The organism is Streptomyces sp. S.PB5 (assembly GCF_030403745.1).
Taxonomy (GTDB): Bacteria; Actinomycetota; Actinomycetes; order Streptomycetales; family Streptomycetaceae; genus Streptomyces.
Map to the genome: position 1 here is coordinate 286432 of NZ_JAQMWP010000006.1, position 57671 is coordinate 344102.

Genomic DNA, 57671 nt, shown 5'->3' on the forward strand with positions numbered 1-57671 from the left:
TCGACAGCTCGGACAGCCCGCGGTGGACACCGGCACGGACCTGGTCAGGGGCGATGAGGCCGACGTCCTTGGGCAGCCCGGACAGGCCGTACGCGTCGTCCTCGTACGGCCAGCGCTGGGTGAGCCCCGCGTACAGCAGGGCGCCGATGGCCTCCGTGTCGGTGCGCTGCGGGGTGTCGGAGGTGATGCCGCGCAGCGCGGCGTTCACGGCGAGGCCGCGGATGCGCCACTGTCCGCTGGAGGTGCGCAGTACCGCGTTGGGGTTGAGGCGCAGATGGGCGAGGCCCTCGCGGTGGGCGGCAGCCATGGCGGAGGAGATCTGGCTGACCATCTGGTAGGCGTCGTGCGGCTCCAGCGGCCCGGGGACCAGAAGTGTCGTCAGTTCGGTGGCGTCGGGCAGCCATTCGTGGACGACGTAGACGAGGTCGTTCTCTTCGACGGCGTCGAGGACCTGGACGAAGCGCGGGTCACCGAGCAGCGCCGACGAACGGGCGGCCGCCAGCACGGAACGCGCCCGCGCATGGTCCGCGGGCAGGATGTGGACGCCGACGGCACGGCGGAGTTTCTCGTCGACCGCACGCCAGCTGCTGAATCCGTCCAGACGGGTGACGCACTCCTCGAGCCGGTAGCGTCTGGCGAGCTTGTGGCCGCTGTGCAGCTCGGGCGGTGAGGCCTTCTCGGGACTCTCGGTCCCGCCACTCCCCTGTGCCTCGTTGTCGTCCGTTTCCCGCTCCCGATTCTTGGCCACCCCGTCGGCCGTGGACTGGTCCGCCTGCGCGGTCAGCGGCTCGTCGCCGCTGTTGTCTGCCACGTCGACGGCAGCCGTGCTCCGTTCCGCCACCGTCGTTCCTGCCTCCCCATTCGTTGCGCGCCGACCGACATCCGTGCGCGCCGTCCGACGCCGAAACCAATTGTGCCCACAGTCCGCCGCTATGCACGACACACGGTGGCGGGCGATGGTTGTGCGCGTACCCCCGTATCAGCGCCCCAGCCGTCCGCGCACCATGCCGACCAGGGAGTTCAGCTCCTCGATGCGCATCTTGCGGGCGGCCACGAAGAAGATCCCGAGCAGCACCGCGCCACCGACGATCAGGGCGGCGAAGGAGCCGATGACGCCCTGGCCGAGCGTGTGCCCGATGCCATAGCAGGCCGCACCACTGAGGATCGCCGCCGGCACCGAGGCGATGCACAGTCTTGCGTACGTCCGCATGACGCGCGCGCCGTCCAGGTCGCCGCCGAGACGCTTGCGCAGACGGCGCCAGGCGACGCCGACGCCGACGGCGTATGCGAGGCCGTACGAGGCGGCCATCCCGACCACGGCCCAGCGGGCCGGAATCACGAAGTAGCAGATGGCGGAGGCGGCGGCGTTCACGGCGGCCACGATGACCGTGTTGTAGAAGGGCGTCCGAGTGTCCTCGTAGGCGTAGAAAGCACGAAGGACGACGTACTGCACGGAGTAGGGAATCAGGCCGAGGCCGAAGGCCATCAGCATGAAGCCCATGTTCGTGGCCTGGTTGGCGCCAGAGGAACCGAAGATCAGGGTGCACATCGGGATGCCGAGGGAGACGAACCCGAAGGCGATGGGCACGATCGCGACGGCGGTGGTACGCAGGCCCTGAGAGATGTCGTCGCGGACAGCGCCGCCGTCGTCCTCAGCCGCCGAGCGGGAGATACGTGGCAGCAGGGCGGCCATGAGAGAGACCGTGATGATGGCCTGCGGGAGGCCCCAGATCAGCTGGGCGTTGGCATAAGCGGCAAAGCCGGTTCCCTCGACGCCGGAGTCGAAGCCAGCCGCGGTGGACAGCTGGGTGACGACGAGCGCGCCTGCCTGGTTGGCGAGGACGAACAGGATCGTCCACTTGGCGAGCATCGCGGCCTTGCCCAGGCCGTGGCCCTTCCAGTCGAAGCGGAGCCGCAGCCGGAATCCGGTCTCACGCAGGTAGGGGATCATCGCCAGGGACTGGACGACGAGGCCGAGGAGAACACCGATGCCGAGGAGCCGCTGGCCCTCCGGCGGGATGTTCGTGACCTCCATGCCTGAGCGCTCCGAGGTGCCGTACACCCACAGGAACATCCCCAGCGTCACGATGATGACGATGTTGTTGAGGACCGGCGTCCACATCATCGCGCCGAATCGGCCGCGAGCGTTCAGGATCTGGCCCATCACCACGTGGACGCCCATGAAGAAGATCGAGGGCAGGAAGTAGCGGGTGAAGGTGACCGCCACTTCGTTGGCGGCCGGGTCGTTGGCGACCTTGGCCGACAAGGCATTGACGAGAAGTGGCGCGGCGAACATCGCGAGTGCGGTGAGCGCGGCCAGGGCCACCATGACCAGTGTCAGCAGCCGGTTGGCGTAGGCCTCGCCACCGTCCTCGTCGTCCTTCATGGCACGCACCAGCTGCGGCACGAAGACGGAGTTGAGCCCGCCGCCGACGGTCAGGATGTAGATCATGGTCGGCAGTTGGTAGGCGACCTGGAAGGAGTCACCGAGGAGGCCGAGGCCCAGCGCCGAGACGATCATCGCGGACCGGATGAATCCGGTGAGCCGCGACACCATCGTCCCCGCCGCCATCACCGCGCTCGACTTCAGCAAACCCGAAGCCTTCCCGGACTTCTTCGCCGCCGGAGCCGGTGTGGGCGTAGGCGGTACGGGGGCGGTGCCCAGGTTCATCGTCTTGTCCGCGGAAGGCGGCATGGGGGGAACCGCGCCCGGAACCGGGGCCGGGGACGGGCCCGGCACCGACGGGGGCTGGTACGGCGGCTGGCTGCCGCCCTGCTGCTGGTCGCGGAAGAGGTGGGCGAAGGCGTCCGGCTCGTGGCGCTCCTCGGCGGAGTGCGTGACGAGGTCGTCGACGCCCACGAACTGGGTGGTGCGGGGGTTGTCGCCGTACGGCAGGTACTGGCTGGGGCCCTCCGGCTCCGGGGCCGGGGTCTGCGCCCAGACGTGCGGGTCCGGGGCGTAGGGGGACTGCTGCGGCTGCGCGTACAGCGGCTGCTGCGGCTGGTACGTACCGGGCGGCGGCGGGGGATGCGCGGCGCGGTCGTAGAGCGCCTCGGCGACCGGGTCCTGGGCGGAGAGGTCCTGTGCCCGGTAGGGGTCCTGGTCGTAGGCGTCCTGGAGGTACATGTCCGCGGGAGGCTGCGGCGGTACCTGGCCGTGCTCGGGCGGCGGGCCCTCGGGGTGGCCCGAGCTGCCCGCGGCCTGGCCGCGGTCACCGTCGTACGGCGCGTTCATGGTTACCCCACCTCATCGTCCCGGGCCCACCGGCGGCCACGACATCCTCAACGGTCCACTCTCTCACCCGTGCCGGACGGGGCGGCGCTTTCCGCTGGGGTGTCCGGTGCCGGGTCACTCGGCTGCTCCGGGGCGTCTGCCCGGGGTCCGGCACCCGACTCCTCCTTGGGACGGTCCTCGGGTCCCTCGGGGTTCTCCGGCTCGCCCGCCGCCTCGCCGGCCTCGTCAGGACCGTCGGAGTCGTCCTCCTCGGCGGCACGGGCGGCGGCGCGCTTGCGCTGGGTGTACATCCGGAAGCCGGCGAGGACCAGCAGGAGGAAGCCGCCGCCGATGACCAGCATCACCGTGGCGGTGAACTCGGTGACCTTGACTTCGAACTGGACGGGCTCGCCGTACTCCTGGCCGTCCTCGGTGTACAGCTGGGCGGTCACCGTGGCCCGGCCGTTGGCCTGGGCCGAGGTGCTGAACTTCACCGTCTGGCTGTGCCCGCCGGAGACCGCGACCCGGTGCTCCTGGTAGGCGCCCTCACCGATCTTGAGACGCGTCGGGCTCGTCGAGGTGAGCCGCAGGACCAGGTGGTCGACGCCCTGCACCAGGTTGTTCTGGACGGTCACGGGGATCGTGGCGCTGCGCCCGGAGAGCTTGGTGTCGGACTTGTCGATCAGCTTGACCTGATCGGTCAGGCGGTCGAGGTACAGCCGCACGCCGTCGCGGTAGCTCTGCGCCTCGGCGGCGCGGCCGCGCCACGACGTGGACATCTCACGGTTCATGGCCCGCCCGAAGGGGGTCACCACCCGCGACTGGTTGGTGAGGATGACCTTGAACTTGTCGAGCTGGTCCTGCGTGGCCGCGATCTCCTCGAAGGCCGCCTTCGGCATCTCCTGCTTGCGTAGCGAGGAGGGGTAGGCGGATGCCGACGGCACCTTCGTGGTCGCGCCCGCGTCCGGCTTGGCGGCGGCCGCGGCCGTGAGGCCCTGCGCCTGGGACCAGTTTCCGCCCTGGAGAGCCGTCACCGCCTCGGCCATGACCTGTGCCTGGCTTGCCGTCGCCATGCGCTGCGGGGCGACGACGATGCTGCGCTGCTTGTCCGTCTGGAGGTTGAGCGCGAGGCTCGAGGCGAGGAACTTCTGCACGGCGAGCGTGGCGGTGGATGCCTTCGTCAGATCGCCCTCGAACGCCGTGGACAGCCGAGCGTCCGCGACCACCGCCGTCGTGCCGCCACCGATGGGGCGGGCCGCGGACGGCGTGTACGTCAGGCCGGCCGTCTCCTGGAGGCTGTCGCTGCGTGCGATCACCTTGTCGGCGCCGGCGGAGGTGGCGACCTTGACGATGGAGGGGTCGACGGCGCCGTCGACGGGCCAGGCGAAGTTGGTGGTCGGTGTCACGTGGAGCACGGTCTCCACGGTGGAGGCCGCGACGTCGGTGGCCTCCTTGAGGTGGCTCAGAGTGCCGGCGACGGTCTTGCCGTTGTGGGCGATGGAGGCCACGTCCGGGTCTGAGAAGGGGAGAGCGACGACCTCTTTGTCCGCGACCGCGTCCTGAAGTTCGGCCAGCCAGTCCATGGCGACGTTCTGATGCGTGCCCGCCACAGTGCTGCTGCCCGACTCGACGCGATAGGCGCGCGTCATCGCGTCGACGGAGGCCAGCAGGTCCGGGTCGATCACCCAGGTGACGTCCAGGTCCTTGCCGAGGGACAGCAGCTGTTCCAGGCGGCCGCCCGGCGCGATCTCCTTGGCGAGGTCGTCGTTGAGGAAGACCGGCGTCTGCTGTTCGTTGGAGCCCGTCTCCGCCGTCATGTGCACGGTGGAGACGAGCGGCCACAGGACCGTGGTCTTCGTCTTCGTGTCGGCGCCCTCGGGCTGCCAGGGCAGGAACGTCCGCTGGATGCCGAGCACCTGCGGCCACTGCTGGGCCGCCGTCTCACCCGTGACCGAGACGCCCAGCTGGTAGACGCCGTCGCCGCCGAGGTCCAGCTCGTCGACCGGCACGGAGATGGTGAAACTCTGGGCGACGCCCGGAGTGAGCTTGGAGAACTTCTCGACGTACTTGCCGCCGACGATCGTGCCGTCGAGGCCCGGCGAGAAGTCGGTGCGCTTGGCGATGGTGTCGATCGCCGACCGGGTGCTCACCTCCGGCCCCACACGCAGATCCACTTCGGCGTCGGTGACCGTCTGCTTGCCCTTGTTGGTCACGGTGCCGGAGACGGTGATCGTGTCGCCGTCCGTGGGGGTGCTGGGGGTGAGTGTGTCGAGGGCGACGGCCACCGTGCTGGAGGTGGGGGCGGCGTCCGCGGGCGTGGCGGTGGGCAGCTGGAGCAGTCCGGCCAGCAAGGGCGCCCCGGTGAGCAGGGCTCCGGTGCGCCGCAGCCAGCGGCGGGCAGGTGAGGGACTCGTCCCCTGGAAGTCTGCCGCCTCGGCCACGCGCTCGCCCGTCCCTCGTCGTCGTCAGTGGTCGTCGCAATGTGCGTCCACGCATGGTAACGATGCGCGCTGAGGGGAAGTGCCGCGGACTGCTCCACAAGATCGGGGGAAGAGCCCGGTCCGTCCCGTATGTCTATGTATAAAGGGGGGTGGAGTCGTACGCCCGAGGAGTGGGCCCAGCACGGGTGCCTGTGCAGATTTAATGGAGGCGCCCGGCGTCGCCGGGGCCACGTACCCTCTTCTGTTGTGCCGAACGCCAACGAAGACACCCCTAGCGCCCTGAGTCAGGTGCAGCACCGTGCGGTCAGTGAACTGCTGCGGGTCGCCCCTGTCGCCGACGACCTTGCCCGCCGCTTCCAGGAGGCCGGGTTCTCACTCGCCCTGGTCGGTGGCTCGGTCCGGGACGCGCTGCTCGGCCGGCTCGGCAACGACCTGGACTTCACGACCGACGCCCGCCCCGAGGACGTACTGAAGATCGTGCGCCCGTGGGCGGACGCCGTGTGGGAGGTCGGGATCGCCTTCGGGACGGTCGGGGCGCACAAGGAGGGCTACCAGATCGAGGTCACGACCTATCGGTCAGAGGCGTACGACCGGACTTCGCGCAAGCCCGAGGTGTCCTACGGCGACTCCATCGAGGAGGACCTCGTCCGGCGGGACTTCACCGTGAACGCGATGGCGGTCGCGCTGCCGGAGAAGGAGTTCATCGATCCGCACGGCGGCCTGGACGACCTCGCGGAGCGCGTGCTGCGCACCCCGGGTACTCCCGAGGACTCCTTCTCGGACGACCCGCTGCGGATGATGCGGGCCGCGCGCTTCGCCGCCCAGCTCGACTTCGAGGTGGCCCCCGAGGTCGTCGCAGCGATGAAGGACATGGCGGGGCGCATCGAGATCGTGTCGGCCGAGCGGGTCCGGGACGAACTGAACAAGCTGATCCTGTCCGCTCACCCCCGCAAGGGCCTGACCCTCCTGGTCGACACCGGGCTCGCCGACCACGTCCTGCCCGAACTCCCGGCTCTTCGCCTGGAGAGCGACGAACACCACCGGCACAAGGACGTCTACGAGCACACACTGATCGTCCTGGAGCAGGCGATCGCGCTGGAGGAGAACGGTCCCGATCTGGTCCTCCGCCTGTCCGCCCTCCTGCACGACATCGGCAAGCCGCGCACGCGTCGTTTCGAGAAGGACGGCCGGGTCTCGTTCCACCACCACGAGGTGGTCGGCGCGAAGATGACCAAGAAGCGGATGACGGCCCTCAAGTACTCCAACGACTTGGTGAAGGACGTCTCACGCCTGGTCGAACTCCATCTGCGCTTCCACGGCTACGGCACGGGAGAGTGGACAGACTCCGCGGTCCGTCGCTATGTCCGTGACGCCGGCCCGCTCCTCGACCGGCTCCACAAGCTGACTCGTTCCGACTGCACCACGCGGAACAAGCGCAAGGCGGCGGCACTGTCGCGGGCGTACGACGGCCTGGAGGAGCGGATCGCTCAACTCCAGGAGCAGGAGGAACTCGACGCTATCCGCCCGGACCTGGACGGCAACCAGATCATGGAGATCCTCGGCGTCGGTCCCGGACCGGCGGTCGGTCGTGCGTACAGGCACATGTTGGAGCTGCGCCTGGAGAACGGGCCGATGAGCGAGGATGCTGCGGCCAGGGCTCTCAAGGAGTGGTGGACCGAGCAGGACTGAGACAGCGAGGCGGGGTCATGTTTCACGTGAAACATGACCCCGGAGCGCACCGAGGGTCGATGTTTCACGTGAAACATCGACCCTGAGTCGCTTCGGTCCCTACTTGACTTCCTTGAGGCAGAGGACCACGTTGTGGCCGTCGCCCGTCTGGTAGTAGGCGATCTCGGCTTCCTTCACGGTCTCGCACTTGCTGTCGTCGCTGGTGTTGTCGAACTTCTCGACGACCTGGTACTGGGAGTCGCTGGAGCTGCAGTCGACCGTCTTCAAATCAGGGTTGATCTGCGTGCCCTGGTTGTGCATGCAGCTGCCGACGGACGTCGTCTCGGCGTCGGTCTTGCTGAAGAACCACTTACCGCCGGCGATGAGTATCGCGACGACGATGAAGCCGACGATCCGCAGGGTCTTCTTGCCGAAGCGCCGGGCAGGAGGGGTCGGCGGAACCGGCGCGTACGGCGCGGTGCCCTGCGGGGGAACGCCAGGCTGGCCCTGGGCGTAGGGGTTTCCGCCCTGGGGCGGGTACGGGGCCTGGGGCTGCTGGCCCTGCGCGAACGGGTTCTGGCCCTGGGGCGGAGTAGACACTGGGGGTCCCCCTAGTACATGGGTATGTGACGCACCTAAGGAGCGCGTAAGACGCACGTAAGTTACCGGGCCCCACTGACAGTCCTGTACCTCAGGGGGACTCTGTGGCATTGATGTGACACTTACTGGCGTTCAAAGCGGACCATAATCGCCCCAACTACCCCGTAGATAACGGCGACTGTGACCACCAACACCACAGAGCGCCCGTCCGGCGGAAGCATCAGGGCGGCCACGGCGGCCGCGCCGACGAAGGCGACGTTGAAGAGCACGTCGTAGACGGAGAAGATCCGGCCGCGGAAGCCGTCGTCGACCGAGGACTGCACGATGGTGTCCGTCGCGATCTTCGCGCCCTGGGTAGTCAGGCCCAGGACGAAGGACGCCGCGAGCATCGGAGCGACGGCGAACGGCAGGCCCAGCGCGGGCTCCAGGATCGCGGCGGTCACCGCGCACACCGCGATCCAGCGGCCGGGGCTGAGTCGTCCCGCCGCCCAGGGAGTCAGTACGGCTGCCGCGAAGAAGCCCGCTCCGGAGATACCCAATGCCAGCCCCAGCAGGGCGAGTCCGTCATCGGTGTCCGAGGAGAACTCGTACCGGCAGAGCATCAGCAGCATGACCAGCAGGGCGCCGTAGCAGAAGCGCATCAGCGTCATCGTGGCGAGCGCTCTGGCGGCCTGTCGGCGTGGCGGGGAGGCGAGATGGCGTACGCCCGCCACCAGGTCGCGCGCGGTGCCGGAGAGGGCCGTGGAGAGGCTCTGCTGCACCAACTCGACATCGGGTCCCAGCAGTTCTGGCGACATGCGCAGCGACGCCATGGCAGCGCACAGGTACAGGGCGGCGCCCAACAGCACCACGGCCGCGTCGGAGTCCGCGAACACCAGCCGTACGACGAAGGCGAGGCCGCCTCCCGCGGTTGCGGCGAGTGTTCCGGCGGTCGGTGACAGGGAGTTGGCGATGACGAGGCGTTCGTCGTCGACCACGCGTGGCAGTGCGGCGGACAGGCCCGACAGGACGAAGCGGTTGACGGCGGTGACGCACAGGGCGGAGACGTAGAAGAGCCAGTCCGGGACGTGGCTGACCATCAGGACGGCCGTCGCCGAGGCCATCGCCGCGCGCACCAGGTTGCCGTAGAGAAAGACCTGACGGCGGCGCCAGCGGTCCAGCAGGACGCCGGCGAAAGGGCCGACCAGGGAGTAGGGGAGCAACAGGACGGCCATGGCGGAGGCGATGGCGGTGGCCGAGGTCTGTTTCTCCGGGGAGAAGACGACATAGGCGGCCAGCGCGACCTGGTAGACGCCGTCGGCGCCCTGGGAGAGCAGACGTACGGCGAGCAGGCGTCTGAAGCCTTGGAAGCGCAGCAGGACGCGCAGGTCACGTACGACGGCCATGGGGCACAGCCTCACACAAGGGGAGGGTCCCCGGGCGGTACAACCCGGGGACCCTCGTCACAGCCCTGGCAGGAGCGTTTTGTTCAGCGAGCCTTAGCGCTCGACCTCACCCTTGATGAACTTCTCGACGTTCTCGCGGGCCTCGTCGTCGAAGTACTGGACCGGCGGGGACTTCATGAAGTACGACGACGCCGACAGGATCGGGCCGCCGATGCCGCGGTCCTTGGCGATCTTCGCGGCGCGCAGGGCGTCGATGATGACACCCGCGGAGTTCGGGGAGTCCCAGACCTCGAGCTTGTACTCCAGGTTCAGCGGGACGTCACCGAAGGCACGGCCCTCGAGACGGACGTACGCCCACTTGCGGTCGTCGAGCCACGCGACGTAGTCGGACGGGCCGATGTGGACGTTCTTCTCGCCGAGGTCCCGGTCGGGGATCTGGGAGGTGACGGCCTGGGTCTTCGAGATCTTCTTCGACTCGAGGCGGTCGCGCTCGAGCATGTTCTTGAAGTCCATGTTGCCGCCGACGTTCAGCTGCATCGTGCGGTCGAGGATGACACCGCGGTCCTCGAACAGCTTCGCCATGACGCGGTGCGTGATGGTGGCGCCGACCTGGGACTTGATGTCGTCACCGACGATCGGGACGCCCGCCTCGGTGAACTTGTCCGCCCACTCCTTGGTGCCGGCGATGAAGACCGGAAGGGCGTTGACGAAGGCGACCTTGGCGTCGATGGCGCACTGGGCGTAGAACTTCGCCGCGTCCTCGGAACCCACCGGCAGGTAGCAGACGAGCACGTCGACCTGCTTGTCCTTCAGGACCTGGACGACGTCGACCGGGGCCTCGGCGGACTCCTCGATGGTCTCGCGGTAGTACTTGCCGAGACCGTCGAGGGTGTGGCCGCGCTGGACGGTCACGCCGCTGTTCGGCACGTCGCAGATCTTGATGGTGTTGTTCTCGGAGGCGCCGATGGCGTCCGCGAGGTCCAGGCCGACCTTCTTCGCGTCCACGTCGAACGCGGCGACGAACTCGACGTCCTTGACGTGGTAGTCGCCGAACTGGACGTGCATCAGGCCGGGGACCTTGGACGCCGGGTCGGCGTCCTTGTAGTACTCGACTCCCTGAACCAGCGACGCGGCGCAGTTGCCCACACCGACGATGGCTACGCGAACCGAACCCATTCCGGTTGCTCCCTGTGTGTACGAGTGAGGTCCTGAGTGGACGCTCACGTGGCGGTGTCGTCGGGCGAATCGGTCCGGGGGGTGTCCCCGGACCGTGGCAGGTCGCCCGTCGATCCAGATGTGTTGTGCTGCTGAGAGGACTGAGCGGGCCCCCCGGAGGTGGGACCACGGAGGTCCCGTCCGGCCCGCTCGCTCTCGATGAGCTCGTTCAGCCAGCGCACTTCGCGCTCCACGGACTCCATTCCGTGGCGCTGGAGCTCGAGCGTGTAGTCGTCGAGGCGCTCCCGGGTGCGCGCGAAGGAGACGCGCATCTTGTCCAGGCGCTCCTCCAGCCGGCTCCGGCGGCCCTCCAGGACGCGCACGCGTACGTCGCGCGACGTCTGCCCGAAGAAGGCGAAGCGCGCGGCGAAGTGCTCGTCCTCGTAGGCGTCGGGGCCGGTCTGCGACAGCAGGTCCTCGAAGTGCTCCTTACCTTCCGCCGTCAACCGATAGACGATCTTGGCGCGACGTCCTGCGAGTGGTGCGGCGAGGGCGTCCTCGGGAGCGTTCCCCGGCTCTTCGATCAACCAGCCGTTGGCGACCAGCGTCTTGAGGCAGGGGTAGAGCGTGCCGTAGCTGAACGCGCGGAACACACCCAGTGACGTATTGAGTCGTTTGCGCAGCTCGTAGCCGTGCATCGGGGACTCGCGGAGCAGGCCGAGGACGGCGAACTCGAGGATCCCTGAGCGTCGGCTCATCCTCTCGCCTCCTCGTCCCTGGCTCGCTTATCTCGCTCTGATGTATCGACTCGATACATCACGACGATAGAACGGCCATCCGCATGCGACAAGTGGGGGGACGGTGAACGGGATCACATCACTTATTCATCCGAGGCAAGTTGCCTGATTTGGGGTGAACTTCGGGGCTAGGCGGGTTTTGACGGTGCGTAGTCTGTGCGCCATGCACACCACCGGGAACCGAGTGACGCTTGGGGGCGTCGTCGTCCCCGGTGCAGTACGGGTGAATGCGAAAGCGACCACATCCGTACTTCGGGGGGACCGGAAACCAGCCGCCGTTTCCAGGCGCGCAAGGGTGCGCCTGCCCGAGGAGTAGTCGTTCGATGAGCGAGCACCGTCGCAAACCGCCGCAGCCGCAGGGAGGCGGACGTGCCGCGGCCCGACGCGGCCAGTCCGGCTCGTCCTCCGGCCGCCGTGCGGCACCGCGAGGCGCCACCGAGTCACCCTCCGCCTCGTACGGGTCGGATTCATACGGCTCGGCAGGCGAGGAGCGGCCGTACGGCGGCCGCGCCGACGCCCGCCGCGCGGCACAGAGAAGCGGGGGCGGCCGACGCAGAGCGGCCGAACCCACCGGCCGCGGCGCCCGACGCGCCGGCCCCGGCGGCCCGAGCGGTCCTGGACGGGGCCGGGCCGCCGCCTCGAACAGAAACCGGTTCATCGACTACCCGCGCGCCGGTAAGTACGGCTGGCAGCGCTGGATGCCGTCCTGGAAGCTCGTCTCCGGACTGTGCCTTGCCTTCTTCGGCGGTCTCGTGGCGATCGCGGGCATCGGGTACGCCATGGTGGGGATCCCCAGCGAGAACGCCGCGGCGAAGTCCGAGAACAACGTCTACTACTGGTCCAACGGCGATCGGATGGTCGCGACGGGAGCCGGCGCGAACCGGCAGAACGTCGACATTTCCAAGATCCCTGAGGCCATGCAGTGGGCCGTCATCTCGGCCGAGAACAAGAGCTTCTACTCCGACTCGGGCGTCGACCCCATGGGCATCGCCCGAGCCCTGGCCAACATGGCGCGGGGCGGTGACACGCAGGGTGGTTCGACCATCACTCAGCAGTACGTGAAGAACACCTACCTGAGCCAGGAGCAGACGGTCTCCCGGAAGTTCAAGGAGATGTTCATCTCCATAAAGGTGGGCACGAAGCTCACCAAGCAGGAGATCCTCCAGGGCTATCTGAACACCTCGTACTACGGCCGTGACGCGTACGGCATCCAGGCCGCCGCGCAGGCGTACTACGGCGTGAACGCGGAAGACCTGACGCCGAGCCAGTGCGCCTTCCTGGCTGCGCTCCTCAAGGGCCCGACGTACTACGACCCTGTGGACAACACGAGCTACGACCCCTCGGCGACGAAGGACGCGAACACCAAGCGATCCCAGGCTCGCTGGGCCTGGATCCTCGAGCAGATGCACAACGACAAGCATCTGACGGACACCGAGTACGAGGAAGCCACCAAGAAGTACCCCATGCCCCAGGGGCTCAAGGCGACCAAGGGCATGACCGGACAGATCAGCTACCTGGTCGACACGGCCAAGAAGTACGTCCTGGCCCACTCGGACATCTCGCAGACCGAGTTCGACAAGGGTGGCTTCCAGATCTACACGACCTTCGAGAAGAGCAAGGTTGACGCCCTCTCCAAGGCCGTGCAGAAGATCGAGAAGGATCGCCTCGACCCGGACAAGCGCGAGAAGGACAAGCATGTCCAGTTCGGTGCGGCGTCCGTGCGGCCCAACGACGGTGCGATCGTCGCGCTGTACGGCGGTGCGGGGTACGAGAACGACCACTTCAACAACAACGCGGACACCTCGGGTGTGCCCGTCGGTTCGACGTGGAAGCCGTTCGTGCTGGCGGCGGCGATGGAGTACGGAACATACAAAGACCGGGAGAACGGTGTATCGCCGCTGAGCAAGTACAACGGCAACGACCATCTGAAGGTCAGAAACAACGACGGCACCTACGTCCTGAAGAAGGACAACTCGGTCTTCTATCAGGAGAACGAGAGTGACTATCCCTGGGGCTACATCACCCTCCGTAAAGCGATGGAGCAGTCCGTCAACACGCCGTTCGTGCAGCTCGGCATGGATGTGGGGATGAGTAACGTCCGGAAGGTGGCCAGCGCGTCCGGCATCTTGGACCAAAGCTTCGAGAACCTCAACGCGTCGTTCGCGCTCGGTACCTCGACCCCCAGCGCCATCCGCATGGCCGACGCCTACGCGACGTTCGCCGCATCCGGTAAGCACGCGGACCCGTACTCCGTGACGGAGGTCAAGAAGGACGGGCAGCCGCAGGCGGGCTTCGAGAAGCCGAAGGTCACGCTCGCGATTCCCGAGAACGTGGCGAATAACGTCACCAACGTCCTTGAGAACGTCATCGAGAACGGTACGGCTCAGAACGCGAAGGCCCTCGGCCGTACGGCGGCCGGCAAGACCGGTACCACCGACAGCAACAAGTCGGCCTGGTTCGTCGGCTATACCCAGCAGCTGTCGACGTCGGTCGCGATGTTCCGAGAGGACCCCAAGAAGAACGTCCTGCTCTCGATGAACGGCACGGCGGGCGTGGAGTCGATCCACGGTGGTGACATCCCCACCGAGATCTGGACCGAGTACATGAAGGCCGCTCTCAAGAACGCCAGCGACCCGGGCTTCCCGGAGGCCGAGAAGATCGGTGAGATCCAGGACGAGGAAGGCGCCCCGTCGCCGACCCCGACCGTCACCGAGACGCCGAGCGCGACGCCCAGTGAGACGCCGAGCGCGACGCCCAGCCCGACCCTCACCGTTCCGTCGCCTTCGGCAACGGAGACCTGCTTCGGCTTCCAGTGCGACAACAACGGAGGCTCGAACAACGGCGGTACGGACGGCGGCACGACCTCCACACCAACAGCCACGGATACCGCCGACACCACCAGAGGCAACGGCAATGGAGGCATTTTCGGAGGCTCGACCGGTTAGCCGCCATTTCGCCCGCCGAGGGTGTTTCACGTGAAACATGGGCCGTCGCACCCACCAGGTGCGGCGGCCCTCGGCGTATTCCTAGACACGTACGGCAGGATGTGCCCCATGCCCAGCGCAGAATCGACGCAAGCGAGCGTGCACGAGCCGGAGCCGGTGCGGCCGACCAGGGACGACGAGATCGCCGCGAACGGCAGTGAGCTGATCGGCGGTCCCATCGGGCGGCGGGCGCTGCTCGGGACGTCCTGGTGGACTCCCGTGCGGATCATCGCGCTCGTGGCGATCGGGATGTTCGCCCTCGGGCTGGTCCAGAAGGCGCCCTGCTACAACGGCGGCTGGTTCTTCGGCGCCAGCTCGCAGTACACGCACGCGTGCTACTCGGACATCCCGCACCTCTACGCGGGACGCGGCTTCGCCGACGGGCTCGTGCCGTACTTCGACAAGCTCAACGGTGACATGGAGTACCTCGAATACCCGGTCTTGACCGGTGTGTTCATGGAGGTCGCCTCGTGGCTCACGCCCGGCAGCGGCAGCATCCAGGACCAGGAGCAGTGGTACTGGATGGTCAACGCCGGGATGCTGATGGCTTGTGCGGCCGTCATCGCCGTCTGCGTGACCCGTACGCATGCGCGCCGACCCTGGGACGGTCTGCTGGTCGCTCTGGCGCCAGCCTTCGCGCTGACCGCCACCATCAACTGGGACCTGCTGGCGGTCGCTCTGACGGCCGCGGCGATGCTGATGTGGTCCCGGGGCCGCTCGCTCGCGTTCGGCGTCCTGCTGGGCCTTGCCACGGCCGCCAAGCTCTATCCCGTGTTCCTGCTCGGCCCGCTGTTCGTGCTGTGCTGGCGCGCGGGCAAGTGGCGGGACTTCGGGAAGGCGCTGGGCGGTGCTGCCGTCTCCTGGCTGGTCGTGAACCTTCCGGTGATGCTCCTCGCCTGGGACGGCTGGTCGAAGTTCTACGAGTTCAGCCAGGAGCGGGGCGTCGACTTCGGCTCCTTCTGGCTGATCCTGGCCCAGAACTCGACCGACCCCCTCAGCACCGACACGGTCAACACGCTCGCCACGCTTCTGGTGCTCCTGTGCTGCGTCGGCATCGCCGCGCTCACCCTGACCGCCCCGCGCCGCCCACGCTTCGCCCAGCTGGCCTTCCTGATCGTCGCGGCGTTCATCCTCACCAACAAGGTCTACTCACCTCAGTACGTCCTGTGGCTGGTGCCCCTCGCTGTGCTGGCCCGGCCCAAGTGGCGGGACTTCCTGATCTGGCAGGCCTGCGAGGTGGCGTACTTCCTGGGCATCTGGATGTACCTCGCGTACACGACGAGCGCGGAAGCCCACAAGGGACTGCCTCAGGACGGCTACCACTGGGCAATCGGTCTGCACCTGCTCGGCACGCTGTACCTGTGCGTCGTGATCGTCCGCGACATCTGGATGCCGGAGCGGGACGTGGTGCGCCGGGCCGGTGACGACGATCCCTCAGGCGGTGTCCTCGACGGCGCCGAGGACGTCTTCGTCCTCGGCCCCGCCGCCCATCCCCCGCGCCACGCCGCCCTTTTCGTAGGGCCGCAGGTGGAGTGGGGCGATCCCGCGCCTCCCGCAGACCGTTCGCTCTGAGCGAACAGGGAGTGGGAGACCCACTCAAAAGGCCGTACACGGGCGTTCCGTGTACGGCCTTTCGGCTGTGTACGAGGCTCAGCGGTCGACGAGCCGGTCGAACTGTGTGGTGGTGTGCCGGAGATGGGCCACCAGCTCCTCGCCGACCTTCGGCTCCGGTGCGTCGGAGGGCACGAACAGGATCGACACCTGCATGTGCGGCGGCTCGGCGAACCAGCGCTGCTTGCCGCCCCAGACGAACGGAGAAAGGTTCCGGTTCACCGTGGCCAGACCGGCGCGGGCGACACCCTTGGCGCGCGGCATGACGCCGTGCAGGGCCTTGGGGGCCTCCAGGCCCACCCCGTGCGACGTACCGCCCGCCACGACCACCAGGAAGCCGTCCGAAGCCGCCTTCTGCTGCCGGTAGCCGAACCGGTCGCCCTTGGCCACGCGCGTGACGTCCAGGACCGCTCCGCGATACTCGGTGGCCTCGTGGTCCCCCAGCCACAGCCGCGTGCCGATACGGGCGCGGAAGCGGGTCTGCGGGAACTGCTGCTGGAGCCGGGCGAGGTCCTCGGCCTTGAGGTGGCTGACGAACATCGTGTGCAGCGGCAGCCGGGCCGCGCGCAGGCGGTCCATCCAGCCGATGACCTCCTCGACGGCGTCCGAGCCGTCGGTGCGGTCAAGCGGCAGATGGATGGCGAAGCCCTCCAGGCGGACGTTCTCTATGGCGGCGTGCAGCTGCGGCAGGTCCTGCTCGCTGATGCCGTGCCGCTTCATCGAGGACATCACCTCGATGACCACACGGGCACCCACGAGGCCGTAGACCCCGTCGATCGACGACACCGAGCGGATGACGCGGTCGGGCAGCGGTACGGGCTCCTCGCCACGGCGGTAAGGCGTCAGCACCAGCAGGTCTCCGCCGAACCAGTCCTTGATGCGGGCGGCCTCGTACGTCGTGCCGACGGCGAGGACGTCCGAGCCGAGCCGCGTGGCCTCCTCGGCCAGCCGCTCGTGCCCGAAGCCGTAGCCGTTGCCCTTGCAGACCGGGACGAGCCCTGGGAACTGGTCCTGCACGTGCTTGTGGTGCGCACGCCAGCGCGCGGTGTCGACGTAGAGCGTGAGCGCCATGGCCGGCCCTGGAACCTTTCTCGTGGCTGCGGTGTATCAGAGGTATGAAAACGAATTGTGGTGGCTCAGCGACGCGACATGTAGATGTCGAGCGCCTTGTGGAGCAGCTTGTTCAGCGGGAAGTCCCACTCGCCGAGGTACTCGGCGGCCTGACCGCCGGTGCCGACCTTGAACTGGATCAGGCCGAAGAGGTGGTCGGTCTCGTCCAGCGAGTCGGAGATGCCACGCAGGTCGTAGACGGTCGCGCCGAGCGCGTAGGCGTCGCGCAGCATCCGCCACTGCATCGCGTTCGAGGGCCGGACCTCACGGCCGATGTTGTCGGAGGCTCCGTAGGAGTACCAGACGTGCCCGCCGACGATCAGCATGGTCGCCGCCGACAGGTTCACACCGTTGTGCCGGGCGAAGTACAGCCGCATCCGGTTGGGGTCCTCGGTGTTGAGGGCCGTCCACATGCGCTGGAAGTACGACAGCGGGCGGGGCCGGAAGTGGTCGCGCACGGCCGTGATCTCGTACAGCCGCTGCCATTCCTCGAGGTCGTGGTAGCCGCCCTGGACGACCTCGACGCCGGCCTTCTCGGCCTTCTTGATGTTGCGGCGCCAGAGCTGGTTGAAGTTCTTGTGGACCTCTTCCAGGGAGCGGTTCGCCAGCGGCACCTGGTAGACGTAGCGCGGCTGGACGTCGCCGAAGCCCGCTCCGCCGTCCTCGCCCTGCTGCCAGCCCATCCGACGGAGCTTGTCGGCGACCTCGAAGGCGCGCGGCTCGATGAAGTCGGCCTCGATGTCGCGCAGCCGCTTCACGTCGGGGTTCTGGATGCCCGCCTTGATGGAGGTGGCCTCCCAGCGCCGGATGATCACCGGCGGGCCCATCTTCACGGAGAAGGCGCCCTGGTGCTTGAGGTGGGCGAGCATCGGTTCCAGCCAGTCCGTCAGATTCGGCGCGAACCAGTTGATGACCGGGCCCTCGGGCAGATAGGCGAGATAGCGCTTGATCTTCGGGAGCTGCCGGTAGAGGACGAGGCCCGCACCGACCATCTCGCCGGTCTTGTCGTCGAACCAGCCGAGGTTCTCCGAACGCCACTCCGCCTTGACGTCTGCCCAGGCCGGAACCTGCATGTGGCTCGCCGCCGGCAGGCTCTGGATGTAGGCCAGATGCTGCTCGCGACTGATCGTCCTCAGGGTCAGGCTCATTCGGGGCGCTCCTCGGGCTGGTGTGTCCCCATGGGTACAGGGGCTCCGGCTCTCGCGCCGAAGCCTACTGCGCCTCGCGAGCGCCCTGACTGGGCGTACGTAACCTGCGCCCCGGCTCAACGGGCCGCCGAGGTGTTCCGTGGTGCTTTGGGTGATGTGAAGAGGACGGTGTCCCTGGCGTCAGCTGATGACTCCGCCGAAGAGGCCGCCGTGCGCCATGCCGAGGAAGAAGCCGATCGCCGAGGCGCCGAGACCGAGGATCAGTCCGAAGCGCTCACGGGTCGTCTCCGAGATCCACTGGCCGTAAGCGCCGGTGAGGATCCCCACCAGCCCGGTCCAGGAGCTGAGCAGGTGCAGGCTGTGGAACATCGCCGTGATGAACGACGTGAGCCCCAGGACCAGTGTCACCGCGAGCAGGGTGTCCTGGAGGGGGTGGGGCTTGCCGTCCGTGGCGAACAGGCCTCCGACGGTGTTGGGTCGCAATGCTTGTGCCATAGGGCACCTCCTGCGAAAGGCGGCGCATCGTAGCGCCATACACACCCGATGTGTACAGATTGTCGGTCCTGGCGGCCGGATTTCAACCGGAAGCCGGGGTGCGGGTACTCTGTACCGTCTGCACTGGTGTCTGCCCATGTCACGACCGGGACTACCGCGAGGAAGCCCCGATTGTCAGTGGCGGGCGATACCTTTGCGTACGCATCACAACCCTCCTGCCACGGAACGACCGTGGCCGCTGAGTCCAAAGGAGGTGGGTTCCACATGCGTCACTACGAGGTGATGGTCATCCTCGACCCCGATCTGGAGGAGCGCGCCGTCGCCCCCCTGATCGAGAACTTCCTCTCCGTCGTCCGTGAGGGCAACGGAAAGGTCGAGAAGGTCGACACCTGGGGCCGTCGTCGTCTCTCGTACGAGATCAAGAAGAAGCCCGAGGGCATCTACTCGGTCATCGACCTGCAGGCCGAGCCTGCGGTCGTCAAGGAGCTCGACCGCCAGATGAACCTGAACGAGTCGGTCCTCCGGACCAAGGTCCTCCGTCCCGAGACCCACTGAGCTCTTCCGCTCAGCTGATCCCGGGATTCGAGTAGCAGCACCACAAAGCAGCCAGCAGCAAACCCGCCGAGAGGTTCCCCCATGGCAGGCGAGACCGTCATCACGGTCGTCGGCAATCTTGTCGATGACCCCGAGCTGCGCTTCACCCCCTCCGGTGCGGCGGTCGCGAAGTTCCGTGTCGCGTCCACCCCCCGCACCTTCGACCGTCAGACCAATGAGTGGAAGGACGGCGAGAGCCTGTTCCTGACCTGCTCGGTCTGGCGTCAGGCGGCGGAGAACGTCGCGGAGTCGCTCCAGCGAGGCATGCGCGTCATCGTGCAGGGCCGGCTGAAGCAGCGGTCCTACGAGGACCGTGAGGGCGTCAAGCGCACGGTCTACGAGCTGGACGTCGAGGAAGTCGGCGCCAGTCTGCGCAATGCCACGGCCAAGGTCACCAAGACTGCCGGCGGTGCCGGCCGTGGTGGCCAGGGTGGTTACGGCGGCGGTGGTGGCCAGGGTGGCGGCGGCTGGGGTGGAAACTCCGGCGGCGGCCAGCAGGGCGGCGGCGCTCCTGCCGACGACCCGTGGGCGACCGGCGCTCCCGCCGGTGGCAACCAGGGCGGCGGCGGTGGCGGCGGCTGGGGTGGAAACTCCGGCGGCGGCGCTGGCGGCGGCTACTCGGACGAGCCCCCCTTCTAGGCCTTCGGGCCGAGGGTGGGTCGTACCCACACTTCTTGATCACACAGGAGAAACACCATGGCGAAGCCGCCTGTGCGCAAGCCTAAGAAGAAGGTCTGCGCTTTCTGCAAGGACAAGGTCACGTACGTGGACTACAAGGACACGAACATGCTGCGGAAGTTCATTTCCGACCGCGGCAAGATCCGTGCCCGCCGCGTGACCGGCAACTGCACGCAGCACCAGCGTGACGTCGCCACGGCCGTCAAGAACAGCCGTGAGATGGCGCTGCTGCCCTACACCTCCACTGCGCGATAAGGGAAGGGTGACCGAAACATGAAGATCATCCTCACCCACGAGGTCTCCGGCCTCGGTGCCGCGGGCGACGTCGTCGACGTCAAGGACGGTTACGCTCGCAACTACCTGATCCCGCGGAAGTTTGCTATCCGCTGGACCAAGGGTGGCGAGAAGGACGTCGAGCAGATCCGTCGTGCTCGCAAGATCCACGAGATCCAGACCATCGAGCAGGCCAACCAGGTCAAGGGCCAGCTCGAGGCCGTCAAGGTCCGTCTGGCCGTCCGCTCCGGCGACGCCGGTCGTCTCTTCGGTTCCGTCACCCCGGCCGACATCGCTTCGGCGATCAAGGCTTCCGGTGGCCCCGAGGTCGACAAGCGCCGCATCGAGCTCGGTTCGCCGATCAAGACGCTGGGCTCTCACGAGACGTCCGTGCGTCTGCACCCCGAGGTTGCCGCCAAGGTCAACATCGAGGTCGTCGCGGCGTGACGCTGCGCTCGGCTTGAGCAGCTGAGAAGGGCCGCACCCAAAGGGTGCGGCCCTTCTTGCATTGCGAGTGCGCCGAAGTGTGTTTCACGTGAAACCAGCTGTTTCACGTGAAACGTTCAGCGTGTGGCGCCGATGACGATCCAGCGGCCCGAGCGGGATCTCAGCCAGAGAGTCAGCAACCGCATCGCCATCATCAGCGTCATCGCTCCCCAGACGGCGGTGATACCTCCGCCGAGCGTGGGGATGAGCAGGGCCACAGGTGTGAACACGGCCAGGGTCAGCACCATGGCCCAGGCCAGATACGGCCCGTCGCCGGCCCCCATCAGGACTCCGTCCAGGACGAAGACGATCCCGCAGATCGGCTGGGCGAGCGCCACCACGAGAAGGGCGGGGAGGGCGGTGTCCTTCACCACGGAGTCGCTGGTGAACATCGGCAGGAACGCGGGGCGGGCCACGACGACCAAGGCACCGAGGACCACCCCGACCGCGATGCCCCACTGCACCATGCGACGGCATGCCTCGCGGGCGCCCTGGGCGTCGCCTGCGCCGAGATAGCGGCCGATGATGGCCTGTCCTGCGATGGCAATGGCGTCCAGGGCGAAGGCGAGCAGGCTCCACAGGGACAGGATGATCTGGTGGGCCGCGATCTCGGCGTCGCCGAGACGGGCTGCGACGGCCGTGGCGATCATCAGGATCGCGCGGAGCGAGAGGGTGCGGACGAGAAGCGGGACGCCGGCGTGTGCCGAGGCGCGGATGCCTGCGGCGTCGGGACGCAACGAGGCGCCGTGGGCGCGGGCTCCGCGGACCACTACGACGAGGTAGGCGGCGGCCATGCCGCACTGGGCGATGACGGTGCCCCAGGCGGAGCCCGCGATGCCGAGGTCGGCGCCGTAGACGAGGCCTGCGTTGAGGACTGCGTTGGCGACGAAGCCGCCGACGGCGACGTAGAGCGGCGTCTTCGTGTCCTGCAGACCGCGCAGCACGCCGGTCGCGGCGAGGACGACGAGCATGGCCGGGATGCCCAGGGATGAGATCCGCAGATAGGTGATCGCGTAGGGAGCGGCGGTGTCCGAGGCGCCGAAGAGTTCCACCAGGGCGGGTGCCGCGGGCAGGACGACGGCGATGACCGCGGCACCGAGGAGGAGGGCCAGCCAGATGCCGTCCATGCCCTGTCGGATGGCGGCTTGGAGGTCGTCGGCACCGACGCGTCGGGCGACGGCCGCCGTAGTGGCGTAGGCGAGGAAGACGAAGATGCTGACGGCCGTCGTGAGGAGGGCCGAGGCGACTCCCAGTCCCGCGAGTTGTGCCGTGCCGAGATGGCCCACGATCGCGCTGTCGGCCAGGACGAACAGGGGCTCGGCGACGAGTGCCCCGAAGGCCGGAACGGCCAGGGCGACGATCTCTCGGTCGTGCTGTCGCCGCGTGGCGCGCGGGGTCGCGGGAGCGTGTGTCATGAGCACCAATCTAATCGTCCACAGGTAAGAGATGCAATTGCTTACTGACCCTTACTTCGTGTTGGGCGGTGTGCACTTCCGCGCGTCGTTCGATGTGATCTTGGTCCGACTGGGAAAGTTTTTCTTCTGCACAGCCGGTGGATGGCAAGTGTGCAGGTCAGCGTGGGTTCGGCGAGAGGGGCGCGAGCTTGTTCACAGGGCTGTCCACCGTGTCGTGCACAGGTTTTGCGGAGTTCTCCACAGCATCCGGGCCGTCGTCCACATGGCCTGTGGATAACCAGATTGGCTGACGGTGCCGTCGGGCCTACCGTGGTCCGGCGCCCGCTCCATGTCGTCGGTCCGGAAACCATCACAAAACCGACGCGCCAGAACCGGAGTTGGGCCTCTCATTTGTCAGTGCCGTGCCGTAGAAAAGAGGGGCACGGCGAGGTCCGCTCGGCGGACGGGAGGAGGTGGCTCGGTGAGCATTTCCGAGCCCTTGGACGATCCGTGGGCCGACAGCGGTCCCGGTGATCGTCTGCCCGCCTCGCGTCGCCGTGGCGACGGAGGCCGGGGCCGCGACGAGCAGCACGACCGCGGCCGGGAGAACGGCGAGTGGGACGGCGGAGGTTCGTCCTTCGAACGCGTACCGCCGCAGGACCTCGACGCTGAGCAGTCCGTCCTCGGCGGCATGCTGCTCTCCAAGGACGCCATCGCCGACGTCGTCGAGATCCTCAAGGGCCACGACTTCTACAAGCCGGCCCACGAGACGATCTTCCAGGCGATCCTCGACGTCTACGCCAAGGGTGAGCCGGCCGACCCGATCACGATCGCCGCAGAGCTCACCAAGCGCGGCGAGATCAACAAGGTCGGCGGCGCATCTTATCTGCACACCCTCGTCCAGACGGTGCCGACGGCGGCCAACGCCGAGTACTACGCGGAGATCGTGCACGAGCGCGCGGTCCTACGTCGGCTGGTCGAGGCCGGAACCCGCATCACCCAGATGGGATACGCGGCCGACGACGACGTCGACGAGATCGTCAACCGCGCCCAGGCCGAGATCTACGCGGTCACCGAGCAGCGCACCAGCGAGGACTATCTGCCGCTCGGTGACATCATGGAGGGCGCGCTCGACGAGATCGAGGCGATCGGCTCCCGCACCGGTGAGATGACCGGTGTGCCGACGGGCTTCACGGACCTCGACTCGCTCACCAACGGTCTGCACCCGGGCCAGATGATCGTCATCGCGGCCCGTCCCGCCATGGGCAAGTCCACGCTCGCGCTGGACTTCGCCCGCGCGGCGTCGATCAAGAACAACCTGCCCAGCGTCATCTTCTCCCTCGAAATGGGCCGCAACGAGATCGCGATGCGTCTGCTGTCCGCCGAGGCGCGGGTGGCCCTGCACCACATGCGCTCCGGGACCATGACGGACGAGGACTGGACGCGGCTGGCCCGCCGGATGCCCGAGGTCTCGGCCGCACCGCTCTACATCGACGACTCCCCGAACCTGTCGATGATGGAGATCCGCGCCAAGTGCCGCCGTCTGAAGCAGCGCAACGACATCAAGCTCGTGATCATCGACTATCTCCAGCTGATGCAGTCCGGCAAGCGCTCCGAGAGCCGTCAGCAGGAGGTGTCGGACATGTCCCGTAACCTCAAGCTGCTGGCCAAGGAGCTGGAGGTCCCGGTCATCGCGCTCTCGCAGCTCAACCGTGGTCCCGAGCAGCGCACGGACAAGAAGCCGCAGGTGTCCGACCTGCGTGAGTCCGGCTCCATCGAGCAGGACGCCGACATGGTGATCCTGCTCCACCGTGAGGACGCCTACGAGAAGGAGTCCCCGCGCGCCGGCGAGGCGGACATCATCGTGGGCAAGCACCGTAACGGTCCGACGGCCACGATCACGGTCGCCTTCCAGGGCCACTACTCGCGCTTCGTGGACATGGCGCAGACCTGAGCCACCTGCCGCGGAGGTATTGGGTTCGACGTCCCGGTGCCCCGCAGGGTGGACTGGGCGCATGACGACATCTCAGGAAGAGCTGCTACCCGGTACGCGCCGGGCCCTGCTGCACCGTATCGCCGTGGCCCAGGCCGAGGGGCGCGCTCCGTCGCTGGTTGCGGCGGTCGTACGGGACGGCCGGACCGTCTGGCACGGCTCGCGGACCTCGGTGGACGGGCACGGGCCGGACGAGCATGTGCAGTACCGGATCGGCTCGATCACCAAGACCTTCACCGCCGTTCTCGTGCTGCGGCTGCGCGACGAGGGGTTGCTCGACCTCGGTGACCCGTTGGAGAAGCACCTTCCGGGCACCGGCGCGGGGGAGGCCACCATCGCCGAACTGCTCGCGCACACGGCCGGGTTGGCGGCCGAGTCGCCGGCGCCCTGGTGGGAGCGCAGTCCGGGCTCTCTGCGTCCCGAACTGGCCGATGTGCTCGGTGAGCAGCCCTTCCTGCATCCGGTCGGCCGCCGTTTCCACTACTCGAACCCCGGCTACACCCTGCTGGGCGCTGTGGTCGAGAAGCTGCGTGGCGCCCCATGGGAGGACGTACTCCGGCGCGAAGTGCTCGAACCCCTGGGCCTCGACCGTACGAGTGCACAGCCCCAGATGCCCCACGCGGGTGGCTGGGCGGTGCACCCGTGGGCCGATGTGATGCTTCCCGAACCCTCCGAGGACCTCGGCCTGATGGCACCGGCAGGTCAACTCTGGTCCACCACATGCGACTTGGCGAAGTTCGCGGCCTTCCTGGCGAAGGGCGACGACCGTGTGCTGAGTGCGGAGACGGTACGGGAGATGCGGACGCCCGCTGCGCCGGCTGAGGCCGCGGATGTCCTGGACGGTGTGACGTATGGGCTCGGGATGCAGGTGCAGAGCTGGGAGGGGCGGCTGCTGGTCGGGCACTCGGGGTCCCTGCCGGGCTTCCTGGCGAACCTCACCATCAGCGTGGCGGACGATGTCGCTGCGGTGGTGCTGGCCAACTGCACGTCCGGGCTGCTGCTGGGCGCGGTGGGCGCCGATCTCGTCCGCATCGTCGCCGAGGCCGAGCCGCGGATTCCCGAGCCGTGGCGGCCTGTGCCCGAAGTCGATTCGGCAGTACTGGAGTTGGCGGGCCAGTGGTACTGGGGGACCCATGCGTTCGCCCTGCGGCTGACCGCCGAGGGTGGCGTCTCTCTGGATCCCCTGAGTGGCGTCGGCCGCCGCTCGCGTTTCCGCGCGAACTCAGACGGCACGTGGACCGGGCGTGAGGGCTACTTCGCCGGAGAGCTCCTGAAGGCCGTACGGCGGCCTGACGGAAGCGTGAGCCACCTGGACCTCGGGTCGTTCGTGTTCACGCGTCAGCCGTACGACGAGGAGGCGCCTGTGCCGGGCGGAGTGGACCCGGAGGGGTGGCGCGGGATCGGTTGAGCCGTGCGGGGCGTGTTTCACGTGAAACACGCCCCGCCGCACAGGAAGACCTCCGAAGCGCCCGCCAGCCTCTCTGAGGCGTCAGAGCGGCAGCTTGAACCCCACATGCGAGGCCTCGAAGCCGAGCCGTTCGTAGAAGCGATGTGCGTCGGTGCGGGTGGCGTCGGAGGTCAGTTGTACCAACTGGCAGTCCTGGCGCCGGGATTCGTCGACCGCCCACTCGATGAGCTGTGTGCCCAGACCGCTGCCGCGTTCGTCGGCGTGGATGCGGACTGCTTCGATGATCGACCGGGTGGAGCCGCGCCGGGACAGCCCGGGGATGATCGTGAGCTGGAGCGTGCCGACGACACGGCCCTCGCGAACAGCGACGACCAGATGCTGGTTCGGGTCGGCGGCGAGCCGCTCCAGCGCGGACAGGTAGGGGGCGAGGTCGTCCGGTGACTCGCGCTGCGCACCCAGCGGATCGTCGGCGAGCATGGCGACGATCGAGGGGACATCGGCGGCGACGGCAGCGCGTATTTCAAGATCTCCCATGTCGGCCAGCTTATGCGGGCATGTTCAGCGACTCCACGTTGAGCGACTCCACGACCCGGACCAGTGGAGCCAGTTCAGCGTTCTCGGCCGCCGCGTCGAGCGCCTCGCGCAGTGCGGAGTCATTGGTCGGCCGTGCCTCGTCGAGGAGTTTGAGGCCGGCCTCGGTGACGTTGGTGTAGATGCCGCGGCGGTCGGTGGGGCAGAGGTAGCGGGTGAGCAGGCCGCGGTCCTCCAGGCGGGTGACCAGCCGGGTGGTGGCGCTCTGGCTCAGCACGACGGCGTCGGCGACCTGCTTCATCTGCAGATGCCCGCCGTCCCCGTCGTGCTGTCGGCTGAGGACATCGAGCAGGGAGTACTCGCGCACACTCAGGTCATGCCGCGCCTGCAGGGCCCGCTCGATATGGGCCTCGATCCTCCCGTGCAGCAGGGAGAGGGCGCACCAGCCCTGTGCGAGGGCGGTGAGTGCGGGGTCCGTCGCTGTCATCGGTGCTTCCTTCGTCCCGGAGCGGCTGAAACCAGGATAGAGCAGCACTGCAATAGTCGGCGCTTGCAAGTATTGAGCGTCTGCAAGTATTGTCTTCGGTTGTAAAGCGCTTCTGCAACCGACTGGGAAGGTGGCGAGACCTCCATGCCTCTCGCGCTTCTGGCTCTCGCGATCGGGGCCTTCGGAATCGGAACCACCGAGTTCGTGATCATGGGCTTGCTGCCCGAGGTCGCCGGAGACTTCGGCGTTTCCATCCCCACCGCCGGCTTCCTGGTGACGGGCTATGCACTCGGCGTCATGTTCGGCGCCCCGCTGATGACGGTGCTCGGCACCAAGGTCTCCCGCAAGCGCATGCTGATGCTGCTGATGGGGCTCTTCATCGTCGGCAACCTGGTGTCGGCCCTGGCGCCCGCATTCACGGTCATGCTGATCGGCCGGGTGATCGCCTCACTCGCCCACGGCGCCTTCTTCGGCATCGGCTCCGTCGTCGCGGCCGACCTGGTCGCCCCCGACAAGAAGGCCGGAGCCATCGCGATGATGTTCACCGGCCTCACCGTCGCCAATGTCGTGGGCGTCCCGCTCGGCACGCTCGTGGGACAGACCCTCGGCTGGCGCGTCACCTTCGCCCTCGTCGCCGCGCTCGGCGTCCTCGGCCTGGCGGGCATCGCCAAGCTGGTCCCCGACATGCCCAGGCCGGAGGGCGTCCACCTACGCCATGAACTGGCCGCCTTCAAGAACGCCCAGGTCCTGCTCGCAATGGCGATGACCGTCCTCGGCTTCGGCGGCGTCTTCGCGGCCATCACCTACATCGCGCCGATGATGACTCACGTCGCCGGGTTCGCCGACGGCTCCGTCACCTGGCTGCTCGTCCTCTTCGGCCTCGGAATGGTCGGCGGCAACCTCGTCGGCGGAAAGTACGCCGACCGTGCCCTGATGCCCATGCTGTACGTGTCCCTGGGTGCCCTGGCGGTCGTCCTGGCGCTCTTCACACTCACCGCGCACAACAAGGCCCTCGCGGCCGTCACGATCGCGCTCATCGGCGCTCTGGGCTTCGCCACCGTCCCGCCGCTCCAGAAGCGCGTCCTCGACCAGGCGCACGGCGCCCCGACGCTGGCCTCGGCCGTGAACATCGGTGCCTTCAACCTGGGCAACGCGCTCTCCGCCTGGCTCGGCGGTCTGGTCATCGGCGCCGGCCTCGGCTACACCGCCCCCAACTGGGTGGGGGCCGCCCTCGCCGCGGCCGCCTTGGGGCTCGCCCTGATCTCGGCCGCTCTGGAGCGCCGCGACAGTGCGCCCAGTCAGGTCGTCGCGGGAGCTGCCCCGAGCGAGCAGAGGGCTGCCGTTCACCACTGACCGCACCAAGCCGTCCGCGAAAGACGCCGGGTCCCCAAAGGGCCCGGCGTCATCGCGTCGGCGTCACCGCGCCTCCAGTTCCTCAGCCCGCCGCCACCGTCACCGGTGCGAACCGTCGGTTCCAGTCACCGGGTAGCTCCGAAATCCCGTGGGTCATGACCGCGTTGAAGGCGACGGTGGCCAGTCCACGCTCCTTCAGCCACGCCAGCAGCCCTTCGTGCCGTACGTCGATGTCGGTGCGCAAGGTGAGGTCGGTGCGGGCGGCGAGGGAGGCGACCAGCGCCTTCGCGGTTTCCGTGTCCCGGGCGACCAGCGGGCCGACGACGTGGTTGTCCATGTTGGGCCACGCGGCCGCGTACCCGATGATCCGGCCGTTCTCCTCGGCCACCCGCAGCTGATCGGCGAAGGCGGGCAGTCGCGTGACGATGTGCGTGCGGTCGGTGCCGAACACCTCCTCGTCGAGCCGGAGGATGGCGGTGAGGTCCTCGGCGGTGGCCGCGCGTGTGGCCACGGTGGGCTCGTAGCCGTCAGCCGTGAAACGGCCCCGCACCATTTCCGCCCGGCCGGTCACCTTGAAGCCGAGTTCCTCGTAGAGCGGGCGGCCGTTCGGCGTTGCGTGCAGGGTCAGTGGGGTGGTGCCCATCTCCGTGAGCACATGGCGCATCAGTCGGCGGCCGATGCCCTGGCGGGCGTGCCGTTCGGCGACCAGCACCATGCCGATCGCTCCCAGATCGGGACGGTCCCGCGGCCCGTACTCGGTGACGACGCAGGCGGTGACGAGCCCGCCCTCGGGGTCGTCGATGCCGTATCCCTTCCCGGATGTCAGGAGGAAGCCCCACTTGTGTTCCTCGCGTGGCCACCCCCGGTCCTCGGACAAGTCGGCGCAGGCGGTGAGATCGCGAAGCGTCAGTCGGCGGATGGGCAGATCGGCGAGGGAAGGTGTCGACACGCAGGTCAGGCTGTCTGACGGGTGCCCTCGGCGTCCACCTGTTTCCGGTGACATGTACGAGGTTTTGGCCATGTCGTAGCCGACCGCACAGCACCCCGACAGGTGCCGCATGTTTCACGTGAAACATGCGCGAACGACGGACCAGGTTAGCCTCGAGAACCATGGCGAGACTTCATCTCTTCGACCTCGACGGAACGCTGCTGTACGGCACCTCCTCGCCGGTGGAGATCTCCCGGCAACTCGGGCTGGAAGCCGAGACCGTGGCGCTCGATCAGGCGATCTCGGCGGGACTGATAGAGCCGCCCGAGTATGCGGCGCGGGTTCGTGAGCTGTGGGCGGAACTCACCGAGGCCCATGTGTCGGCTGCTTTCGAGGGTGCTCCGTGGCTGGCCGGGATTCGAGATGTCTGGGAGGAGATCCGCCAGAACGGCGACTACTGCGCCGTCGTGTCGCTCTCGCCATCCTTCTTCGTCGAGCGACTCATCGACTGGGGTGCGCACGCGGCGCATGGATCGCGTTTTCCCGCCGTGCCGTTCACCGAACCCGTCGACCCGGCCGGGATTCTCAGTGCCGCTGCCAAAGTGCTGATCGCCGACCGGCTGTGCGAGGAGTTCGGAGTCACCCGGGCCGACTGTGTTGCGTACGGGGATTCGTCCTCGGACAGGGATCTGTTCGGCGCGGTACCGGTCTCCGTCGCGGTCAATGCGGACAGCCATCTCTCGGGCCTCGCCACACATGTCTACACGGGCGGAGATCTGTGGGATGCCTATGAATTGGTGCGCACCGCCCGGTAATTGAAGCAATTGACGGTTCGCCCCTCGTCCCATTCATGGAGGTGGGAGGGGGGACTTGTGGGCGCGGCGGCGACCGGTAGGGTCTACTCCGGTTGGGCGGGGCAGCCTAACGGGACGGAGAGATCGAAGACCTGCATTTTCGGTTATGAGGCCGACGTGTCCCCATGCGGTGGGATGCTGCGGTGAGAGCGCTGCGGCCAATGTCACACTCTCGCCTTACTTGTCCGTATGGAGCGCGAATACGGGTTGAATATGGCCGCATTGGCCGCGGCCATGAGCGGGGAAAGCAAGTCGTCTACGGGGGAAAGCAGGCACATTCCGACCGAGGAAGTGCGCAGACCGACCGAAAGATGTTCGAGGCGAGGCACACCATGGACGCTCCGACCACCACGTCGGCCGACAACGGCACTTCCGGCGGCGGGAGCGGCTGGTTCACGCCGCACACACAGCCGGCGGCGACACCGGGCAGCGAGCAGGAGACGGCCGACGGGAACCGGCTGGCGGCGCTCCGCCCGGTCGGCAGGACCACGCCAGACGCCGATGCGTTCCCACCGGCACAGAGCACACCGACCTCGGCCTCGCACGAGATACCGGCCCCCGCACCGGCGGAACCCCCGCCCCCCGAACCCCGTGTACCCCCGCAGCGCTCCAACCCGGCGCAGGCCCAGGAAGCCTCCCCGGACGCGATTCTCATCCGCCGGACCATGGCCGAGGTCGCCCCCGTGGCCGGCAAGGTCACCTCGTACTTCTACGCCCTGCTCTTCGTCCGCCATCCCGATCTGCGCTCGCTCTTCCCGGCCGCGATGGACACTCAGCGGGACCGGCTGCTGAAGGCGCTGCTCACCGCGGCGGAGCACATCGACAACACCCGGGTGCTCGTCGACTACCTGCAGAACCTCGGCCGCGGCCACCGCAAGTACGGCACCCGGGCCGAGCACTATCCGGCCGTCGGCGAGTGCCTCATCGGCGCTCTGAGCAAGTACGCCGAGCGGATCTGGGGTCCGGAATTCGAGGCGGCCTGGGTCCGGGCGTACACGACGATCTCGCAGGTGATGATCGACGCGGCGGCCGCGGACGAACTGCGTGCCCCGGCCTGGTGGTACGCGGAGGTCGTGTCGCATGACCTGCGGACGCCGGACGTCGCGGTCGTCACCGTCCGCCCCGACCAGCCCTATCCCTTCCTCGCCGGGCAGTACACAAGCCTGGAGACCCCCTGGTGGCCTCGGATCTGGCGGCACTACTCCTTCGCCTCGGCGCCCCGTGCCGACGGGCTGCTGTCGTTCCATGTGAAGGCCGTCCCCGCGGGCTGGGTCTCCAACGCCCTGGTCCAGCGTGCCCGGCCCGGCGACATCCTCCGGCTCGGCCCGGCGGCCGGCTCGATGACCGTGGACCACACCACCGACAGCGGGCTGCTCTGCCTGGGCGGCGGCACCGGCATCGCACCCATCAAGGCCCTGGTCGAGGATGTCGCCGACCGCGGCGAACGACGGCCGGTCGAGGTGTTCTACGGAGCCCGCACCGACTACGACCTGTACGACATCGACACGATGCTCAGGCTCCAGCAGTCCCACCCATGGCTCTCGGTCCGCGCGATCATCGACCAGCAGGCCCGGGTCCAACTCCCTGACGCCATCCGTCAGTACGGCCCCTGGAACGAGTACGACGCTTTCGTCTCGGGCCCGCCCGGAATGATCCGCAGCGGGGTGCACGCCCTCAGGGACATCGGCATTCCGTCGGAGCGCATACGCCACGACTCCGTGGAGGAACTCGTGGTCGTCGGGGACTGACCCCGGCCCAGTCCGGGAGCCCCGGCCAGGTCTCAGCCCAGGTCCGGCGCGTGCATGGCCCGTACGCCCTCGATGTTGCCGTCGAGGTAGTGCCGCAGCGACAGCGGAACGAGGTGCACGGAGGCGATCCCGACACGGGTGAACGGCACTCGCACGATCTCGTACTCGCCGATGGGCTCGTCGACCTCGGGGCCGTGCCGCAGCGAGGTGTCCATGGACTCCAGGTGACAGACGAAGAAGTGCTGGACCTTCACCCCGGTCGCGCCGCCGTCCTCGCCGATGTGCTCGACGGTGTCGACGAAGCAGGGCACCACATCGGTGATCTTGGCGCCGAGTTCCTCGTACACCTCGCGGTGCAGGGCGTCGACGACAGTTGTGTCGGTCGGCTCGACCCCGCCACCGGGGGTGAGCCAGTAGGGATCCATGCCGGGCTTCGTGCGCTTGATCAGGATCAGGTCATCGCCGTCCAGGAGAACGGCACGTGCGGTGCGCTTGACCACGGGTCGGACGGTCATGGGGGAAATGTGGCCCGGTTGGTTCCACGTGAAACATCGCATGCCGTCATCGGTCGAGCTCACCCTGTGACCGTCGGAAAGGTGCAGGTCAGCCCCAGTCGGCAGCCATCTGCAGCAGCCATTCGTGAGCCCGCGCGACATGCGGCATCGCCAGGGTGCCGGTACGGACCACCAGGAAGTAGGTCCGCAGGGGCGGCACGGCCGGATGGTGAAGGGCCACGACCTCACCGCGCTCCAGGGCGGGCGCGGCCAGATAACTGGGCAGGACAGCGAGCCCGGCGCCCGCCACCGCGCAGGCGAGCACCGCGCGAAGGTCCGGGACGATGACAGTGCCCGCGGCGGCCGGACGGGAGTCGAAGACGGAAGCCCAGTAACGGGAGACGAACGGCAGCGACTCATGCACCTCGACCACGGGAAGTCGCTCCAGGGCGAGTGCTCCCTTGCGGCGCAGCGTCCCGGAATTGATCCGCTTCGACCAGAGCGGGGAGGCGACCAGGACATGCACTTCGTCGCAGAGCGGAGTCGCCGTGAGCAGAGCGCCCCGCGGCCGGGCCGTACTGATGGCCAGATCGTGATGTCCGGCGGCCAGGCCCTCCAAGGTCTCCTCGGCGTTTCCGAAGGAGGCCCGCAGCGCGAAGCCCTGACCGTCCTCGCCGGTCAGCTCGGTGAGCGCGGGAAGAGCGCGTTCGGCGGTGAACTCGGGTGGTCCGGCGAGGTGGAGAGTTCGTAAAGAGGAGTCCTCGTCGAGGCCTGTCTCGGTGATCTCCACCAGGGCGTCGAGATGCGGAGCGGCCTTGTGGGCGAGCTCGTCGCCGATGGTCGTAGGGGTCACCCCGCGGGCCTGTCGCAGGAAGAGAGGGCGGCCCAACTGCCGCTCCAGCGTACGGATCTGCGAGGTCACGGCGGGTTGGGAGAGGCCCAGCAGTGCGGCGGCGCGCGTGAAGGAGCCGGCCCGGTGCACGGTCACAAAGGTCCGCAGCAAGGCCAGATCCATGCACGTTCTCCCCTCCAGTGCCGGCTCCAGGCCCCCCGGCAGGGCCCAACTATAAATATGTCGATAGGTCGCTGTCGCTACTGTGATTGGACACTGACACAGAGTCAACTAGCCTTGTTCGCGCGGTTCTTCGCGCGCGGAACCGAGGGCGGTCCGAGCCACGAGGGGGGAGGCTCGGACCGTCCGTTGTACGTAGCCGGACACCGACAAGGGCGTAGAAACAGAGGTCAGTCCGCCGACTCGGCCAGCGCACGCAGCACATCGGCCACCAGGTCCTCAGGGTCCTCGGCACCGACGGAGAAGCGGATGAAGCCGTCCGGCACCGCGTCCCCGCCCCAGCGCCCACGCCGTTCGGCCGTGGAACGCACTCCGCCGAAGCTCGTCGCGTCGTCCACGAGCCGCAGGGCGTCGAGGAAACGGTCGGCACGCGCGCGCGTGGGCAGCGTGAAGGAGACCACGCACCCATAGCGCCGCATCTGCTGCGAGGCGACCTTGTGCGCGGGATCGTCGGGCAGCCCCGGATACCGCAGCCCGGTGATCTCCGGCCGCTCCTTCAGAGCCTCGGCCAGCACGAGCGCGGTCGCGTTCTGCCGGTCGACCCGCAGCTGGAGCGTGGCGATCGAACGGTGCGCGAGCCAGGCCTCCATGGGCCCCGGGATCGCCCCGACGACCTTGCGCCACCGTCGTACGGCGGTCATCGCCTCGCCGTCGTGGCCCGTGACATACCCCAGGAGGACGTCTCCGTGCCCCGTGAGCTGCTTCGTGCCGCTGGCGACGGAGAAGTCGGCGCCGAGCTCCAGCGGGCGCTGTCCGAGCGGCGTGGCGAGTGTGTTGTCGACGGCGACGAGGGCACCACGCGCGTGTGCCGCCTCGACGAGCCGCCGGATGTCGCAGACGTCGAGCCCGGGGTTGGAGGGCGTCTCGATCCACAGGAGCTTCGCGCCGTCCAGCGCGTCCAGCTGGGCGTCGCCCGCGGTCGGGGCGGTCCGCACCGGGATGCCGTACGCCTCCAGCTGCGCACGCACCAGAGGCAGCACCTGGTAGCCGTCGCTGGGCAGGACGACCGTGTCGCCGGGGCGCAGCTGGGAGAAGACCACGGCGGAGACGGCGGCCATGCCCGAGGGGAAGACGAGGGTCTGGACGCCGGCCCGGCCGGGGGCTTCCAGCTCGCCGATGGCGTTCTCCAGGAGCGTCCAGGTGGGGTTCTCGTCGCGTCCGTAGGTGTACGGGCCGCCGACCTCGCCCGGCAGATGGAAGTGAGCGGCGAACGCGGGACCGGGCAGGGTGGGTTCGTTCTTGACCGGCTCGGGCAGTCCGGCCCGCACCGCGCGCGTGCCCTCGCCGGTGCTTCCCGTCGAATCGCTCATGCCACCCGTCCCTTCAGGTCCTCGCGTACCGCGGCGAGCAGACCCTCGCTCGCCGCCTTCACCATTTCAAGGCACTCCTCGAAGCCGTCCATGCCCCCGTAGTAGGGATCCGGTACGTCGAGGTCGTCGTCCGCGGCAGGGTCGAACGAGCGCAGCAACCGCACCTTCTCCGCGTCCTGCGGAGTGGGCGCGAGGCGGCGCAGGGCTTTGAGGTGGCCGTGGTCGAGGGCGATCACGAGGTCGAGGCGCGAGAACCACGACGGCTGGAACTGGCGGGCCGTGTGGGCGCTGTCGTAGCCGTGCTCCTCGAGGACCGACACCGTGCGTGGGTCCGCGCCGTCGCCCTCGTGCCAGCCGCCGGTGCCGGCGCTGTCGACCTCGACCCGGTCGTCGAGCCCGTCCTCCGCGACGCGGGCGCGGAAGACGGACTCGGCCATCGGCGAGCGGCAGATGTTGCCGGTGCAGACGAAGCAGACGCGATACGTCATGCGGGGCTCAGTCGCCGTCGGGCAGGACGACGTTGAGCGCCCAGGACACGATCGAGATGATCAGACCGCCGACCACCGCGGTCCAGAAACCGTCCACATGGAAGCTCAGGTCGACCTTGTCGGCCAGCCATGAGGTCAGCAGCAGCATCAGCGCGTTGACGACCAAGGTGAACAGGCCCAGCGTGAGGATCAGCAGCGGCAGGCTGAAGAGCTTTACGACCGGCTTGACCAGGAAGTTCACCAGTCCGAAGATCAGCGCGACGAGGATCAGGGTGCCGATCTTCTTGCCCGTGCTGTCACCGGTCAGGGTGATCTTGTCCAGCAGCCAGACGGCGACCGCCAGGGCGCCCGCGTTGGCGATCGTCTTGACTACGAAATTCTTCATGTGTCTGATCGTGGCAGAAGAGATCGTCGATGAGCAGTGGGACAAGGGCGGACGAGAGCGATGAAGGCATTCCGGCTGGATGAACTGGAGGCGGAACGCGCCGCCAACGACGGCGCCTACCTGCAGTTTCTGCGGGAACGGAACATGTCGGTCGGTCTGTATGCGCTGAACGCCGGTGAGCATGATCCACAGAAGCCGCACAACCAGGACGAGGTCTACTTCGTTGTGAGCGGCCGTGCCGCGATCACCGTCGGCATGGAGACCACCCAGGTCGCGCGCGGCAGCGTGGTCTACGTTCCGGCCGGCGTCGCCCACAAGTTCCACCACATCAGCGAGGACCTGCGGGTGATGGTGGTCTTCTCTCCGCCCGAGAGCTGAGCCCGGACCCCGGGATTCCCTAGGGGATCAGTCAGGGGAGGACAAGGGGTGCGAGGCCCCCGCCGGGCCACCTCCTCGCCCTAGCATCGAGTGCAGGACATCAGAAGGATCCGGCATCACGAGCCCGGGTCTTCGACCGGACCCGGCACGAGCGACGGGCGGAGAGGTAAGGACGAGAGCAATGGGAGAGATCTTCGCGGGACTGCCCTGGTGGGTGAAGTGGATCGCGGTGCCCGTCATCGCCCTGGTCGTGTTCGGCGGGCTGATAGCCAGCGTCGTCGGCTTCGTCATCGGACTGCTCTTCAAGTTGCTGGTCTTCGTGGCCCTGGTCGGCGGACTGATCTACGTGGTGCGGAAGTTCATGTCGAGTTCCTCGTCGCGCAGCGACTGGTGAGGTGCCGCGAGGGAGACCGGTGACCGGTAACAGGAATCACCGGTTCCCTCGGGCGAGGGAAGTTTGCGGTACAGGCCGAGTGCGAGCGGTGGCGGACGGTTAAAGTCCGGAATTCGACGCGGGGACGATCCCCCGTGAGCGGCGCACACCCCTCCCGTGTCCCCCGCACGGGCGGCCCCCTCGCGCTTCGGGAGTGACCCTTGGCCACGGTTGACACCGCACCCGCAGAACGCCTTGCAGCCCTCGCACCGGTTCGGGGCGCCGCCCCGTCCCCGGAGCACCGCCCCCGCCCGCCGGAGCAACCCGCGGCCGCGAGCCGGTCCCGCCAAGGGACCCCGCCCGCGTCGACTCCGGCCGATCCGCCGGACGCATCGCACCCCACGACCCTCATCGGCTCCGTCCAGCGCGCGATGCGCCTGCTGGAGGCCGTCGCCGGGCACGAGCACGGTGCTCCCGCCAAACAGCTGGCCCGCGAGACCGGCCTGGCCCTGCCCACGGCCTACCACCTGCTGCGCACCCTGGTCCACGAAGGCTATCTGCGCCGGGACAAGGGCCTGTTCTTCCTCGGTGAGGCGGCCGAGCGGCTGAGCAGCAGCGGAGCGCAGCAGAAACGTCGCAGCACGGTCGTCGAGACACTTGCCCACTGGCGCGATGCCATCGGCGTACCCGTGTACTACGCGATCTACCGCGACGGCGAGGTCGAGGTCGTGTGCGTCTCCGACACCCCGGGCAATCCGGCGGTCGAGGAATGGGCCGACTTCCGCGAGACCGCGCACGCGCACGCGATCGGGCAGTGCCTGCTCTCCCAGCTGGGCGAGGACGCCCGCCGCGACCACCTGGACCGCTACCCCGTGCAGGCCATCACCCCGTACACGGTGCGTGACAGCCACACCTTGCTGCGGCGTCTGGACCGGACGCGGCGGATGGAACCGGTCTTCGAACGGCAGGAGTACGCGCTGGGGGCCGTGTGTGCGGCGATCCCCATCACGGTGGGCACCGCCGCCGCCACGGTGGCCATTTCCCTTCCCGTCCATCAGGCCGACCGGCTGCCGGAGGCCACCCGTCGGCTGCAGAGCGAGGTCGGACGCCTGCTGGGGTCGCTCGCGATCTCTATCAGTATCTGAAAACTCACTCCTTGTGATCTCCCGTGTACTTTCAGCAAACTTCCACCACAGTCAAAGGGATCATTCCCGGCCAGTCGACGGCAGATGACGGGGTAGAAGATGGGCGAGTCCGTACAGGCAGAGGTCATGATGAGCTTTCTCGTCTCCGAGGAGCTCTCCTTCCGAATCCCCGTGGAGCTGCGCTACGAGACCTGCGATCCCTACGCCGTGCGGCTCACCTTTCATCTGCCCGGTGATGCGCCGGTGACCTGGGCGTTCGGCCGCGAGCTCTTGATCGACGGTGTGGGGCGGCCGTGCGGCGACGGGGACGTCCGGATCGCGCCCGCCGAGGCCGACACGCTCGGCGAGGTCCTGATCCGCCTTCAGGTCGGCACCGACCAGGCGCTGTTCCGCTCCTCGGCGGCGCCCCTCATCGCGTTCCTCGACCGCACCGACAAACTGGTCCCGCTGGGTCAGGAGGGCGTGCTCGCCGACTTCGACGCCCACCTCGACGAGGCGCTGGACCGGATTCTGGCGGAGGAGCAGAGCGCGGGCTGAAGCGTTACGGCACTGAGGGGGGGCGTAACGCTTCAGCGTGGACTGGGGTGCGCGCAGGAACGCTTCTTCTCGAGGTGGGCCCGGAGTCTGCGGCGAGAGCGCCAGACCCGCCGCACACGGGCACCCTGGCCCGCCGCACACGGGCGCCCTCGCCCGTCCGGTACGTCGTCCACGGCGCCCTACGCTCTCCTCGTGGCCACGGCGTCAGCGCTACGGCGTCAGCGCTTGCGCCGGCGGCCCCGCCCGCCTCGTGCCGCAGCCGTCTGTGTGCCCGCCGACATCGACTGCGCCCCGGCCGGTGCCGGCCGCCCGCCCGTCGGTCCCGCCGCCGCGCCGGAGGCCGTGCCGGCGGGCTTGTCGGCCGAGACGACCAGGGCCGCCAGTGCCGTCGTGACCGGCACGGATGCGACCAGGCCGATCGAGCCGACCAGTGTGCGCACGATTTCCTCCGCCACCAACTCGCTGTTGGCAACCGTGCCCACGCTGGACTGCGCGATGGAGAAGAGCAGCAGCAGCGGCAGCGCGGCGCCCGCATAGGCGAGGACGAGCGTGTTGACGACGGATGCGATGTGGTCGCGGCCGATGCGGATGCCGGCGCGGTACAGCCCTCGCCAGCCCATCGTCGGGTTGGCCTCGTGCAGCTCCCAGACCGCCGAGGTCTGGGTGACCGTCACGTCGTCGAGGACACCGAGCGAACCGATGATGACGCCGGCGAGCAGCAGACCGCTCATGTCGATCGACGGGTAGAGGCCGTGGATCAGGCCGGTGTTGTCGTCGGTGTTGCCGGTGAGCGCGGCCCAGCCGATGAACAGCGAGCCGAGGACGCCGATCAGCAGCAGCGAGATCAGCGTGCCGAGCACGGCGACCGATGTTCTCGCCGACAGCCCATGACACAGATACAGGGCGATCAGCATGATGGCGCTCGCCCCGACCACGGCCACGACCAGCGGGTTCGAGCCCTGCAGGATCGCGGGCAGGATGAAGAAGTTCAGGATCAGGAAGCTGATGGCCAGGGCGACCAGTGCCATGACGCCCCGCAACCGCCCGACGACCACGACGGCGAGCGCGAAGATGCCGGCGAGCAGCGCCATGGGAAGCCTGCGGTTCACGTCGGTGACCGAGTACTGCAGGTCCTTGGGCGCGGAGGGCTCGTAGGCGACCACGACCTTCTGGCCCTGGTGCAGCTGCCGCGACTGGTCCGGCTGCACGATCTCGGTGAACGTACGGCCCTTGTCCTTGCCGGTGTCGACACGGATCGTGGCCTTCTTGCAGGTCCCGTCCTCCTGCTGCTGGGCGGAGGAGCCCTCGGCGGTGGAGGTGTCGCCGGTCGGGGTCCCACCGGAGGCGTTCACCGACTTGCAGCTCACCTCGTCGACCTTGGTCACCGTGGCCTGCTGGGTCTGTCGGTCGAAGCCGACACCGGTGCGCTCATGCCCCGGCGCACCCCCGGGCCACAGCACGGCGAGCCCGACGATCACGGCGACGCCGAAGGGGATGAGGACCGCGGCGATGACCTTGCGCAGGTGCTTGGAGACGGGGGCCGCCGGGCCGTGACTGTGGCTGTGCGAGTGGCCGTGTCCGCCGCCATCCGGTCCGCCGCCACCAGGCCCACCGCCACCGCCGGTTCCGTCTCCGCCGCCCCCACCGTTCCCGCCCCCGCCGGGACCCGGGCCGTGGCCGTGTCCGCCTCCGGCATCGTGGCCGTGGCCGTGGTGTCCTCCGCCGTCATGGCCGTGGTCGTGACCACCACCGGATGCGGACCCCTGCCCGAACCGGTCACCGGACGCGGAATCCTGTCCGAACCAACCGCCGGATCCGGGCTCCTGCCCCAACCGACCACCGGATCCCGGCCCTTGCCCGAACCCGCGATCAGAGCCGTCGGCACCGCTCCCGTGCTCCTGCTCGTGCCAGCCGCCGGAGCCGTACCCGGCACCCCGGCCGTCCCCGGATCTGGGGCCGTTGCCGGGCCCGTTTCCGGAGCCGGGCCCGCGGGGCGGCTCGGGTGGGTACGGGGGCTGATGTGTCGTGGTCACCGACCGATCATCGCAAGAACGGCAGGGGCCCTCTGTTCACCGCGCCCGAATTGACGCTAGCGTGGAGGCACCTTTGTACACGCGGGAGCTCGGAGCACCGGGCTGAGAGGGCGCTGACCTCCGTCCCAGCGATGTTTCACGTGGAACATCGTCACCAGCGAGTGACGTTCCACACGAAACGTCGGCAGACGGAAACCGCTGCGTCGACCGCCGAACCTGTTACCGGGTAATGCCGGCGTAGGGAGTAGGTCTCATGACCATCAAGGACGCACGCACGCCTGCCTCCAGCCAGGACGAACAGCCCATCGAGGGTGAAAAGTCCACGGAGAGCGGGAAGTCCATCGGCTGGCACAAGGCATACATCGAGGGCTCGCGCCCCGACCTGCAGGTGCCGGTCCGTCAGGTGCATCTCACCAACGGGCAGTCGGTCACGCTGTACGACACATCGGGCCCGTACACCGATCCCCTGGTCGATACCGACGTCCGCCGGGGCCTGGCCCCGCTGCGGGAGAACTGGATCATCGCCCGCGGTGACACCGAGGAGTACGCGGGCCGTCCCGTCCGCCCCGAGGACGACGGCATCAAGCACACCTCGCCGCGCGGCGGCAATCTCCGCAACCTCGACGCGGTCTTCCCGGGCCGGCCCCGGCTGCCGCGCCGCAGCCGCGACGGGCGGGCGGTCACCCAGCTCGCGTATGCGCGCCGCGGTGAGATCACGCCCGAGATGGAGTACGTGGCCGTCCGGGAGAACGTCTCGCCCGAGGTCGTCCGGGAGGAGATCGCGGCCGGTCGCGCGGTGCTCCCGGCCAACGTCAACCACCCGGAGATCGAGCCGATGATCATCGGCAAGCGGTTCCTGGTGAAGGTCAACGCCAACATCGGCAACTCCGCGGTGACGTCCTCCATCGAGGAGGAGGTCGAGAAGATGACCTGGGCGACCCGCTGGGGCGCCGACACGGTCATGGACCTCTCCACGGGCCGCAACATCCACACCACGCGCGAGTGGGTGCTGCGCAACTCCCCCGTCCCCATCGGCACGGTGCCGCTCTACCAGGCGCTGGAGAAGGTCGACGGCAAGGCCGAGGAACTGACCTGGGAGATCTACAAGGACACGGTCATCGAGCAGGCCGAGCAGGGCGTGGACTACATGACGGTCCACGCGGGCGTGCGGCTGCCGTACGTCCCGCTGACGGCGAACCGCAAGACGGGCATCGTCTCGCGCGGCGGCTCGATCATGGCGGCGTGGTGCCTGGCGCACCACAAGGAGAGCTTCCTCTACGAGAACTTCGAGGAACTCTGCGAGATCCTCGCCGCGTACGACGTGACGTACTCACTCGGCGACGGCCTCCGCCCGGGCTCGATCGCGGACGCCAACGACGAGGCGCAGTTCGCCGAGTTGAGGACGCTCGGGGAACTCAACACGATCGCCAAGCGCTTCAACGTGCAGACCATGATCGAGGGCCCGGGGCATGTCCCGATGCACAAGATCAAGGAGAACATCGACCTTCAGCAGGAGATCTGCGAGGAGGCGCCGTTCTACACGCTCGGCCCGCTGACCACGGACATCGCCCCGGCCTACGACCACATCACCTCGGGAATCGGTGCCGCGATGATCGCGTGGTGGGGCACCGCGATGCTCTGCTACGTCACGCCCAAGGAGCACTTGGGCCTGCCCAACCGTGACGACGTCAAGACCGGCGTCATCACCTACAAGATCGCGGCCCATGCGGCGGACCTCGCCAAGGGACACCCTGGCGCCCAGGCGTGGGACGACGCCCTGTCGGATGCCCGCTTCGAGTTCCGCTGGGAGGACCAGTTCAATCTGGCTCTCGACCCCGACACGGCCCGCGAGTTCCACGACGAGACGCTGCCGGCGGAGCCGGCGAAGACGGCTCACTTCTGCTCGATGTGCGGGCCGAAGTTCTGCTCGATGAAGATCAGCCAGAGCATCACAGAGCGGTTCGGTGGTGCGGCCGCCGAGGGGGCGTCTCCGGAGGAGATCGCTGAGGGGATGCTGCAGAAGTCGAAGGAGTTCGCGGCGAGCGGGAGCCGGGTGTACCTGCCGCTGGCGGACTGACGTCCGTAGATTGGCGCTGCTTCGGAGGACGATGCCTTCGGGGCAGCGCCATCGTGCGCTCGGGGATGAGGGGTGGGTGGAGTCTTGATCGTTCTGAAGGTGACGGAAGAGGCGCAGTCGCTGGTGTGGGACGGCGATGACCTGGTCGATGTGGTGGGTGGCGGCCGCCGATGGAGTCCTGACGGAGTGGAGCACCCTGCCTCGGTCATCCATGGGTTTCTCTTCGACCGGAGCGTCGTCTCCCCGTCCGGCCGCTACTCCGTCGTCTACACCGAGCGGGGTACCAAGGCACTGCTGCTCGAAGGTGATCGGCTCGTCCGTGAGCTGAACCGCAGCTACTACCAAGCCGATGTCTTCGACTATCCGGTGGCGCTCGGGGCGTTGCCGGACGGCCGCGAGGTTCTGGTCCACTGCCCGGAGGAGTACAACATCCTCGAGATCGAGGATGCGGAGTCGGGAGAGTGGCTCACCGACGGCGAACGTCAACCCAGGGACCTCTTCCACTCGCGGCTGGCGGTGAGCCCGGGTGGGACTCACCTGCTGTCGGCCGGCTGGTTCTGGCATCCGTACGGGGTCGTCGAAGTCTTCGACCTGGCCGGTGCGTTGACGGACCCCGCTGTGCTCGATGGCCGTGGCGTGCTGCCCTTGGACCCGGGCATCGATGCGGAGGTCGCCTCGGCCTGCTGGCTCGATGACGACCGCCTGGCCGTGGCGACCGATGGGGAGCCTCTCGACGATGAGGAAACCCCTGCCCTGGGCCCACGGCAGCTGGGCGTGTGGTCGCTCTCCGCAGGGCGGTGGATCCATCGCAACACGGTCGATTTCTGCCTCGGCACTCTGATCGCGCGGGGCGACACGGTCGTCTCGCTGTACGGGCATCCGCGGCTGATCGATGTCACGACAGGCGCCGTGGTGGCGGAATGGCCCAGCGTGGAGGTACCCCGCAGAGAGGGCAGCTACGGGGTCACTCACATCCCGACGCCCGTTGTTGCCCTGCACCCGGACGGCACCCGCCTGGCTGTGGCCCAGCCGGACAGCATCGCGCTCATCACCCTTCCGGAGCCGATCGCGGACTGATCGTCCTGCCCGGGTGGGGCCCGGTGCCCATGTGGGCCCCACCTCGTCAAGGTACGAGCACGATCTTGCCGTTGGTGCGCTTCTCCTCGATCGTGCGGTGGGCGGTGGCCGCTTCGGCGAGGGGGTAGGTGTGCTGGACCGTGACCTTGAGGCGGCCGTTCTCGATGCGGTCGGTGATCTGGTCCAGTACCGCCCCGGAGGGCTCGGCCGTGACCCAGACGTAGCGCAGGCCGCGGGCGGCGGCTTCTTCCGCGTCCGTACCCGGGTCGATCGAGGCGCCGATGAGGAGACCGTCCGGGCGGAGTACGTCGAGGGAGCGCGGGCCGTAGGCGCCGCCGACCAGATCCAGGACGACGTCCACGGGAGTCACGGCGGTCCGGAAGTCGGTGGTGGTGTAGTCGATCAGTTCGTCGGCGCCGAGCTCGCCCAGGAAGTCGTGGTTGGCCGCCCGCGCGGTGCCGATGACGTACGCGCCCCGTTCCTTGGCGAGTTGGACCGCGACGTGGCCGACGCCGCCCGCCGCCGCATGGATCAGGACCCGGTCGCCGGGCTGGACCCGTGCCAGCACGGCCAGCGCCTGCCAGGCGGTGAACGCGACCAGGGGCACGGCCGCCGCATGGACGAGGTCGAGGTTCTTCGGCGCGAGGGCCAGCGCGTCGGCCGCCACGGCGGTGAACTCGGCGTACGAGCCGTGCCGGGTGACCGCCAGCATGCCGTACACCCGGTCGCCCGGCACGAACCGCGTCTCGCCCTCGCCGACCCGTTCGACGACCCCGGCCACGTCGTTGCCCGGCGTCCACGGCAGCGTGACCAGCTCCGGCACCCGGCCGGACCGGAGCACCGCGTCGCCCGGGTTGACCCCGGCGCCGGCGACCCGCAGCAGCACCTCCCCGGGACCGGGGTCCGGCACGTCGGTCTCCGTGTAGGCGAGGGTCTCCGGACCGCCGAACGCGGACTGGACGACGGCATGCATACGGGCGGGCATCAGGACTCCTCGTCGGCAGGGCGCACGGTCCGGGAAGGCGGTGGCGCTCGGTGTCCTTCATGCTCGGCCCGAGCGATATCCCTGCGGAAGAAGGCACTTGTCTGATACCGAGGTTCTTCGTGGATACCGGCTTCGACCTGAGAGAACACGGCGGCGTGGAGATCTTCCTGCGCGACTGTCCGACCCGTGCCGTGCTGGACGTGATCGCCGGCAAGTGGACCATGCTGGTGCTGGTGGCGCTCGAGGACGGCCGCCCGATGCGCTTCGCCCAGCTGCGGCGAAGGCTGGACGGCGTCACGCAGAAGGTGCTGACACAGACCCTGCGCGCGCTGGAGCGCGAAGGGCTGCTGACGCGCACCGTGTATCCGACGGTCCCGCCGTGTGTGGACTACCAGTTGACCGAGCTGGGCCTGGAGCTGGGCGGGCTGGTGCAGAGCATCACCGACTGGTCGCAGACGAACATCGCCGCCATCCGGGCGGCACGGGAGAAGTTCGACGAACGCACGGAACGCCGACCCTCCGGCACCACCACCTAGGTCCGGCCCTCACCATCGGCGACCGGACCGGACCGGACCGGACCGGGTCGGGTCGGCTTCGGCACCCGGTACCTCACCACCCGCCCGCCGTCACTCAGCACGGCACGCCCGCCGGACAACCGGCTTGCGCTCCCCCGGAGGTGGGTCTCCCCGTGGCGAGGGGCGCAAGCAGGGGTCACTCCGGCTGGTGTTCCGGGCCGCCGAAGTCCGGGCTGGTGTAGTCCGGGCTCGTGAAGCTGGGCCGGGGACCGGCGCTGCCGTCGTCCGGGCTGCTGAAGCCCGGGCGGCCGTAGCCGAGGTGCGGCATACGGCTGGGGGCCGGCGGTGCCGAGCGGTGCAGGGCGGCCGCGGTGCCGGGATCGGCCAGCGCGTCCCGCAGGAAGGGCAGGACGCCTTTCTCCAGCAGGGCCTCGCGCCAGGCTTCCCTGGCCCGGGACACCTCCTCGGTCAGCTCGCCGTAGGGCCCGGTGTCGAGCGAGGGCCGGTTGCGCAGCGCCGTGAGGAGCAGGCCGACCGCGGCGACCAGGATCGCCACCGCGGTGACCGCGCCGAACACCCAGCCGGTGGTCAGCATGGTCTGGGCGAACGACTGCTGCGGATCGAGCATCTTGAGGATGTAACCCACGAGCAGGAAGATCGCCGCGGCGGTTCCGGCGAGGACTGGGGCCAGGACCGCGACGACGGCGACGGCGCCCGCGCCGGCGGTCTCGGCGACCTCTCCCATGGTGGCGGCGAGCCCCACCGCGCCCGAGCCGGACTCCGCGGAGCCGGTCTCACGGACGGACGACGGGGTGGACGGCGCCGGCTGGCGCAGTTCCTCGCGGACCTTCACGTAGTGCTGGTACTCGGTCGCCGCGGCCGCCGTGATGATCGCGGTGGCGTTGAGCGCCATGGTGCGCAGCTGTTCTGGATTGAGCCGTTGTCCCACAGCGGCCAGTTCCGGGCGGTGTGGGGCGGAGCGCAGCGCCTCATCGAGGATCCGCTCGTATTCCTGGCGGTCCTCGCTCAGCAGGTGCTGCGGAACGCTGTTCATGTGCATCCCCCGATGCTCCGTAGGGCTTGGGGCTCGCATGACTGTGAGCCGTCGGGCAGAAACGGAGGGGAGCCTGCTACGGATAAGCCGATGGTAGAGCGGCTACGGCACGCCGTGACAGGGGGTTTCCAGAAATTGGGCCCTGGCCTGCGCCGTCTTCGCTCAGTCCGTCATGGGGGATCGTCTGCCCGGTGAACGTTCAGATATCCAGGGGAAGTTGCTGGACCAGCAGCTTTCCGGCCATGGTCACCCCGCCGTCCATCGCGATGGCCAGGCCGTCGGCGTAGATGTGCGGTCCCTCGACCACCGGGCCGCCGCTGTCCTCACCGTCCTCGGAGCCGACCTCGCCCAGCAGGTACGGGATCGGGCTGTGCCCGTGAACGATCCGGGTCCCGCCGTACGTATCCAGCAGTGACCGTACGGCGTCGGCGCCGCCTTCGTCGCGGAAGGAGAAGCGCTTGGTGAACTTGCGGAACAGATCCCAGCACTCGTCCGCGTCGTTGCGCGTGAGCGTCTCGCGGACGGTGTCGTTGACCGCCTCGATCGAGTCGCCGTAGTCGAGGTAGGCGGTGGTGTCGGAGTGGACGAGCAGATGACCGTCGACCGCCTCCATGGCGTCGAGGCGGGCCATCCACTGCAGATGGTGGTCCTGCAGACGGTCCATGTCGGTCTTCTGACCGCCGTTGAGCAGCCAGGCCGCCTGGAAGGTGGCGGTGCCGGCGCCGGAGTTGACGGGGGTGTCGCCGAACCGCTTGGCGCCGAGCAGCAGCAGCTCGTGGTTGCCCATGAGCGCCTTGCAGTAGCCGCCGGCGGCCGCGGCCTCGGCGGACAGCCGCATCACGAGGTCGATGACGCCGATGCCGTCGGGCCCGCGGTCGGTGAAGTCGCCGAGGAACCACAGCCGGGCGGTGCCCGCGCACCAGTTGCCCGCGGTGTCGATGAGCCCCTGCTCCTGGAGCGCGGCCACCAGCTCGTCGAGGTAGCCGTGCACGTCCCCGACGACGAACAGCGCGCCGGGGCCGACGGAGACCGGCTGCGGGAGCTCGGCGGGGTCGACGGTCACCTGAAGCGTGTCACCCCGGTTGACGACCGGAAGGTTCCGCTCCGTCGGGGTGTACCCCTCCGGGAACTCCGCCTCGTGCGCCGGTACGACATCGCCGGGGTGCACGCTGTGGCCGTACGGGCCGGTCTCGTGGACGTACGCGGGCACCCGGAAGTCGCGCAACGTCGCCGTCCGCTCCGCCTCGGGTCCCTGACCGGCCCCCTGAGTCATCAGACCCCTCCACCATCACGCCGCATCTGCACCACTTCGGACTGCCTGGTCGCAGCGGCCCGCGGTGTCGTGGGCCCATCATAGGAATGCGGATCGCGCCATGTGATGACCCAGGGGTGGTGAATCAGCGCAAGACTCCTGTTCACCGCGGCTTTCGCCCCGATTGGGCAGGGCTTCGGCGCCTTGCTGACGGCCCCTGCGCTACTTCTCCTCGGGCGACCGGGGCGGGCTGACGGTCGTCCGCGGCGGGCGTCGCTGGGACGAGGTACGCACGATCAGCTCCGTCGGTATCACCTGCTCGACCGGTTGGTCCGATTCGACCCCCTCGATGGCGTCGATGAGGAGCTGCACCACGGCCGTGCCGATGCGCCGCGGCTTCAACGAGAGCGTGGTGATGGGCGGCTCGGTGCTGGCGTACACGGTGGACTCGCTGCAGCAGACCAGAAGCAGGTCCTCCGGTACGCGCAGCCCGTAGCGGCGGGCGGCGGCGAGCAGATCGGTGCCGTTGGGGTCGAACAGGCCGTAGACCGCGTCGGGGCGGTCCGGGCGGGCCAGCAGCCGGTCGGCGGCCACGGCCCCGGCGCACGGATCGTGCGCCGGGTAGGCCTCGTACACCGGATCCTGGCCGACCCGCTCGCACCAACGCAGGTATGCGGTGGTCGACAGATGCGTGTACGTGTCCGTCGACGTCCCCGTCAGCAGGCCGATGCGGCGGGCGCCGGCGTCGGCCAGGTGGTCGAGGATGCCGAGTACGGCGGCCTCGTGGTCGTTGTCGACCCACGCGGTGACCGGCAGCGAGCCGGCCGGGCGGCCGTCGGAGACCACCGGCAGCCCCTGGCGGACCAGTTCGCTGACGACCGGGTCCTGGTCGGACGGATCGATCACCACGGTCCCGTCCAGCGCGACGTTCGACCACACGTCGTGGCGCGAGGTCGCGGGCAGGATGACGAGTGCGTAGCCGCGGGCGAGCGCGGCCGAGGTGGCGGCTCGCGCCATCTCGGCGAAGTACGCGAACTCGGTGAAGGTGAAAGGTTCATCCCCGTACGTCGTCACCGTCAGACCGATGAGGCCCGACTTGCCGGTACGGAGGGTTCGGGCCGCCGCCGAGGGGCGGTAGCCCAGCCTGTCGGCGACCTCACGGACATGGCGTCGGGTGGCGTCCGGGAGCCGGCCCTTCCCGTTGAGGGCGTCGGAGACGGTCGTGATGGAGACTCCGGCGGCGGCGGCAACATCTCTGATGCCCGCACGACCCGGCCGGCTGCCTCGACGTGAGGTTTCCGCGCGGCTCACCTGGTGCTTCCCTGCTGCTGTCATGGCGAGCCGATAGTAGGGCTCATGCGGTGGGGTAGGGCGGACGCATATGCACGCGTTGACAGGTACGTTTCTGCATGGTCAAAAGCCGTCAATTCCCTGGGAATGTAAGGGAGTTGAACGATCCAATGACACTAGCTGACTTGTCGGCACGCATGGGCCTGCCAAGTCCCCGATGTTTCGAAGAGGTCTCAACTCACCTTCACGGGGGATGCGCGCCACGGCGCGAGCCACCGGCGCATAGATATATGTGAGCGCGCCCTGTGATTCGTCTGCCTTCGTACGGTGATGCCCCTGATGCCGGTGGGACGGATGAGGTGACGTCCCACCGGTTCGCACAGACGCCCAATCCTCATAAGGTGAGCAGTATTGGAACCCGGTGGTCATGAGGAGGACTGCGGTGAGCGAGACGAGCCCCAAGCTGCGCGCCGAGCTGGAGGGTATCCCCACCTACAAGCCGGGCAAGCCCGCCGCGACCGACGGCCCGGTCGCCTACAAGCTGTCCTCCAACGAGAACCCCTATCCGCCGCTGCCGGGCGTGATGGAGAGCGTCACGGCCGCCGCCTCGTCCTTCAACCGCTACCCGGACATGGCCTGCACGGGCCTGATGAACGAGCTGTCGGAGCGCTTCGGCGTCCCGCTCTCCCACCTGGCCACCGGCACCGGCTCCGTCGGCGTCGCCCAGCAGCTGATCCAGGCGACCTCGGGCCCGGGCGACGAGGTCATCTACGCCTGGCGGTCCTTCGAGGCGTACCCGATCATCACGCAGATCAGCGGTGCGACCTCGGTGAAGGTGCCGCTGACGCCGGGCGATGTGCACGACCTGGACGCGATGGCGGAGGCCATCACCGACCGGACGCGTCTGATCTTCGTCTGCAACCCCAACAACCCGACCGGCACGGTCGTGCGGCGGGCGGAGCTGGAGCGCTTCCTCGACCGGGTGCCGAGCGATGTGCTCGTGGTGCTGGACGAGGCGTACCGGGAGTTCATCCGGGACAGCGAGGTGCCGGACGGGGTGGAGCTGTACCGGAGCCGGCCGAACGTCTGCGTCCTGCGGACGTTCTCCAAGGCATACGGCCTCGCCGGACTGCGCGTCGGCTTCGCCATCGCCCATGAGCCGGTGGCGGCGGCGCTGCGCAAGACCGCGGTGCCCTTCGGGGTCAGCCAGCTCGCGCAGGAGGCGGCGATCGCCTCGCTGCGCGCCGAGGACGAACTGCTCGGCCGGGTCGGCTCCTTGGTGTGTGAGCGCAACCGCGTGGTGGAGGGGCTGCGGGCTCAGGGCTGGACGGTGCCCGAGACCCAGGCCAACTTCGTGTGGCTGCGGCTGGGGGAGCGTACGGTCGACTTCGCGGCGGCCTGCGACCAGCACGGTGTGGTGGTCCGTCCGTTCCCCGGCGAGGGTGTGCGGGTGACGATCGGGGAGACCGAGGCGAACGACATCTTCCTGAAGGTGACGGAAGCGTTCCGCAAGGAGCTCTAGCCGCAGGGCGGCTCTGGCCGTGAGGAGCTCTGGCCGTCGGTCGGCGGTGTGGCCGACGGCTCCTCGCCCCATGTCCGGGCGCTGGAGGTGAGCGGCCGTGCCTTGGCGAGAGGGGACCGATGGACCCCACCGGAGAGTCCCTTGGGCCCATGGAGGGGACCCCCCTTCGAGCTTCGATAATCAGTGCGTCATAATTCTTTGTGAATGTGAACGCGTTCACAAGCGTGTCCCGGTTGCTCCAATGATGTGTGTGACATAAGGGGCAAACTGCCGCTGTACCACGGCGACCTAAGGAGACCTGACGACGTGGACCTGGCTTTGGCGCCGGAGACACTGGCGCGCTGGCAGTTCGGCATCACCACCGTCTACCACTTTCTCTTCGTCCCCCTGACGATCTCTCTGGCCGCGCTCACGGCCGGCCTGCAGACGGCTTGGGTGCGCACAGAGAAGGAGAAGTACCTCAGAGCCACGAAGTTCTGGGGCAAGCTCTTCCTGATCAACATCGCGATGGGTGTCGTCACCGGCATCGTGCAGGAGTTCCAGTTCGGCATGAACTGGTCCGACTACTCGCGCTTCGTCGGTGACGTCTTCGGCGCACCGCTCGCCTTCGAGGCCCTGATCGCCTTCTTCTTCGAGTCGACCTTCATCGGTCTGTGGATCTTCGGCTGGGACAGGCTGCCCAAGAAGGTCCACCTGGCCTGCATCTGGATGGTCTCGATCGGCACGATCCTGTCCGCGTACTTCATCCTCGCGGCCAACTCGTGGATGCAGCACCCGGTCGGCTACCGGATCAACGAGGCGAAGGGCCGGGCCGAGCTCACCGACTTCTGGCTGGTACTGACCCAGAACACCGCCCTGGCCCAGGTCTTCCACACCCTGTCGGCGGCGTTCCTCACCGGCGGCGCCTTCATGGTCGGCGTCTCGGCCTTCCACCTGCTGCGCAAGAAGCACATCAGCGACATGAAGACCTCGCTGCGGCTCGGCCTGGTCACCGTCGTCGTCGGCGGCCTGCTCACCGCGGTCAGCGGTGACGTCCTCGGCAAGATCATGTACGAGCAGCAGCCGATGAAGATGGCCGCCGCCGAGGCCCTGTGGGACGGCGAGGAGCCGGCGCCCTTCTCGATCTTCGCCGTCGGCGATGTCGACAAGGGCCACAACAAGGTCGCCATAGAGATTCCGGGCCTGCTGTCCTTCCTCGCCAAGGACGACTTCACCTCGTACGTCCCCGGCATCAACGACGTGAACAAGGCCGAGCAGGAGAAGTACGGGCCCGGCGACTACCGGCCCAACATCCCGGTCGCCTACTGGGGCTTCCGCTGGATGATCGGCTTCGGCATGGCGTCGCTGGCGATCGGCGTGATCGGGCTCTGGCTGACCCGCAAGAAGTTCCTGCTGCCGCAGCACCTGCGGGTGGCCGACGACGAGGTGCCGCATCTCGTGCTCATGCCCAGGGGCAAGAAGGCCCTCGGCCCGAAGCTCACCACGTGGTACTGGCGCATCGCCGTCCTGACCATGGGCTTCCCGCTGATCGCCAACTCCTGGGGCTGGATCTTCACCGAGATGGGCCGCCAGCCGTGGGTCGTCTACGGCGTTCTGCGGACCCGCGACGCGGTCTCCCCCGGCGTCTCGCAGGGCGAGGTCCTCACCTCGATGATCGTCTTCACCGGCCTGTACGCGATCCTCGCCGTCGTCGAGGTCAAGCTGCTCGCCAAGTACGTCAAGGCCGGCCCGCCCGAGCTCACCGAGGCCGACCTCAACCCGCCCACGAAGATCGGCGGCGACACCCATGACGCCGACAAGCCGATGGCTTTCTCGTACTAGGCCGAGGGGGATCGAGTCATGGAACTTCACGACGTCTGGTTCGTGCTCATCGCCGTCCTGTGGACCGGCTACTTCTTCCTGGAGGGCTTCGACTTCGGAGTCGGTGTCCTCACCAAGCTGCTGGCCCGGAACCGGCCAGAGAAGCGGGTGCTGATCAACACCATCGGCCCCGTCTGGGACGGCAACGAGGTCTGGCTGCTCACGGCCGGCGGCGCGACCTTCGCCGCCTTCCCCGAGTGGTACGCCACGCTCTTCTCGGGCTTCTATCTGCCCCTGCTGCTCATCCTGGTCTGTCTGATCGTCCGCGGTGTCGCCTTCGAGTACCGGGTCAAGCGGCCCGAGGAGAACTGGCAGCGCAACTGGGAGACCGCGATCTTCTGGACCTCGCTGCTCCCGGCGTTCCTGTGGGGCGTGGCCTTCGGCAACATCGTGCACGGCGTGAAGATCGACCAGAACTTCGAGTACGTCGGCACCTTCTGGGACCTGCTCAACCCGTACGCCCTGCTCGGCGGAGTGGTGACGCTGACGCTGTTCACCTTCCACGGGGCGGTGTTCACGGCGCTCAAGACGGTCGGGGAGATCCGGGAGCGGGCACGGAAGCTGGCGCTTCAGGTCGGGCTCGTGACGGCCGCGGCGGCGCTGGTCTTCCTGCTGTGGACGCAGATCGACGGCGGCGACGGCAAGAGCCTGGTCGCCATGGTCGTGGCGGTCGTCGCCCTGGTCGCCGCTCTGCTGGCCAATCAGGCCGGGCGCGAGGGCTGGTCGTTCGCGCTGTCGGGCGTCACCATCGCGGCCGCCGTGGCGATGCTCTTCCTGACGCTTTTCCCGAACGTCATGCCGTCCTCGCTCAATGAGGACTGGAGCCTCACCGTCACCAACGCCTCGTCGAGCCCGTACACCCTGAAGATCATGACCTGGTGCGCGGTGATCGCCGCACCGGTCGTGATGGTCTACCAGGGCTGGACCTACTGGGTGTTCCGCAAGCGGATCGGTACGCAGCACATCGCGGCGGACGTCGCGCACTGAGGCCGAGCCGGGGCGTCCTGATTGGGGCATGTTTCACGTGAAACATGCCCCAAGGTCCCCGCTGAGAAGAGGGTGTGTTTCACGTGAAACCGATCGATCCGCGTCTGCTGCGGTACGCCCGGGCCACCCGGCTCTTCATGGTGGCCGTCGTCGGTCTGGGTGCCGTCGGGGCGGCGCTGGTCATCGCTCAGGCGATGCTCATCGCCGAAGTGGTGGTCGGTGCCTTCCAGCACGGTCTCTCCGTCTCCGAACTCCGCACTCCCCTGCTGCTGTTGGTAGCGGTCGCGGGTGGCCGTGCCCTGGTCTCCTGGCTCACCGAACTCGCCGCGCACCGGGCGAGCGCGGCGGTGAAGTCGGAGCTGCGGGGGCGGTTGCTGGAGCGGGCCGCGACGCTGGGGCCGGGCTGGCTCGGCGGACAGCGGACCGGATCGCTGGTCGCGTTGGCCACACGCGGAGTCGACGCCCTCGACGACTACTTCTCGCGCTATCTCCCGCAGTTGGGCCTTGCGGTGGTGGTGCCGGTGGCGGTCCTGGCCCGGATCGTCACCGAGGACTGGGTCTCGGCGGCCATCATCGTCGGCACGCTCCCTCTCATCCCGATCTTCATGGTGCTCATCGGCTGGGCCACACAGTCCCGGATGGACCGTCAGTGGCAGCTGCTGTCCCGGCTGTCCGGGCACTTCCTGGACGTCGTTGCTGGGCTGCCGACCCTGAAGGTCTTCGGACGGGCCAAGGCGCAGGCCGACTCGATCCGGCGCATCACCGGCGAGTACCGACGGGCGACCATGCGGACGCTGCGCATCGCCTTCATCTCCTCCTTCGCCCTGGAGCTGCTCTCCACGCTGTCGGTGGCGCTGGTCGCCGTGACGATCGGCATGCGGCTCGTGCACGGCGAGATGGACCTGTACATCGGCCTGGTCATCCTCGTGCTGGCGCCCGAGGCGTATCTGCCGCTGCGCCAGGTGGGGGCGCAGTACCACGCGGCGGCGGAGGGGCTGGCCGCCGCCGAGGAGATCTTCGAGGTGCTGGAGACGCCGGTGCCGGCGTCGGGTACCCGTGCCGTGCCGACGGACGGCACGCTGGCCTTCGAAGGGCTCGCCGTCCGCTACCCCGGCCGGGCCGGGGACGTCGTCTCCGACGTCTCCTTCGCTGTCGAGCCCGGGGAGACGGTCGCCCTCGTCGGACCGAGCGGCGCGGGCAAGTCCACGCTGCTGAACGTCCTGCTGGGGTTCGTACCGCCCGCCGAGGGGCGGGTCTCGGTCGGGGGAGTCGATCTCGCCGAGGCCGACCTCGATCAGTGGCGGTCGCAGGTCGCGTGGGTGCCGCAGCGGCCGCACCTGTTCGCCGGGAGCATCGCCGAGAACGTACGGCTGGCTCGGCCCGACGCGGACGACGACGCGGTGCGGCAGGCGCTCGGGGACGCCGGGGCGCTGGAGTTCGTCGACGCGTTGCCGCAGGGCGTCGGGACCGTGCTCGGGGAGGACGGGGCCGGGCTGTCCGCCGGGCAGCGGCAGCGGCTCGCGCTGGCCCGGGCGTTCCTCGCGGACCGGCCGGTGCTGCTGCTCGACGAGCCGACGGCGGCGCTCGACGGGGCGACCGAGGCGGAGGTCGTGGCGGCGGTACGACGGCTGGCGGTGGGGCGGACGGTGCTGCTCGTCGTGCACCGGCCGGCGTTGCTGGGGGTGGCGGACCGGGTGGTGCGGCTGGCGGAGTCGGCCGCGGATTCCTCGGGTGTCGTGGTGGGCGCGGCGGTTCGCGGCGTGGGTGGCGGCGGTCCGGTGGCCGGTGGCGAGGGCGGGCTGGTGGCCGGTGGCGGGCGGCGCGCGGCCGACGGTGATGTCTCTCCCGGCGGCGGGGTGCGGGCCGCAGGTGCTCCGGGCGCCGCCGATGCCCCGGGCAAGGGGGCCGACGTCGGCGGGCGGGGTGTGCTGGCCCGCGTCCGTGCCATGGCCGCCCCCCGGCGCGGGAGCCTCACGCTCGCCCTGTTGCTCGGCAGCCTCGCGCTCGGCAGTGCCGTGGGGCTCATGGCCACCTCCGGGTGGCTCATCTCGCGGGCCTCGCAGCAGCCGCCGGTGCTGTATCTGATGGTGGCCGTGACGGCGACGCGGGCCTTCGGGATCGGCCGGGCCGTGTTCCGGTACGCGGAGCGGCTGGTGTCGCACGACGCCGTGCTGCGGATGCTCGCCGACACCCGGGTCGCCGTCTATCGGCGGCTCGAGCGGCTGGCGCCCGCCGGGCTGCGGCAGACCCGTCGCGGCGATCTGCTGTCCCGGCTCGTTGCCGACGTCGACGCCCTGCAGGACTACTGGCTGCGCTGGCTGCTGCCCGCTGGAGCCGCGGCGGTGGTGTCCGCGGCGTCCGTCGGCTTCACCGCCTGGCTGCTGCCCGAGGCCGGTGCCGTGCTCGCCGTCGGACTGCTGGCGGCCGGGGCCGGAGTCCCGTTGGTCACCGGTGCGGTGGCCCGGCGTGCCGAGCGGCGGCTGGCCCCCGCGCGCGGGGTGCTGGCGACCCGGGTGACCGACCTGCTCACCGGGACCGCCGAACTGGCCGTCGCCGGCGCCCTGCCCGCCCGTACCGCCGAGGCCCGGCAGGCCGACGGGGTGCTCGCGAGGATCGCCTCGCGCGCCGCCACCGCCACCGCGCTCGGCGACGGGCTCACCGCGCTGGTCTCCGGACTGACCGTCGCCGCCACCGCCCTGGTGGGCGCCCAGGGCGTCGCCGACGGGCGGCTGAGCGGCGTCACCATGGCCGTCGTCGTGCTCACCCCGATGGCCGCCTTCGAGGCCGTCCTCGGGCTCCCGCTGGCCGTGCAGTACCGCCAGCGGGTCCGCAAGAGCGCGGAGCGGGTCTACGAGGTGCTGGACGCGCCGGAGCCGGTACGGGAACCGGAACAGCCGCAGAAGGCGCCCGCGTCGCCGTTCCCGGTCGCCGTGAAGGGGCTGTCCGCCCGGTACGCCGGGCAGGACCGGGACGCCCTCACCGGAGTCGACCTCACGCTCGCGGAGGGTCGCCGGATCGCCGTCGTAGGCCCGTCCGGGTCAGGCAAGACGACTCTCGCGCAGGTGCTGCTGCGGTTCCTGGACGCGAAGGACGGTGCGTACACGCTGGGCGGCGTGGACGCGTACGCGCTGCGGGGCGACGACGTACGGAGGTCCGTCGGGCTGTGTGCCCAGGACGCGCATCTCTTCGACAGCTCGCTGCGCGAGAATTTGCTGCTCGCCAAGAAGGGCGCCACCGAGGACGAGCTGCGTGACGTCTTGAAGCGGGCCCGGCTGCTGGAGTGGGCCGACGGGCTGCCCGACGGGCTGGACACACTGGTCGGAGAGCACGGGGCGCGGCTGTCCGGCGGTCAGCGGCAGCGGCTCGCGCTGGCCCGTGCGCTGCTCGCCGACTTCCCCGTCCTGGTCCTCGACGAGCCCGCCGAACATCTCGACCTGCCCACGGCCGACGCGCTCACCGCCGATCTGCTGGCCGCCACCGAGGGGCGTACGACGCTGCTCATCACCCATCGGCTGGCCGGCCTTGAGACGGTGGACGAGGTGATCGTGCTGGACGAGGGGCGAATCGTGCAGCGGGGTTCCTACGCCGAGCTGGCCGCCGTGGCGGGGCCGCTGCGGGGGATGGTGGAGCGGGAGGCGGAGTCGGAGGTGCCGGCGCTCACCGCATGAGCCGGCCTTCGAGAATCTCGACTTTCTGTATTAAATGGGACTAATTACGCTCGGCTCATGTCCGACGAACCGTCCCCCGGTCCCCTGCCCCAGGCCCTGCCGGCCGAGCTGACCGCGCGGGTGCCGCAGCTGCTGGAGGCGATGCGGTCCGTCGGCAGCGGTCTTGAGCTGCACTCCACGCTGGACCGGATCTGCGAGACGGCGGCCGCGCTGACGGACGCCCGCTATGCGGCGATCGGAGTCGTCGACGAGGACGGCCGGGGGCTCGCCGACTTCGTCTTCCACGGCGTCGACGAGGCGACCGCGCGGCGCATCGGACGGCTGCCGGACGGCCACCGGGGGCTGCTCGGCGCGCTGATCCGGGACCCGGAGCCGGTCCGGCTCGCGGATCTCACCACCGACCCGCGCTCCTGCGGCTTCCCCGAGCACCACCCGCCGATGCGCGGCTTCCTCGGGGTCCCGATCCGGGTGCAGGGGGAGGTCTTCGGGAACCTGTATCTGACGGAGAAACACGGCGGCGAGCCGTTCAACGACTACGACCTCAACATGGTCCGGGTCCTGGCCACGGAAGCCGGGATCGCCATCGGCAACGCCCGGCTGTACGAGGCCGCCAAGCAGCGCGAGCGCTGGATCGACGGATCGGTCGCCGTCACCACCGCCCTGCTGTCGGGCGGCGACGCCGACGACGCCCTCGAGGTCGTCGCGGAGCAGGCCCGTCGCCTGTCGGGTTCGGCGGCCGGGATCGTGCTGCTGCCCGCCGACGAGGGCGGCCTGGAGATCGCCGCGGTGGCCGCGGACCAGCCGTCGGGCGCCCTGGGCACGGTCGTCCCGCCGGAGAGCAAGGTCGTCACCGAACTCCTCGACGGACAGGCCGTGTTCATGGACGACGCGGCCGCAGACCCGCGCATGATCACCGGCCTCGCGTGCGGCTACGGGCCGACCATGCTGCTGCCCCTGCACAGCGACGGACGAGTGCTGGGCGCCCTCGTGACGCCTCGCGCGCGAGGGGAGCGGCCGTTCACGGAGACGGAACGCACCCTCGCGATCCAGTTCGCCTCACAGGCCGCCCTCGCGCTGATGATGGCCGACGCACAGCGCGACCGGGAACGGCTCGCGGTCTACGAGGACCGTGATCGCATCGCCCGTGACCTGCACGACCTGGTCATCCAGCGGCTGTTCGCCACCGGGATGATGCTGGAGAGCGCACAGCGCAGGTCGGTCGTGCCCGAGGTGCGCAAGGGTGTGGGCCAGGCCGTCGACGAACTCGACGTCACCATCCAGGAGATCCGCACCGCGATCTTCGCGCTGCAACAGGGGCCCGCGGAGGCCCCGGCAGGGCTGCGCACCCGCGTCCTGCGGGAGATCAACACCGCGGCCGTGCCCCTCGGGTTCAAGCCCTCCCACCGTTTCGTCGGACCCGTCGACGCCCTCGTCGGCGACCTCACCGGCAAGAACCTCATCGCGGCCCTGCGCGAGGCCCTCTCCAACGCCTTCCGGCACGCCGGGGCCTCCCGGATCGCCGTCGTCGTCGACGCGACGGCCACCCTGCCGGACGGGCGGAAGGGCGTCCGCCTGACCGTCGCGGACGACGGCGTCGGCATCCCCGAGGGCGGTCGGCGCAGCGGCCTGAAGAACCTCAAGCGGCGCGCCGAATCGCTGGGCGGCGACAGCCGGCACGGGCCGGGCCTCGGGGAGGACGGCGGGGGGACGACGGTGGTGTGGGAGGCGCCGCTCGAATAGCGGGCAGCCCTCCGTGGACCGACCCGTGTGACGTGCCGTCAACCAGGATCCCGGCGGCGCCTGTTCGGTCGTACGACTGCGCCATACGGAGCCG

48 protein-coding genes and 1 riboswitch (1 of these 49 running past the window's edge) are annotated in these 57671 nt (G+C 68.8%); of the genes, 24 read left to right on the forward strand and 24 right to left on the reverse strand.

All coding sequences use genetic code 11. From position 1 onward, the window contains the following. The 3 genes from PH203_RS17760 to PH203_RS17770 all read right to left on the reverse strand — a co-directional run. On the reverse strand, positions 1–841 hold the 5' end (the start) of the coding sequence (locus PH203_RS17760; RefSeq protein WP_289921024.1) for a serine/threonine protein kinase. Its footprint begins 884 nt before the window's first position; only the first 841 of its 1725 coding nucleotides appear in the window; it begins with the start codon at positions 839–841; its stop codon lies off the left edge, out of view. Between the two features lie 138 nt (positions 842–979). After that, positions 980–3235, reverse strand: coding sequence for a murein biosynthesis integral membrane protein MurJ (murJ, locus tag PH203_RS17765; RefSeq protein WP_289921025.1), 2256 nt, complete (start codon positions 3233–3235; stop codon positions 980–982). A 47-nt stretch (positions 3236–3282) separates the two neighbouring features. Further along, positions 3283–5655: a DUF6049 family protein gene (locus PH203_RS17770; protein WP_289921026.1), complete on the reverse strand. Its 2373-nt coding sequence runs from the start codon at positions 5653–5655 to the stop codon at positions 3283–3285. Positions 5656–5901: 246 nt separating this feature from the next. On the opposite strand from PH203_RS17770, the gene PH203_RS17775 reads away from it, so the two are divergent. Continuing rightward, positions 5902–7344 carry a CCA tRNA nucleotidyltransferase gene (locus tag PH203_RS17775; protein WP_289921028.1) on the forward strand — a complete coding sequence of 481 codons (1443 nt, stop codon included), beginning with the start codon at positions 5902–5904 and terminating at the stop codon, positions 7342–7344. A 99-nt stretch (positions 7345–7443) separates the two neighbouring features. Here the strand turns inward: PH203_RS17775 and PH203_RS17780 are convergent, their stop codons facing one another. The 4 genes from PH203_RS17780 to PH203_RS17795 all read right to left on the reverse strand — a co-directional run bounded on the left by PH203_RS17780 (position 7444) and on the right by PH203_RS17795 (position 11221). Then, complete coding sequence (locus PH203_RS17780) at positions 7444–7923, reverse strand: hypothetical protein (RefSeq protein WP_289921030.1); 480 nt, start codon at positions 7921–7923, stop codon at positions 7444–7446. Positions 7924–8045: 122 nt separating this feature from the next. Then, entirely contained in the window at positions 8046–9308 is a 1263-nt protein-coding gene (locus PH203_RS17785) for an MFS transporter (protein WP_289921031.1), read from the reverse strand. Between the two features lie 93 nt (positions 9309–9401). After that, entirely contained in the window at positions 9402–10484 is a 1083-nt protein-coding gene (locus PH203_RS17790; RefSeq protein WP_289921033.1) for an inositol-3-phosphate synthase, read from the reverse strand. Between the two features lie 44 nt (positions 10485–10528). Beyond that, positions 10529–11221 carry a PadR family transcriptional regulator gene (locus tag PH203_RS17795; protein WP_289921034.1) on the reverse strand — a complete coding sequence of 231 codons (693 nt, stop codon included), beginning with the start codon at positions 11219–11221 and terminating at the stop codon, positions 10529–10531. A gap of 737 nt (positions 11222–11958) precedes the next feature. On the opposite strand from PH203_RS17795, the gene PH203_RS17800 reads away from it, so the two are divergent. Further along, positions 11959–14205: a transglycosylase domain-containing protein gene (locus tag PH203_RS17800; RefSeq protein ID WP_289921305.1), complete on the forward strand. Its 2247-nt coding sequence runs from the start codon at positions 11959–11961 to the stop codon at positions 14203–14205. A 108-nt stretch (positions 14206–14313) separates the two neighbouring features. After that, positions 14314–15816, forward strand: a complete 1503-nt coding sequence (locus tag PH203_RS17805; protein ID WP_289921035.1) for a glycosyltransferase 87 family protein — start codon at positions 14314–14316, stop codon at positions 15814–15816. A gap of 78 nt (positions 15817–15894) precedes the next feature. Here the strand turns inward: PH203_RS17805 and PH203_RS17810 are convergent, their stop codons facing one another. The 3 genes from PH203_RS17810 to PH203_RS17820 all read right to left on the reverse strand — a co-directional run bounded on the left by PH203_RS17810 (position 15895) and on the right by PH203_RS17820 (position 18608). Then, a complete protein-coding gene (locus tag PH203_RS17810) occupies positions 15895–16926 on the reverse strand; it encodes an alanine racemase (RefSeq protein ID WP_289921036.1) in 1032 nt (343 codons plus the stop codon). Between the two features lie 65 nt (positions 16927–16991). Continuing rightward, positions 16992–18113: a peptidoglycan bridge formation glycyltransferase FemX gene (femX, locus tag PH203_RS17815; RefSeq protein ID WP_289921037.1), complete on the reverse strand. Its 1122-nt coding sequence runs from the start codon at positions 18111–18113 to the stop codon at positions 16992–16994. Between the two features lie 180 nt (positions 18114–18293). Next, positions 18294–18608 (reverse strand): hypothetical protein, encoded by a 315-nt coding sequence (locus tag PH203_RS17820; RefSeq protein ID WP_289921038.1) that lies wholly within the window; start codon positions 18606–18608, stop codon positions 18294–18296. 264 nt (positions 18609–18872) lie between these two features. Between PH203_RS17820 and rpsF the strand changes: the two genes are divergently transcribed. The 4 genes from rpsF to rplI all read left to right on the forward strand — a co-directional run bounded on the left by rpsF (position 18873) and on the right by rplI (position 20600). Next, the gene (gene rpsF / locus PH203_RS17825; protein ID WP_005482942.1) at positions 18873–19163 is read left to right on the forward strand and encodes a 30S ribosomal protein S6; all 291 of its coding nucleotides are present in this window, start codon (positions 18873–18875) and stop codon (positions 19161–19163) included. Between the two features lie 81 nt (positions 19164–19244). Then, complete coding sequence (locus tag PH203_RS17830; RefSeq protein ID WP_289921042.1) at positions 19245–19841, forward strand: single-stranded DNA-binding protein; 597 nt, start codon at positions 19245–19247, stop codon at positions 19839–19841. A gap of 57 nt (positions 19842–19898) precedes the next feature. Then, a complete protein-coding gene (rpsR, locus tag PH203_RS17835; protein WP_003949403.1) occupies positions 19899–20135 on the forward strand; it encodes a 30S ribosomal protein S18 in 237 nt (78 codons plus the stop codon). Positions 20136–20153: 18 nt separating this feature from the next. Next, the gene (gene rplI / locus PH203_RS17840) at positions 20154–20600 is read left to right on the forward strand and encodes a 50S ribosomal protein L9 (RefSeq protein ID WP_289921043.1); all 447 of its coding nucleotides are present in this window, start codon (positions 20154–20156) and stop codon (positions 20598–20600) included. 116 nt (positions 20601–20716) lie between these two features. Here the strand turns inward: rplI and PH203_RS17845 are convergent, their stop codons facing one another. Beyond that, the gene (locus PH203_RS17845; protein ID WP_289921045.1) at positions 20717–22054 is read right to left on the reverse strand and encodes an MATE family efflux transporter; all 1338 of its coding nucleotides are present in this window, start codon (positions 22052–22054) and stop codon (positions 20717–20719) included. A 460-nt stretch (positions 22055–22514) separates the two neighbouring features. Between PH203_RS17845 and dnaB the strand changes: the two genes are divergently transcribed. Both dnaB and PH203_RS17855 read left to right on the forward strand, forming a co-directional pair. Next, a complete protein-coding gene (dnaB, locus tag PH203_RS17850) occupies positions 22515–23987 on the forward strand; it encodes a replicative DNA helicase (RefSeq protein WP_289921046.1) in 1473 nt (490 codons plus the stop codon). Between the two features lie 61 nt (positions 23988–24048). Then, the gene (locus PH203_RS17855) at positions 24049–25434 is read left to right on the forward strand and encodes a serine hydrolase domain-containing protein (RefSeq protein ID WP_289921047.1); all 1386 of its coding nucleotides are present in this window, start codon (positions 24049–24051) and stop codon (positions 25432–25434) included. An 81-nt stretch (positions 25435–25515) separates the two neighbouring features. On the opposite strand, the gene PH203_RS17860 is transcribed toward PH203_RS17855, so the two are convergent. Both PH203_RS17860 and PH203_RS17865 read right to left on the reverse strand, forming a co-directional pair. Beyond that, a complete protein-coding gene (locus tag PH203_RS17860; protein WP_289921048.1) occupies positions 25516–25968 on the reverse strand; it encodes a GNAT family N-acetyltransferase in 453 nt (150 codons plus the stop codon). 10 nt (positions 25969–25978) lie between these two features. Continuing rightward, positions 25979–26452: a MarR family transcriptional regulator gene (locus PH203_RS17865; RefSeq protein ID WP_289921049.1), complete on the reverse strand. Its 474-nt coding sequence runs from the start codon at positions 26450–26452 to the stop codon at positions 25979–25981. A gap of 144 nt (positions 26453–26596) precedes the next feature. On the opposite strand from PH203_RS17865, the gene PH203_RS17870 reads away from it, so the two are divergent. Continuing rightward, positions 26597–27805 carry an MFS transporter gene (locus PH203_RS17870; protein WP_289921050.1) on the forward strand — a complete coding sequence of 403 codons (1209 nt, stop codon included), beginning with the start codon at positions 26597–26599 and terminating at the stop codon, positions 27803–27805. Positions 27806–27887: 82 nt separating this feature from the next. Here PH203_RS17870 and PH203_RS17875 read toward each other — a convergent pair whose 3' ends face one another. Further along, complete coding sequence (locus PH203_RS17875; RefSeq protein ID WP_289921051.1) at positions 27888–28754, reverse strand: GNAT family N-acetyltransferase; 867 nt, start codon at positions 28752–28754, stop codon at positions 27888–27890. Positions 28755–28915: 161 nt separating this feature from the next. On the opposite strand from PH203_RS17875, the gene PH203_RS17880 reads away from it, so the two are divergent. Then, the gene (locus PH203_RS17880; RefSeq protein WP_289921306.1) at positions 28916–29548 is read left to right on the forward strand and encodes an HAD-IB family phosphatase; all 633 of its coding nucleotides are present in this window, start codon (positions 28916–28918) and stop codon (positions 29546–29548) included. Between the two features lie 350 nt (positions 29549–29898). Next, positions 29899–31335, forward strand: a complete 1437-nt coding sequence (locus tag PH203_RS17885; RefSeq protein ID WP_289921052.1) for a globin domain-containing protein — start codon at positions 29899–29901, stop codon at positions 31333–31335. A gap of 32 nt (positions 31336–31367) precedes the next feature. On the opposite strand, the gene PH203_RS17890 is transcribed toward PH203_RS17885, so the two are convergent. From PH203_RS17890 to PH203_RS17910, 5 genes are all read right to left on the reverse strand, one after another. Further along, entirely contained in the window at positions 31368–31850 is a 483-nt protein-coding gene (locus PH203_RS17890; RefSeq protein WP_289921053.1) for an NUDIX hydrolase, read from the reverse strand. Positions 31851–31938: 88 nt separating this feature from the next. Further along, a complete protein-coding gene (locus PH203_RS17895) occupies positions 31939–32844 on the reverse strand; it encodes a LysR family transcriptional regulator (protein WP_289921054.1) in 906 nt (301 codons plus the stop codon). Positions 32845–33071: 227 nt separating this feature from the next. Next, a complete protein-coding gene (locus PH203_RS17900) occupies positions 33072–34211 on the reverse strand; it encodes a cystathionine gamma-lyase (protein WP_289921055.1) in 1140 nt (379 codons plus the stop codon). Beyond that, positions 34208–34699, reverse strand: coding sequence for a low molecular weight protein-tyrosine-phosphatase (locus tag PH203_RS17905; protein ID WP_289921056.1), 492 nt, complete (start codon positions 34697–34699; stop codon positions 34208–34210). The genes PH203_RS17900 and PH203_RS17905 overlap by 4 nt, the downstream gene beginning before the upstream one ends. Before the next feature lie 7 nt (positions 34700–34706). Further along, positions 34707–35084: a phage holin family protein gene (locus PH203_RS17910; RefSeq protein WP_289921057.1), complete on the reverse strand. Its 378-nt coding sequence runs from the start codon at positions 35082–35084 to the stop codon at positions 34707–34709. 60 nt (positions 35085–35144) lie between these two features. On the opposite strand from PH203_RS17910, the gene PH203_RS17915 reads away from it, so the two are divergent. The 4 genes from PH203_RS17915 to PH203_RS17930 all read left to right on the forward strand — a co-directional run bounded on the left by PH203_RS17915 (position 35145) and on the right by PH203_RS17930 (position 37517). Continuing rightward, positions 35145–35462 carry a cupin domain-containing protein gene (locus PH203_RS17915; protein ID WP_289921058.1) on the forward strand — a complete coding sequence of 106 codons (318 nt, stop codon included), beginning with the start codon at positions 35145–35147 and terminating at the stop codon, positions 35460–35462. A gap of 181 nt (positions 35463–35643) precedes the next feature. Then, positions 35644–35856 (forward strand): DUF5326 family protein, encoded by a 213-nt coding sequence (locus PH203_RS17920; RefSeq protein WP_190071059.1) that lies wholly within the window; start codon positions 35644–35646, stop codon positions 35854–35856. Between the two features lie 389 nt (positions 35857–36245). Beyond that, a complete protein-coding gene (locus PH203_RS17925) occupies positions 36246–36980 on the forward strand; it encodes an IclR family transcriptional regulator C-terminal domain-containing protein (protein WP_289921307.1) in 735 nt (244 codons plus the stop codon). Between the two features lie 99 nt (positions 36981–37079). Beyond that, positions 37080–37517: an SsgA family sporulation/cell division regulator gene (locus PH203_RS17930; RefSeq protein WP_289921060.1), complete on the forward strand. Its 438-nt coding sequence runs from the start codon at positions 37080–37082 to the stop codon at positions 37515–37517. 218 nt (positions 37518–37735) lie between these two features. Here the strand turns inward: PH203_RS17930 and PH203_RS17935 are convergent, their stop codons facing one another. After that, the gene (locus PH203_RS17935; RefSeq protein ID WP_289921061.1) at positions 37736–39550 is read right to left on the reverse strand and encodes a YibE/F family protein; all 1815 of its coding nucleotides are present in this window, start codon (positions 39548–39550) and stop codon (positions 37736–37738) included. A gap of 71 nt (positions 39551–39621) precedes the next feature. Next, positions 39622–39811: riboswitch (TPP riboswitch) on the forward strand. Here PH203_RS17935 and thiC point away from each other — a divergent pair. Next, positions 39804–41627 carry a phosphomethylpyrimidine synthase ThiC gene (gene thiC / locus PH203_RS17940; RefSeq protein WP_289921063.1) on the forward strand — a complete coding sequence of 608 codons (1824 nt, stop codon included), beginning with the start codon at positions 39804–39806 and terminating at the stop codon, positions 41625–41627. Its footprint overlaps the riboswitch before it by 8 nt. Positions 41628–41711: 84 nt before the next feature. Then, positions 41712–42704, forward strand: coding sequence for a hypothetical protein (locus tag PH203_RS17945; RefSeq protein WP_289921064.1), 993 nt, complete (start codon positions 41712–41714; stop codon positions 42702–42704). Positions 42705–42750: 46 nt separating this feature from the next. Here PH203_RS17945 and PH203_RS17950 read toward each other — a convergent pair whose 3' ends face one another. After that, entirely contained in the window at positions 42751–43689 is a 939-nt protein-coding gene (locus tag PH203_RS17950; RefSeq protein ID WP_289921065.1) for an NADP-dependent oxidoreductase, read from the reverse strand. A gap of 119 nt (positions 43690–43808) precedes the next feature. On the opposite strand from PH203_RS17950, the gene PH203_RS17955 reads away from it, so the two are divergent. Continuing rightward, positions 43809–44225 carry a helix-turn-helix domain-containing protein gene (locus PH203_RS17955; RefSeq protein ID WP_289921066.1) on the forward strand — a complete coding sequence of 139 codons (417 nt, stop codon included), beginning with the start codon at positions 43809–43811 and terminating at the stop codon, positions 44223–44225. Positions 44226–44400: 175 nt separating this feature from the next. Here PH203_RS17955 and PH203_RS17960 read toward each other — a convergent pair whose 3' ends face one another. From PH203_RS17960 to PH203_RS17970, 3 genes are all read right to left on the reverse strand, one after another. Continuing rightward, positions 44401–45264 (reverse strand): hypothetical protein, encoded by an 864-nt coding sequence (locus PH203_RS17960; RefSeq protein ID WP_289921067.1) that lies wholly within the window; start codon positions 45262–45264, stop codon positions 44401–44403. Between the two features lie 193 nt (positions 45265–45457). Next, positions 45458–46531, reverse strand: coding sequence for a metallophosphoesterase (locus PH203_RS17965; protein ID WP_289921068.1), 1074 nt, complete (start codon positions 46529–46531; stop codon positions 45458–45460). Positions 46532–46732: 201 nt separating this feature from the next. Beyond that, a complete protein-coding gene (locus PH203_RS17970) occupies positions 46733–47845 on the reverse strand; it encodes a LacI family DNA-binding transcriptional regulator (RefSeq protein WP_289921069.1) in 1113 nt (370 codons plus the stop codon). Between the two features lie 397 nt (positions 47846–48242). On the opposite strand from PH203_RS17970, the gene hisC reads away from it, so the two are divergent. The 5 genes from hisC to PH203_RS17995 all read left to right on the forward strand — a co-directional run bounded on the left by hisC (position 48243) and on the right by PH203_RS17995 (position 57577). After that, positions 48243–49322, forward strand: a complete 1080-nt coding sequence (hisC, locus tag PH203_RS17975) for a histidinol-phosphate transaminase (protein WP_289921070.1) — start codon at positions 48243–48245, stop codon at positions 49320–49322. A gap of 306 nt (positions 49323–49628) precedes the next feature. Continuing rightward, positions 49629–51143 (forward strand): cytochrome ubiquinol oxidase subunit I, encoded by a 1515-nt coding sequence (locus PH203_RS17980; RefSeq protein ID WP_289921072.1) that lies wholly within the window; start codon positions 49629–49631, stop codon positions 51141–51143. Positions 51144–51161: 18 nt separating this feature from the next. Further along, a complete protein-coding gene (gene cydB, locus PH203_RS17985) occupies positions 51162–52169 on the forward strand; it encodes a cytochrome d ubiquinol oxidase subunit II (protein ID WP_289921074.1) in 1008 nt (335 codons plus the stop codon). An 83-nt stretch (positions 52170–52252) separates the two neighbouring features. Then, entirely contained in the window at positions 52253–55837 is a 3585-nt protein-coding gene (cydD, locus tag PH203_RS17990; protein WP_289921076.1) for a thiol reductant ABC exporter subunit CydD, read from the forward strand. A 57-nt stretch (positions 55838–55894) separates the two neighbouring features. After that, positions 55895–57577 carry a GAF domain-containing protein gene (locus PH203_RS17995; protein WP_289921077.1) on the forward strand — a complete coding sequence of 561 codons (1683 nt, stop codon included), beginning with the start codon at positions 55895–55897 and terminating at the stop codon, positions 57575–57577. Positions 57578–57671 lie beyond the last annotated feature (94 nt).

What these genes read in the sequence shown, in the direction of transcription:
- murJ (WP_289921025.1), bottom strand. Translation starts at nt 3,235, where the DNA reads ATGAACGCGCCGTACGACGGTGACCGCGGCCAGGCCGCGGGCAGCTCG.
- PH203_RS17785 (WP_289921031.1), bottom strand. Translation starts at nt 9,308, where the DNA reads ATGGCCGTCGTACGTGACCTGCGCGTCCTGCTGCGCTTCCAAGGCTTC.
- PH203_RS17790 (WP_289921033.1), bottom strand. Translation starts at nt 10,484, where the DNA reads ATGGGTTCGGTTCGCGTAGCCATCGTCGGTGTGGGCAACTGCGCCGCG.
- PH203_RS17795 (WP_289921034.1), bottom strand. Translation starts at nt 11,221, where the DNA reads ATGAGCCGACGCTCAGGGATCCTCGAGTTCGCCGTCCTCGGCCTGCTC.
- PH203_RS17800 (WP_289921305.1), top strand. Translation starts at nt 11,959, where the DNA reads ATGCCGTCCTGGAAGCTCGTCTCCGGACTGTGCCTTGCCTTCTTCGGC.
- PH203_RS17805 (WP_289921035.1), top strand. Translation starts at nt 14,314, where the DNA reads ATGCCCAGCGCAGAATCGACGCAAGCGAGCGTGCACGAGCCGGAGCCG.
- PH203_RS17810 (WP_289921036.1), bottom strand. Translation starts at nt 16,926, where the DNA reads ATGGCGCTCACGCTCTACGTCGACACCGCGCGCTGGCGTGCGCACCAC.
- femX (WP_289921037.1), bottom strand. Translation starts at nt 18,113, where the DNA reads ATGAGCCTGACCCTGAGGACGATCAGTCGCGAGCAGCATCTGGCCTAC.
- PH203_RS17820 (WP_289921038.1), bottom strand. Translation starts at nt 18,608, where the DNA reads ATGGCACAAGCATTGCGACCCAACACCGTCGGAGGCCTGTTCGCCACG.
- rpsF (WP_005482942.1), top strand. Translation starts at nt 18,873, where the DNA reads ATGCGTCACTACGAGGTGATGGTCATCCTCGACCCCGATCTGGAGGAG.
- PH203_RS17830 (WP_289921042.1), top strand. Translation starts at nt 19,245, where the DNA reads ATGGCAGGCGAGACCGTCATCACGGTCGTCGGCAATCTTGTCGATGAC.
- rpsR (WP_003949403.1), top strand. Translation starts at nt 19,899, where the DNA reads ATGGCGAAGCCGCCTGTGCGCAAGCCTAAGAAGAAGGTCTGCGCTTTC.
- rplI (WP_289921043.1), top strand. Translation starts at nt 20,154, where the DNA reads ATGAAGATCATCCTCACCCACGAGGTCTCCGGCCTCGGTGCCGCGGGC.
- PH203_RS17845 (WP_289921045.1), bottom strand. Translation starts at nt 22,054, where the DNA reads ATGACACACGCTCCCGCGACCCCGCGCGCCACGCGGCGACAGCACGAC.
- PH203_RS17855 (WP_289921047.1), top strand. Translation starts at nt 24,049, where the DNA reads ATGACGACATCTCAGGAAGAGCTGCTACCCGGTACGCGCCGGGCCCTG.
- PH203_RS17860 (WP_289921048.1), bottom strand. Translation starts at nt 25,968, where the DNA reads ATGGGAGATCTTGAAATACGCGCTGCCGTCGCCGCCGATGTCCCCTCG.
- PH203_RS17865 (WP_289921049.1), bottom strand. Translation starts at nt 26,452, where the DNA reads ATGACAGCGACGGACCCCGCACTCACCGCCCTCGCACAGGGCTGGTGC.
- PH203_RS17870 (WP_289921050.1), top strand. Translation starts at nt 26,597, where the DNA reads ATGCCTCTCGCGCTTCTGGCTCTCGCGATCGGGGCCTTCGGAATCGGA.
- PH203_RS17880 (WP_289921306.1), top strand. Translation starts at nt 28,916, where the DNA reads ATGGCGAGACTTCATCTCTTCGACCTCGACGGAACGCTGCTGTACGGC.
- PH203_RS17885 (WP_289921052.1), top strand. Translation starts at nt 29,899, where the DNA reads ATGTTCGAGGCGAGGCACACCATGGACGCTCCGACCACCACGTCGGCC.
- PH203_RS17890 (WP_289921053.1), bottom strand. Translation starts at nt 31,850, where the DNA reads ATGACCGTCCGACCCGTGGTCAAGCGCACCGCACGTGCCGTTCTCCTG.
- PH203_RS17895 (WP_289921054.1), bottom strand. Translation starts at nt 32,844, where the DNA reads ATGGATCTGGCCTTGCTGCGGACCTTTGTGACCGTGCACCGGGCCGGC.
- PH203_RS17900 (WP_289921055.1), bottom strand. Translation starts at nt 34,211, where the DNA reads ATGAGCGATTCGACGGGAAGCACCGGCGAGGGCACGCGCGCGGTGCGG.
- PH203_RS17905 (WP_289921056.1), bottom strand. Translation starts at nt 34,699, where the DNA reads ATGACGTATCGCGTCTGCTTCGTCTGCACCGGCAACATCTGCCGCTCG.
- PH203_RS17910 (WP_289921057.1), bottom strand. Translation starts at nt 35,084, where the DNA reads ATGAAGAATTTCGTAGTCAAGACGATCGCCAACGCGGGCGCCCTGGCG.
- PH203_RS17915 (WP_289921058.1), top strand. Translation starts at nt 35,145, where the DNA reads ATGAAGGCATTCCGGCTGGATGAACTGGAGGCGGAACGCGCCGCCAAC.
- PH203_RS17920 (WP_190071059.1), top strand. Translation starts at nt 35,644, where the DNA reads ATGGGAGAGATCTTCGCGGGACTGCCCTGGTGGGTGAAGTGGATCGCG.
- PH203_RS17930 (WP_289921060.1), top strand. Translation starts at nt 37,080, where the DNA reads ATGGGCGAGTCCGTACAGGCAGAGGTCATGATGAGCTTTCTCGTCTCC.
- thiC (WP_289921063.1), top strand. Translation starts at nt 39,804, where the DNA reads ATGACCATCAAGGACGCACGCACGCCTGCCTCCAGCCAGGACGAACAG.
- PH203_RS17950 (WP_289921065.1), bottom strand. Translation starts at nt 43,689, where the DNA reads ATGCCCGCCCGTATGCATGCCGTCGTCCAGTCCGCGTTCGGCGGTCCG.
- PH203_RS17960 (WP_289921067.1), bottom strand. Translation starts at nt 45,264, where the DNA reads ATGCACATGAACAGCGTTCCGCAGCACCTGCTGAGCGAGGACCGCCAG.
- PH203_RS17965 (WP_289921068.1), bottom strand. Translation starts at nt 46,531, where the DNA reads ATGACTCAGGGGGCCGGTCAGGGACCCGAGGCGGAGCGGACGGCGACG.
- PH203_RS17970 (WP_289921069.1), bottom strand. Translation starts at nt 47,845, where the DNA reads ATGACAGCAGCAGGGAAGCACCAGGTGAGCCGCGCGGAAACCTCACGT.
- cydB (WP_289921074.1), top strand. Translation starts at nt 51,162, where the DNA reads ATGGAACTTCACGACGTCTGGTTCGTGCTCATCGCCGTCCTGTGGACC.
- PH203_RS17995 (WP_289921077.1), top strand. Translation starts at nt 55,895, where the DNA reads ATGTCCGACGAACCGTCCCCCGGTCCCCTGCCCCAGGCCCTGCCGGCC.